The 57,671-nt window shown below is 53.0% G+C and carries 41 protein-coding genes, 1 tRNA gene and 1 pseudogene (1 of these 43 running past the window's edge); 7 read left to right on the plus strand and 36 right to left on the minus strand.

The features are described from left to right. The 8 genes from R3C20_23555 to R3C20_23590 all read right to left on the minus strand — a co-directional run. The coding region (locus R3C20_23555) for a hypothetical protein (GenBank protein MEZ6043486.1) at positions 1-274 on the minus strand (274 nt) is incomplete at its 3' end. Beyond that, positions 271-1,110, minus strand: coding sequence for a hypothetical protein (locus R3C20_23560; protein MEZ6043487.1), 840 nt, complete (start codon positions 1,108-1,110; stop codon positions 271-273). The genes R3C20_23560 and R3C20_23555, both read right to left, overlap by 4 nt. Beyond that, a complete protein-coding gene (locus R3C20_23565; GenBank protein ID MEZ6043488.1) occupies positions 1,085-2,314 on the minus strand; it encodes a hypothetical protein in 1,230 nt (409 codons plus the stop codon). Before R3C20_23565 ends, R3C20_23560 begins: the two co-directional genes overlap by 26 nt. Positions 2,315-3,381: 1,067 nt before the next feature. Then, positions 3,382-3,708, minus strand: coding sequence for a hypothetical protein (locus tag R3C20_23570; protein ID MEZ6043489.1), 327 nt, complete (start codon positions 3,706-3,708; stop codon positions 3,382-3,384). A 143-nt stretch (positions 3,709-3,851) separates the two neighbouring features. Beyond that, positions 3,852-5,981, minus strand: a complete 2,130-nt coding sequence (locus tag R3C20_23575) for a 7-cyano-7-deazaguanine synthase (protein MEZ6043490.1) — start codon at positions 5,979-5,981, stop codon at positions 3,852-3,854. Next, complete coding sequence (locus R3C20_23580; protein ID MEZ6043491.1) at positions 5,971-6,765, minus strand: hypothetical protein; 795 nt, start codon at positions 6,763-6,765, stop codon at positions 5,971-5,973. Before R3C20_23580 ends, R3C20_23575 begins: the two co-directional genes overlap by 11 nt. Positions 6,766-6,851: 86 nt before the next feature. Next, on the minus strand, positions 6,852-9,539 hold the full coding sequence (locus tag R3C20_23585; protein MEZ6043492.1) for a DEAD/DEAH box helicase family protein: 2,688 nt from the start codon (positions 9,537-9,539) through the stop codon (positions 6,852-6,854). Positions 9,540-9,550: 11 nt separating this feature from the next. Continuing rightward, a complete protein-coding gene (locus R3C20_23590; GenBank protein ID MEZ6043493.1) occupies positions 9,551-11,173 on the minus strand; it encodes a site-specific DNA-methyltransferase in 1,623 nt (540 codons plus the stop codon). Positions 11,174-11,307: 134 nt separating this feature from the next. On the opposite strand from R3C20_23590, the gene R3C20_23595 reads away from it, so the two are divergent. Further along, positions 11,308-11,628: a helix-turn-helix transcriptional regulator gene (locus tag R3C20_23595; GenBank protein MEZ6043494.1), complete on the plus strand. Its 321-nt coding sequence runs from the start codon at positions 11,308-11,310 to the stop codon at positions 11,626-11,628. Positions 11,629-12,309: 681 nt separating this feature from the next. Here R3C20_23595 and R3C20_23600 read toward each other — a convergent pair. The 4 genes and pseudogenes from R3C20_23600 to R3C20_23615 form a co-directional block, all read right to left on the minus strand. Beyond that, entirely contained in the window at positions 12,310-12,717 is a 408-nt protein-coding gene (locus R3C20_23600) for a hypothetical protein (protein MEZ6043495.1), read from the minus strand. Beyond that, positions 12,714-13,322 (minus strand): annotated as a pseudogene (locus tag R3C20_23605) (zinc ribbon domain-containing protein). Before R3C20_23605 ends, R3C20_23600 begins: the two are co-directional and overlap by 4 nt. Positions 13,323-13,492: 170 nt before the next feature. Beyond that, positions 13,493-14,113, minus strand: a complete 621-nt coding sequence (locus R3C20_23610) for a recombinase family protein (GenBank protein ID MEZ6043496.1) — start codon at positions 14,111-14,113, stop codon at positions 13,493-13,495. A 178-nt stretch (positions 14,114-14,291) separates the two neighbouring features. Continuing rightward, positions 14,292-14,786 carry a DUF2924 domain-containing protein gene (locus R3C20_23615; GenBank protein MEZ6043497.1) on the minus strand — a complete coding sequence of 165 codons (495 nt, stop codon included), beginning with the start codon at positions 14,784-14,786 and terminating at the stop codon, positions 14,292-14,294. Between the two features lie 556 nt (positions 14,787-15,342). Here R3C20_23615 and R3C20_23620 point away from each other — a divergent pair. Beyond that, positions 15,343-16,272, plus strand: a complete 930-nt coding sequence (locus R3C20_23620) for a hypothetical protein (protein MEZ6043498.1) — start codon at positions 15,343-15,345, stop codon at positions 16,270-16,272. An 11-nt stretch (positions 16,273-16,283) separates the two neighbouring features. On the opposite strand, the gene R3C20_23625 is transcribed toward R3C20_23620, so the two are convergent. From R3C20_23625 to R3C20_23645, 5 genes are all read right to left on the minus strand, one after another. Next, complete coding sequence (locus R3C20_23625) at positions 16,284-17,171, minus strand: hypothetical protein (protein ID MEZ6043499.1); 888 nt, start codon at positions 17,169-17,171, stop codon at positions 16,284-16,286. Between the two features lie 2 nt (positions 17,172-17,173). Continuing rightward, positions 17,174-18,463, minus strand: a complete 1,290-nt coding sequence (locus R3C20_23630) for a hypothetical protein (GenBank protein MEZ6043500.1) — start codon at positions 18,461-18,463, stop codon at positions 17,174-17,176. Next, positions 18,463-19,611 (minus strand): ATP-binding domain-containing protein, encoded by a 1,149-nt coding sequence (locus R3C20_23635; protein ID MEZ6043501.1) that lies wholly within the window; start codon positions 19,609-19,611, stop codon positions 18,463-18,465. The genes R3C20_23630 and R3C20_23635 overlap by 1 nt, the downstream gene beginning before the upstream one ends. Further along, positions 19,604-20,950, minus strand: coding sequence for a serine/threonine-protein kinase (locus tag R3C20_23640; protein MEZ6043502.1), 1,347 nt, complete (start codon positions 20,948-20,950; stop codon positions 19,604-19,606). Before R3C20_23640 ends, R3C20_23635 begins: the two co-directional genes overlap by 8 nt. Before the next feature lie 474 nt (positions 20,951-21,424). After that, positions 21,425-21,497: transfer RNA gene (locus tag R3C20_23645), tRNA-Asn, on the minus strand. A 562-nt stretch (positions 21,498-22,059) separates the two neighbouring features. Here R3C20_23645 and R3C20_23650 point away from each other — a divergent pair. Beyond that, entirely contained in the window at positions 22,060-22,914 is an 855-nt protein-coding gene (locus tag R3C20_23650) for a hypothetical protein (GenBank protein ID MEZ6043503.1), read from the plus strand. 89 nt (positions 22,915-23,003) lie between these two features. Here the strand turns inward: R3C20_23650 and R3C20_23655 are convergent, their stop codons facing one another. The 10 genes from R3C20_23655 to R3C20_23700 all read right to left on the minus strand — a co-directional run bounded on the left by R3C20_23655 (position 23,004) and on the right by R3C20_23700 (position 36,917). Continuing rightward, positions 23,004-24,443 carry an NADH:flavin oxidoreductase gene (locus R3C20_23655; GenBank protein ID MEZ6043504.1) on the minus strand — a complete coding sequence of 480 codons (1,440 nt, stop codon included), beginning with the start codon at positions 24,441-24,443 and terminating at the stop codon, positions 23,004-23,006. 308 nt (positions 24,444-24,751) lie between these two features. Further along, entirely contained in the window at positions 24,752-25,831 is a 1,080-nt protein-coding gene (locus R3C20_23660; GenBank protein MEZ6043505.1) for a leucine-rich repeat domain-containing protein, read from the minus strand. A 256-nt stretch (positions 25,832-26,087) separates the two neighbouring features. Next, positions 26,088-27,242, minus strand: a complete 1,155-nt coding sequence (gene wecB / locus R3C20_23665; protein ID MEZ6043506.1) for a UDP-N-acetylglucosamine 2-epimerase (non-hydrolyzing) — start codon at positions 27,240-27,242, stop codon at positions 26,088-26,090. Between the two features lie 21 nt (positions 27,243-27,263). Then, positions 27,264-28,931, minus strand: coding sequence for a glycosyltransferase family 39 protein (locus R3C20_23670; GenBank protein ID MEZ6043507.1), 1,668 nt, complete (start codon positions 28,929-28,931; stop codon positions 27,264-27,266). 40 nt (positions 28,932-28,971) lie between these two features. Next, positions 28,972-29,982 (minus strand): polysaccharide deacetylase family protein, encoded by a 1,011-nt coding sequence (locus R3C20_23675; GenBank protein ID MEZ6043508.1) that lies wholly within the window; start codon positions 29,980-29,982, stop codon positions 28,972-28,974. Between the two features lie 162 nt (positions 29,983-30,144). Then, positions 30,145-31,554 carry an NAD(P)/FAD-dependent oxidoreductase gene (locus R3C20_23680; protein MEZ6043509.1) on the minus strand — a complete coding sequence of 470 codons (1,410 nt, stop codon included), beginning with the start codon at positions 31,552-31,554 and terminating at the stop codon, positions 30,145-30,147. A gap of 61 nt (positions 31,555-31,615) precedes the next feature. After that, positions 31,616-32,278 (minus strand): acyltransferase, encoded by a 663-nt coding sequence (locus R3C20_23685; protein MEZ6043510.1) that lies wholly within the window; start codon positions 32,276-32,278, stop codon positions 31,616-31,618. A gap of 194 nt (positions 32,279-32,472) precedes the next feature. Further along, positions 32,473-33,513, minus strand: a complete 1,041-nt coding sequence (locus R3C20_23690; protein MEZ6043511.1) for a Gfo/Idh/MocA family oxidoreductase — start codon at positions 33,511-33,513, stop codon at positions 32,473-32,475. Between the two features lie 244 nt (positions 33,514-33,757). Continuing rightward, positions 33,758-34,993, minus strand: coding sequence for a DegT/DnrJ/EryC1/StrS family aminotransferase (locus R3C20_23695; GenBank protein MEZ6043512.1), 1,236 nt, complete (start codon positions 34,991-34,993; stop codon positions 33,758-33,760). A 142-nt stretch (positions 34,994-35,135) separates the two neighbouring features. Next, complete coding sequence (locus R3C20_23700; protein MEZ6043513.1) at positions 35,136-36,917, minus strand: glycosyltransferase; 1,782 nt, start codon at positions 36,915-36,917, stop codon at positions 35,136-35,138. Positions 36,918-37,374: 457 nt separating this feature from the next. Here R3C20_23700 and R3C20_23705 point away from each other — a divergent pair, with 457 nt between their 5' ends. The 4 genes from R3C20_23705 (at position 37,375) to R3C20_23720 (ending at position 41,886) form a co-directional block, all read left to right on the plus strand. After that, positions 37,375-38,115, plus strand: coding sequence for a hypothetical protein (locus R3C20_23705; GenBank protein MEZ6043514.1), 741 nt, complete (start codon positions 37,375-37,377; stop codon positions 38,113-38,115). Continuing rightward, positions 38,112-38,963 carry a sugar phosphate isomerase/epimerase gene (locus R3C20_23710; protein MEZ6043515.1) on the plus strand — a complete coding sequence of 284 codons (852 nt, stop codon included), beginning with the start codon at positions 38,112-38,114 and terminating at the stop codon, positions 38,961-38,963. The genes R3C20_23705 and R3C20_23710 overlap by 4 nt, the downstream gene beginning before the upstream one ends. A gap of 69 nt (positions 38,964-39,032) precedes the next feature. Further along, positions 39,033-40,046 (plus strand): DUF1080 domain-containing protein, encoded by a 1,014-nt coding sequence (locus R3C20_23715; protein MEZ6043516.1) that lies wholly within the window; start codon positions 39,033-39,035, stop codon positions 40,044-40,046. Positions 40,047-40,308: 262 nt separating this feature from the next. After that, the gene (locus tag R3C20_23720) at positions 40,309-41,886 is read left to right on the plus strand and encodes a tetratricopeptide repeat protein (protein MEZ6043517.1); all 1,578 of its coding nucleotides are present in this window, start codon (positions 40,309-40,311) and stop codon (positions 41,884-41,886) included. On the opposite strand, the gene R3C20_23725 is transcribed toward R3C20_23720, so the two are convergent. The 9 genes from R3C20_23725 to R3C20_23765 all read right to left on the minus strand — a co-directional run. Beyond that, entirely contained in the window at positions 41,862-42,905 is a 1,044-nt protein-coding gene (locus tag R3C20_23725) for a sulfotransferase (GenBank protein MEZ6043518.1), read from the minus strand. The genes R3C20_23720 and R3C20_23725 overlap by 25 nt on opposite strands. A 653-nt stretch (positions 42,906-43,558) precedes the next feature. After that, entirely contained in the window at positions 43,559-45,475 is a 1,917-nt protein-coding gene (locus tag R3C20_23730; protein ID MEZ6043519.1) for a hypothetical protein, read from the minus strand. 9 nt (positions 45,476-45,484) lie between these two features. Then, positions 45,485-46,507 (minus strand): RluA family pseudouridine synthase, encoded by a 1,023-nt coding sequence (locus R3C20_23735; protein ID MEZ6043520.1) that lies wholly within the window; start codon positions 46,505-46,507, stop codon positions 45,485-45,487. 144 nt (positions 46,508-46,651) lie between these two features. Next, positions 46,652-49,207, minus strand: coding sequence for an MMPL family transporter (locus tag R3C20_23740; protein ID MEZ6043521.1), 2,556 nt, complete (start codon positions 49,205-49,207; stop codon positions 46,652-46,654). Between the two features lie 446 nt (positions 49,208-49,653). Continuing rightward, positions 49,654-51,144, minus strand: a complete 1,491-nt coding sequence (locus tag R3C20_23745) for a TolC family protein (protein ID MEZ6043522.1) — start codon at positions 51,142-51,144, stop codon at positions 49,654-49,656. 504 nt (positions 51,145-51,648) lie between these two features. Continuing rightward, positions 51,649-51,918, minus strand: coding sequence for a hypothetical protein (locus tag R3C20_23750; protein MEZ6043523.1), 270 nt, complete (start codon positions 51,916-51,918; stop codon positions 51,649-51,651). A gap of 58 nt (positions 51,919-51,976) precedes the next feature. After that, a complete protein-coding gene (locus tag R3C20_23755) occupies positions 51,977-55,153 on the minus strand; it encodes an efflux RND transporter permease subunit (protein ID MEZ6043524.1) in 3,177 nt (1,058 codons plus the stop codon). Between the two features lie 13 nt (positions 55,154-55,166). Next, positions 55,167-56,255 carry an efflux RND transporter periplasmic adaptor subunit gene (locus R3C20_23760; GenBank protein ID MEZ6043525.1) on the minus strand — a complete coding sequence of 363 codons (1,089 nt, stop codon included), beginning with the start codon at positions 56,253-56,255 and terminating at the stop codon, positions 55,167-55,169. A 575-nt stretch (positions 56,256-56,830) separates the two neighbouring features. Continuing rightward, positions 56,831-57,671, minus strand: partial view of a sulfatase gene (locus R3C20_23765; protein MEZ6043526.1) — the 3' portion only. The gene runs 725 nt beyond the window's last position; only the last 841 of its 1,566 coding nucleotides appear in the window; its start codon lies beyond the right edge, outside the window; its stop codon occupies positions 56,831-56,833.

A 57,671-nucleotide genomic window follows, 5' to 3' on the forward strand; every position in this document is an offset into this window, starting at 1 on the left:
GAACGGCGAAGAACGGTGCGTCGCTATGGTCGGCATTCTTGGCATCATTAAAGAATCTGGTCTGCGTCCATTTGCGACCGCAGATGTTGGACTTGGTTGGCAGTTGACCAACGAGCCAGCGATCGGGTGTGTAAACAGGAATAGACTCCTTCTCAACATTCTTGCCTTGAACCAAGGCTTCGTATCGCCGCTGAGTCAATCGCCCCAGGTGATGATCGATATGATGCTTCAGATGCCAATCATTCCAATTCAGGTGACGATAGAGAGCCTTCATCGTTGCGCGACCACGCACCATAAATGCATGGGTGCGATTGACGTTGTAAGGTCGGTAAACGTGGTCGCTGATCTTCTTGGGCGGATGTTTGGCAGCGTACAGGTGTCGTTGAAACGCATCTCGACATCGCTCCAGCGACTACCACTTGGAGTTGGGAATCGACCAGCCACGGTTTTCGCCGGTGGCATCAGTCGATCACGGAAAGCAACCAACTGCTGACGCGCCCATGGAGACAGGCACCACTCGCCATCGTCGATAAGCAACAACGATTGATCGAGCGGAATCACGAGAGCGCCTCTCGATTCCAACATCGTCTCGTTGCGACTACTCAGCATCCGTTTCGAAGTAAGAAACAAGACGAATGGTCGCTGAAACTCTGCCAAGAATGCATCGATGCACCAGTCAAGCCGGCGAGGATCGCTGACTTTGGCAAGGAACAACGAGAACCCAGATCCATTGGGATTCCCGTAGTGACCAAGCCTGTATCGATACATCGGGCCTCCGAGCCGTTCGAATGCCACTTCAAACCCGACTAGCAAAGCGAGCTCCGCAGCCAGCTTACTGAAGCTGAATTCGTAGCAAACGATGTCGCGTCGATCGACTGGCACATATTCCTCGGTTTTCTCGTTGTAGCCTTCGAAGACTCCATCCTCGACCTCGACAATCTCCAGCCACTCGTACGGACGACCTGAAACAGGCAGCGCCGCAGCGAGGTCTTTGATCGGAACGAGGAGTTTGCGATGCGAATCAAATGCATCGCCCAGCATTAGTCGCCAACTTAAGTGCGATGTCGCCACGTCATTAAGCTGCTCAAGTGCTTGCCAGGGCTGGCTCATGACGCGTCCTCGTTGGTGCTTGCTTCGAGATAATAAAGCCTCGCTGGGTAAGCCAAGCTTCGATGGTCGCGGATACTCTTCCACGACTGTAAATGGCGACGTTGGGAGGACGGACCGTAATCGCCAATTCGGTCTTTCGTCCTTCGAGCTCCATCTTGAAGGTCGCCGAGATAAGGCGTCGTTCCAACCAAATGTTCTTCTTTTTCGCCTGAGCCCAATTAAGCAAATCGTCACCCTTACGAATGGTTATCACACCATAACGATCATCAGGGTCGCCAAGCCACAACTCGATCATTCGAACGTCGGTTATGCCCTCGATGCCGCCGGGTGCGAGTGCATCGAATTCAAACTCGCGAAGCGGATCAAGTGTGTACTTGATACCGGTTGGAAACAGATTCTCGTTTCCGAACATGTGCTTACCCAGGAGCCGGCAATACAACGCTTTCTCCTTGCCGGTTTTGGCGTTGATCCGCAACTCTCCAAACTCGCGGTTGTAGATTGCCGAGGCACTTTGCACGGGCCAGAACGAGTGAAACCCGAAGCGACCATCTTCTACGATTCGCTGCCGTCGAAAAAGGCTGCCGTGCATGATGGAGAATTCGACCTCATCCGCGTTCTCGAAAACTTCAACCCTCGTTCCTTGAGCACGGAAACGCTCCACGTGCCAAGAGTCAATGTCGCGTTCCAACTGCTGAAGCGTTTCCTCAGCGGGCGTCACGAACTTTGGAGCAGTGGTTTGACTCGCTTGGAAATAGTCGTACGAGCGAACACGCTTAATTCGTGACAATGCATGTGTCTGGACAAGCTTATCAGGATTGGCCAGCCAAGCCGCTGTAACGATATCTGCTGCGGAGTGCTTACCACCGGGCTGGATTCCCAATGTGTGAGCAGGTATACGATCGAGCAACAACTCGATCGCGACGGTGTTGGCTAGTTCATCGATAAGGCAGATCGCGTCCAGCAAGTCCGCTGGCGTTTCTCGATCTGCTTTGGTGATCTCACGTATGACCGCTTGGCAATCAATCTGATCAGGTGTTTCGATCGGAACGGACCGATTAGCAAAGAAATCGGCATAAGGGTGGAGTAGCTCGAACAGTCGCTTGGGATCGATCGATTCAATAACACCGGGGCGCGATAAACGCGGAAGTCGAACAACGGTCATGATGTAAACCTTGAAAATCAGTACTTCATAGCAATCCTTCATTGATCAAAACGTCAAGCGATCCAACCGACTGACGCAAACAAAATGCGATTGGCAGTGGCTGGCCTACGGCTTCCACCGTGCAAAATTCCTAGCGTGGGCATCCCATCCGCCAGTCCATGACCGTTGTCCTGTGTGATTCCATCCAGGCCAAGCCACTGCCAATCGCGAACGCTATCATTCATGACGCTGTGACACGTTTGGTCACAGCGAAAATGAAATTCTCAGAAAGCCAAAAATTGCGCGCAGCTAGTTCCGGCTCTAAACATCTCTGCCGCGATACTCGGCTATTCCTCGAGATACGCTCTGAGCCCGGCGTCATCAAACTGCTGACGGATCTGACGAAGCCAATCGTTGATCGTCGTTCTCGGGATTCCCATGTCTCTCGAGATCTCTGACACATTCTGGGTTCCGAGTCTACGAGCGATTTCCCGGCAAACCGGTGGCAGCTTCTGGATTGCTACTGACAAATCCATCCGAAGGTTCGCCCGCTCCTCATCACTTCGTTGCGTCTTTCGACATAGCCTTCGGTCCTGGTCTTCCTGCCGCAGGAGCTGGTACAGCTCGCAGGATTCACCGTCAGAGCCGTGGACAACCTCGCTCAGACTGCATCTGCCTATCGAATGACGCTTGCCCGTTGATCTTTCCCGAAAAATCTTTGAGGCGATACGTTGGATCGCGGTACATAGGAACGGATAAGGGTGGCCTATCGCTGGATCATAGGACTGAATGCTTCGCATTAGTCGCAAATGGATTTCTTGAACTAGATCATCAACCTCGCTTTCGTTAAAGACTGGTGCCCTAGCCAAAAGCAGGACACGACGTCGAATCACCGCAAGTACAAACACGTCATTGTGAAAATCAAAACCTTCAGCCATTACAAAAACTCCTTACTGGCTTGGAGCTTGGCGTGGGCTAACGACGAGCGGTCAATGCAATGCAGCAAAAAGAAAAAAGCGGCGGCAATGCGAGTCGAGCCATGTTCGGCGTCGCCCACAATTGCCTCCGCTTTGCGGCCAGCTAAATGTCAGGAAACAGATTATGTTGAATTGAGTGTTAGCTGCTCATTACTAGCAGCCTGCGCATTCCACGATCACCATCCGGAATGGAAGCCCATTCCGCACTTCGAGTAGTTCGATGACCCCGTCGCGCTTTTCATCAAAGAAGTCGAACAGTTCAAGAACCTGTTGCTTAAGTTCAAAATCAGCCAAACAATCCTCGGCTCGCGAACCATTTTCCGAGCCAAACTTGACCTCTCTCTGTCGGCGAACTGACTTCTCTAAAACAGGCTCACCCCCCTCAAAGGCGAGTGACTCGATCTTGCCAAAGTTCGTGTTTTGCAGAAGTCGAATTAGCCTTTGCCGAGCAACCGATAAGTGAATAAACCTCTTAACCATTGACCTAAACTCCCGTGAGAAAGCGAGTTACGGGCCCTGCACAACAAACGATTGCGCAATTTGGGACACCGCTCAGGAGTTGTTGGGGCGACAAACCGAGTAGCAGAAGCTACTTTTCGAGTAGCCTTTGAAAAAAGGGAAAATTAATCGCTCGAACCGAATGGCCTCAGGTCCCAAACTATCGGGTCAACAGGTTGATAAACGCTCATCATGCCAAACTGCAAGCTCGCTCTAAGGTGCGAAGCGCAGGATGGACTGGATGGCTCAATTTGCTTCTCGATAAACCTGTTGATGTTGTTTCGAAACGCATCTCGGACATTTTTGCGTTTGTCTGCTACAGACTTCAACTTGCCACCCACTCCCATAGCTTCCCTGATTTTTCCTGCGATGAAAACGATGTCGTTTTCGCACTGTTGCAACTTTACCGAGTCGTTTTCTTCGCGAGCCCTTTCTTGGTCATTACGCAGATCGATCAATTGTCGTTTGTACTCGCCAAGCGCCGTCCAGTCAGAAACCTTGTCAACGGCTTTGAATAAAGGATTCGGCCCTAGACTGAGTCCAGAATCCATAGCCTCTTTCGCCTCAAAGTACTCGCCACACTCGGACAAACATACTCCACAAACAATCTCGATAATCGAACGAGGCGTTCCCGGAGATAGGAGCAATTGATGTAGGTAATTAGCCCCTACAGCTGGCAACAAATGGACATCTTCACTATCGGCAAAACGAAACCGCCAAGAATATCCCTGCTTTCGGAATGAGTAGGGAGCCAATTTTCCACCATCAATGTTGTCGAGTGAAAACGAGGTTGGAAGATTGGACTCGTATACGATCCTAAGCATTGAGTCTACCGCGATGGTTCGCTCTCGAATTGCGACTTTGTACTCTGCAAGCTTTTCATCTACGACAGAATTGACATCCGCCGCATGCTTTTTGTAAAGGTCAAGACATCGCTGAGCAACCGCGCCAGCGTCACCTCTTATAAACGGAATAGCTCTGGTGAGCTCTGGATACTTGCGAATAAGGTGGGCTACCGTCTCAATCTTCCTGACTTGATTTGATCGCTCGATGTAGCTTGCATATAACGTCTTATCAGCCCCGACCTTCTGCTCTGTTGATCGTGACTGTGTGAACACGTCAACCTTGTAGTTCGAAAGTTCATCGAACTGTTCTGCCTTCGCGGCAATGATCGCAAACCGTCGATCAATGCATTGCGAACAAGTCCCACAGTGAGAATGATCATTAGTCATTTCCCACGTATGTGTACAACTGATGGAGTGCTTGACTAAGTCTTGGCAACCTGACTTCACAATGAGGTCGACAACTTCCGTTTTCGTGCGCCAATCAAAAGGATTCTCTACAACAAAGTTTGTGTCGTTAATTAACGACAACAGCTGCGAAAAACTGTGTAGTACGCGAGGGTGGGTGGTTCGTGTTGCTTTTCCGCCAACCACTTCAGCAGAAATGGGCAAATTGAGGCTAATGACTCCATTTTCGTAAAAGCGAATTGAAGTATGTCCAATCTGTTTGGCAACTACGCCAGCCAGAGCGGCGTAAAGAAAAGATCGTGCTCGCTGCGTATACTCCGCATTCATCCACTTCTTCTTGTGGACAGTAACTCTCATGTGCTGCGGAGGATTGGACTTGCACTTTGCCTCAAGCTGTGCCGCCAATATAGCGTATTTCTTGTCTATCTTCTGTGTCGAACGATGGTTGACCAAAAGCACCCTTCGCTTCTGATTGACCGCTTCGTCAATCACTCCAGCAAGAGAATCAAGTCCTCCCGAGTAGAGCATCACTTGGTCAGGAGAACCGAAAAGCTCGCCACCATCATTCAGGTTATTCAGAAATGCCTGAAACAGAGGGCGGTCAGTAACTCGTGTGAAAACAAACTCGTACGTATCGTCTGATAGAAACGAAAGGCAGTCCTGGAGCGTTGCTTTCGTAGCCTCCGAATCCCAAAACTCCAAATCCTTCACGGGGACCACGAATTTGAAACGACGATGCCACGTGGTGCCAAAAGTTTCAACTTCATTGACACCTCTCTTTACGCATTGGTCTGCGATGTAAACATAGGTTGCGATGTCGAGAAAATCGTGAAGGCGAGCGGGAACGTCCTTGTACATTGAACCACGCAGACCCTCGATTCCGAGAGTGACTCTAAAGTCATCCTCAAGGCCATACTGATGCAGGCGAATCGCGCTATCGCAGTCAGCAGTAACGAAATCGCTCACCTTAGCTTTGCCGCAAACTACGGCCACTTTATTGGTCATCACGTTTGGCCCTCACCTTTAGCTCATCTCTAATCTTCTTGAGAGAATAGGAAGCAAATCCTTCAACGGACTCCCGCGAGATGTCTTTGTTCTCGGTAAAGCGGTGTTTCGAGAACCACTCTTCAGAGAACTGTTCAACTATCTTCGAAGATTCTCGACAGTGTTTTTCCATGGCTTCCTCGAAGTGTGCCATTTGGTTGGTTGTCACGAATCGCTGCCCTTCACCCAATTGTGTTGCGAGCGTTTTGCTGAGGAAGTAATTCATGCATTCTTGCGTAAGGCGAGAAAAGAATTCACGCGAGAGCTTTGCAAATTCCTTTTGGCTTCCAAACTGCAAAAGTGCTTGACGGGCATGCTCGGAGTCTAGATTGAACAAGGATTGTTGCTGAAGCTTTGGTTCCAGTCTCTGAACCACCGCGTCGACTAGGGCACGATGCGCGAGCTCAGCGAGATCAGACTGGGGATGTCGGGTATCCGGCAGATTAGATAGTGCTGCAGAAATCGCGACTGCTATACCCGGTAGAGATGTGTTCGCTGGAATATCAACGCCGACCGACCGTAAATATGCCAGCGGATCTGAGTGACTGCTCGCCAAACCCAACTGAGTGAGTATCCAAACGGCCTGATGATAGCCGCGATCGTCTTTCACGAAGCTGAACGCGGAATCGGCTGCATTTACGGTGGAGCTCGCGACCTGTTGGACATTAGCTCCCACGGCAATCAATTCAACAACCTCACGCCATTTGCGTGATTGTGGTAATGTCCCGAGTCGAGTATGTCCCATATGCGTTTTCCACTTCAGTTCACCCTCCGTGATTGTTTCGTTTCAGTTGTTTTGCTATCCGGGAATCGGTCTTGCATGTTCTTGAATCACAAGGCTTCTAGTTTTTTCGAAAGGCACGTCCAATCACCCTCAACCACCCATGCGAATCGATAGCCGTCGGGGCTTCGTTGTGCCCAAAGCTCACCGATATCGCGCTTGTGCTGCTCATCCGGGTTGGACGCCAGCTTCGCGTTCTTGTATTCGACGATCACGATGGTTCCATCGAGCAATTCGACGATGAAGTCAGGAAAGAACTTTCCTGGTGATTTTGGCAACCAGAATCCACCGTGTGACTCGTGATCAAGGTTACGCAGCCAGCGTTTGACATTTGGATGCGAGTCGATGATCGTCGCCGTCTCGAGCTCCTTTTTGTTCATGTCGCCAATCAGGTCAAAGGCGTGCTTCTTGAACTTGTGGCCGCCGGAGTATTCGCGAGTTGGGTTGTAGCGAAACTCTTCCACATGAACGGCAAAGTCTCTGTCCGTTGTGATTGACTCAGGATCATCCTTGATCAGCATCTCGGTCGCCTTGCGTAACTGTAAGCGACCATGGTCTGTGATTTTGACGCGAATCACTTCGGCTAATTCGTGGCGTCGACGGACCAACATCGACAGCGGAATACCGCGTTTCTGGACCAATGCCTGGATGACGCGCAAAAGCCAAGGTTGGCTGAAACGGAGTGGCAGTCCCTGCAGCGAATCGCCCCGATGAATCTCGCGGTCAATCCAGCGAACCAGGTTCACTTCTGACCAATCATCGTCCTCACGAATGAGCTCAAGCTGACGGAGCCGTACTTCGCTACCAACTCGCGAGACCAGTCCGGCTTCATTTCCACCGCGAGATTCTATGTCGATGGTGGCAGAGTTACCGATCTTGATGTCGGATGCGAATTCACTTTCCGGGATGGAAACGTCGCACTTATTGAGATCCCAGTCAAATTGGTCGAGCTCGATTGGCTCAAGCAAGCGTCGGCGCTCATCAGTCTTTACGCTCAAGCGTGGGACAATGAATGGTACTGCGAACTGGCCTGGCAACTTGGGTGTTATCCCTGCAGGTTTTTCCAGCTCCCAGTAATCATCGATCGCCTTTTTATCTTGCTCAGTATTAACTGCGTTTTGAAGCTGGTGAAGTTCTGTGGGTGTAGGCAAGTCCTCAAGTACCAAGGTGCTCGATTCAGGTTCCCATCGAATCTTATTAGCTAAGGTTGGCGTGAGCTTGTCCGTTGCTGGAGGAGCTGTCATTGGGATGCGGCTGAAACCAAGTCCTTGTTGAGCTGCATTCACCTTCACTCGCAATGCGTCCGCCGCGGAGCGTTCGTCGAATCCACAGGTCTCAACCATCCGATCGCGTAGTTGCATCGCCGTCTGCACGACATTGTCGCTCAACACAAACGCATAGGCTCGATCGAGGGCTGGCACGTTCGTTGGACAAGCGTTCGGCATTCGCAGAATTCGACCGATCAACTGTTCGACCGCCGTTGCGGTAGCCGTATTTCCAATTGAACCTAAAACGTAGGCCCAAGGGCAGTCCCAGCCTTCGCGCAGCTTGTCAACGGTAATGATGTAACGAATGGGACACTGCAACGCCATGAGATCCGTGTCACCGATCTCATCGACACTACCTGTGCAGATCTTTACGTCGGATTCAGGCACCTCAAGTTTCTCAATCAACGCCTTCTTCACAGCGTCAACCGTGTGCATCTCTTTGGTTTTGGAGTTAGGCTGAGCCTGAATCAGTGCGATTGGTCGAATGGGCTGGACGCCGTTATCTCGATGTTCAAGATCAGCGAGAAATTCAAGTTCTTCGCGGCGATGCTTGGTAGCAGCAAGAACTTCGAGCCAGTCAGAGCGATTCTCAAGCTCGACAGGCAGCTTGATCATGCCTTCGTTCTTGAGGGCCAATGCACTGACGCTGTGCAGAACGTTGCTCGCGTACTTTGGAGTAGTGCGATGTGATGGGTCGTGTGTTTGTTCTGGGGTGGCCGTCAGCTCAAGTACAAACGACGGCCCAAACCGCATTAACGATTCAAAGGAGACCGGCGTTCGCGCGTTATGTGCTTCATCCATCACAACAATAGGCTGTCGAACTCTAAGCGCATTCGCCAGTGACAGTTGAATCAGACCAGACTCATCCCTCTGTAGATCTTGAACCACAGCCGCTGGCAAATTCTCCAATGGCTCCTTCATGTAGCCGTTGTCTCGATAAATTCGACGAGTCGCATCCAACTCTTCGCCACTGCGGTCGTCGCGTATCCTGTAGGACTGAATCGTCGTCACGATTACGATGGCAGGACCACCAGGACGGACAAACTGCGGACGAGTCAGCGCCTCTTCAAGCGTCATGACTTCAATCGCAGCTCCCAGCTCTTCCTCAATGGCCGCGCGATAAGGATGGTTGGGATTCTTCAGACCTCGAAGGGTCTGGTCACGAATCGTTGTGCTCGGAGTGATCCAAAGAACGGCTGGCCGGTCGGTTGCAAGCAAGCTTCGGCCGATGACACCGACGGCATGAGCGCCCAGGAGTGTCTTTCCGCCACCGGTCGGTATTCGCAAACAAACGTAAGGCACACCGCCGAACCCTGGCGTCGATAGATAGTCTCGCTCGGTGAATTCGGCAAACGCGTCATGCTCTGGGCGGTGAACGCCAAGCAGCGATTTCTCGCGCACGGCAGCGGCATAGTTACGAAGAATCGAGAGAGATTCAGTCTGGTATTGTTTGAGGGCCAATCGCCACATCGGCAGTTCTCCTAGCTTTCGCGCAATGAATAGGGGATTTGCCGAAAGACGATGTTCTCTCGAGCTAGAGTTGATTCGCTGAGTCGCGTTGCTTCGCCGAAGATGACCCTGCTGCCTTTTCCTTCTGGGTGGGGAGGCAACCCAGCCAACACACTGTTGGTCAACACGTTGCCGCCAGCGGGGCGACGATCACCTAGCACGCCGTTGTAGAGTAAGTAGATCGCACGCCCTTGATGGACGCCCAGCAACGGACAATCTTTCTTCGGGCGTTTCGGTACCGGTACGCCTGTCTCCAACAAATACACATAGCGAGCTAAGTCGGTGAAGGGAACATCGCCATTGATGTCACCGAACTCATCGAGCAGCGTGCGACCGAGTTTGCAATAGCGGAATCCGGAGCCAAGGCCTTCAATAGCGATGCCTGAGGTGCTTTCGTAGCCTTCGCAAACTCGTTTTAGTCGCTGCCTTGTCACCGCGCCCGCAACTTGCGGCAATACCTCAACCAATACGCACCTTCGAGTACCCCCGTCAAGCTTGTTCGCTGCAACGACGGCTTGCCCTGTCGTACCACTACCAGCGAACGAATCGAGAATTATTGAGTCGTTATCAGCAGCGATTTCTAAAACACGCTGGATTAACTGCGTTGGTTTGGGCGTGATGAAAACGTCGTCGGAGGATTCGAAATCGCAAATTGCAATCAGCTCCTTCTTGGCTGCTTGAGTATGGCCGACTTCCGTATAAGGCCACAACGTTTGCGGCACACGCCCTTGCTTGACCTCGCTCAAGAATCGCTTCAGTTGCGGTATACTATCTCGATTCTGCCCCCACCAAATTCTCTTATCCGCATCAAGCTCTAGCAGCTTCGTTTTTGAAATAGACCAATATCGACCCCTTGGTGGACCTTCGATTTTTCGTCCAGCAGGGCATTCAATCGGATAGGTACCCTCGCTGTAAAAATTCCGTGCAGATAAGTCGCTAGTCTTCCAAACTCCTCGGGGGTCATCATCCGGGTTTCTGTAAGCGGCATCTTGTTCGGCAGTGCGAGCAATTAGATTTGGAACAAATAGATTGCTATTCTTTGCATAGACCACTATGTAGTCGTGGTCCTCGGAAAAATGCCGTGCCGAATTCTTAGGCGAGTAGACCTTCTGCCAGATAACTGTCGTAATGAAGTTCGATTGACCAAATACCTCATCCATCAAACCACGAAGATGCTGAACTTCATTGTCGTCGATTGACACAAATATCGAACCATCGTCAGTTAGGAATTCTCGTAACAATGCCAATCTTGGATACATCATGCACAGCCACTTGTCATGGCGGCACAAGTCTTCCGCTTCCTTACCGACAACTTGCCCGAGCCACTTCTTGATTCGCGAATCGTTAACGTTGTCGTTGTAGATCCAGTTCTCGTTGCCTGTGTTGTATGGTGGGTCGATGTAGATACACTTCACTTGTCCTCGGTACCGAGGTAACAAAGCCTTCAGCGCTTCGAGGTTGTCCCCTTCAACGAGCAGGTTCTCGGCATCTGGGTCTCCAAACGAAAGCTTGGGGTCGCATTCCAGCAAGCGAGTAGGGATGTGCCGATGATGATCAACGACAGCTTCTTTGCCGATCCAGTTGAGTGTTGGCATCCATGTTCCCTGTTGGTTTTCAAATCAAAATCTTGCCCTGCCGGCTACTAGCCAGTGAGAACGATCTCGGGTATGTTGACTAGAGAGTGCAACAATTTACCGCTTTTGGGCACTGCGAACAAGTGGCGAACAAAATGACGCTTGGACAGAAACTGCGAGAGCTTCGAAAAGCAAAGCGGCTCTCGCTGCGTGAACTGGCTTCCCGCGTGGACGTCGGCTTCACGTACCTTTCGAAGATCGAGAACCACAAACTCGAAGATGGCCACAGCCCATCGGAAAAGCTGCTCCATCTGCTGGCCATCGAGCTTGGCGGAGATGAAGAGGAGTTGCTCCTTCTGGCCGAGAAGGTCCCCGAACCCATCCGCCGTCGCGTTATCGCTCGCCCAGACGCTTTCCGACGCCTCGCGGAACTCTCTGATCGAAAGCTGGATCGGGTTCTTGCCAGCCTGGACTGACCAACTTTCGGAACGAGATTCAAAATGCCAAGAGTTGCGTTTCTGACAGGCATCCCCGGAGCCGGGAAAAGTTGGATTGGAAAAGAGCTCTCATCCCGAAACCTTGCCACTCATATCAATGGTGATGAAGTGAGGCGACGGGCTGTACTCATGCTTTGCCCTGAAGTGGATTCGCGGTCAATTTGGTGCGAATCATTTTGGGACAAATTGTTTGTTAACACCGACGTACAACCCGCGATCCAGCATGCTATCGACTCGTTCGTTGTCCCAAACCTGGATCATTCCCTTCCAATTCTTTTCGACGCATTTCTAACAAGCCATGCTGGGTTTCGTTCAGCGTGCACAACTGCGTTGAATTCAGCAGGTTATCTCGTGGAAGCGGTGCAGCTTTTTTGGATCGACCCGCCTTTAGCAAAGGTTGTTGAGCAATCGAATTCGAGAATCAAAAATGGCATTCGGCCTGGAGAAAGCCCGATTGACGAACGAGAAGCAGATCGACGACGGCGAATACTTCAAAATCGATTAATTCCGCCCAACATCGCAATTGGTTCTGAGGCTCCCGAAATCCTCATTGAACAAATTACGACATTCTTATTGCCAGAAGGGTCAGCCAGCCTACGTGCGTCACCGTAGTCGCGCAGAATCGGCATTGCCGTAGCGCCAAAAAAAGAATTGGGGACGTTACTCGCGATTTTTCCACAGCTGTCGTTGGGTTCGCCAGCTAAATACCGTCGCAATGAATTGAAGTGTTTTCAGCTGAATCGGCGTGCAGTCATCGCATTTCTTTTCGCCGAGAAGGAGTTCTTCCTGGATTTCAGGAGCCAGTAGCCGCAAGTTCATGATCTGCGTAACGCGTGCTCTCGTCACGTGGCCGAGGCGGGCGAGGTCGGCGTAGTCGATGACGACGCCTTGCCTGATGAGGTCCTCGAAGTGGATCGCGAGTGCCATGTATCGCGAGATGCGAGGGATTCGTTCGAGTGCTGGCTTCGACTCGTCCGATTGGGATGCCCCTTCGACGATGCGTTTCTTGGCTCCACGGCCGCGTTGCTTGATTGAGAACTGAAAGTCGACGCTTACTGGCTTGCTCATGATGCTGCCTCCACGAGTTCAGGACGGTTCTCCATGGCGATCGTCTTGATGCCATCGGGATGGAAGGTAATGGTCACGCGACCGGTCGCTCCGTCGTAATCGATCTGCTTGACGATTAACTGGACGATCCGCGACTGCTCGCGGACTGTGAGTGATTCCCAGATCGGTTCGAAGCTAGTCAATGCGTTGATCACATCCTCGCGGGTTAGCGTCTGGGCCTGCAGCGCCGCCAGCTTCGCGCTGACGATCGCATGCCGATGTTCGGCCCGACGAAGGCTTTCGTGCCAGTCAGCTAATTGCTCGAGAGAGGTTACGTCGGGCGAGCCTGGCTTAATCTTGGGAGCGGCAACGCGGATGGCTTCGTTCCAGTACTCCAGCTCTTTGACAAGCTCGTCCCGTTCGGCCACAAGTGCCCCCAGTTCGCGGCTCGGATTGGATTTTGGCTTGTTCCACCACCTCGTCCACGAGCGCGCGTCGTGGCCAACGTGGCGTATCTTGTCCACGACAAACTTCTCGATCTCGGCGGCCGGCACTGACTTCGACTTGCAGCTCTTCCAGCCACGCTTCTGGGCCTTCATGCAGACATAGTAACGGTAGCGTTTTTGATCCGTTCTTGGTCGTGTGCGTCGGCGTCATCGAACAGTCGCAGCAAGCGCAGCGAAGGATACCTTTGAGCATCGCCCCGAATTTGTTTCTCGCCTCAACGCCGCCAGTTCGGCCGTTGCGCCTCAGAAGCGATTGAACCTTCTGCCAAACCTCCGGTGAAATGATCGCATCATGCTCTCCTTCGTTCACTTCGTCTTTGTAGCCAAGCTTGCCGATGTAGGTCACATTGGTCAGGAGCCGGAACAGCGTCGCTTTGGTGAACGGCGAGCCGCCCCGGAGCGTTCCCTTTTTGTTTTCCATGACTTGTTGTTCCAGCCACGGCTATCGAGTTCGGCAATCGTCGCCATGATCGACTCGCATTCCAAGTACAGATCGTAGATCGCCCTGACTCTGTTAGCCTCGACCTCATTGATTCGAAGCTTGCCACCTTGCGGCTCGATGTCGTAGCCAAGCAGCGGCATGCCACCAGACCATTTGCCTTTGCGCGCGCCGCAGCGATCTTGTCACGCGTTCTCTCCGAGATCAGCTCGCGTTCGAACTGGGCAAACGACAGCAGCACGTTGAGCATCAGCCGCCCCATCGAGTTGGTCGTATTGAATTGCTGCGTTACGCTGACGAAGGCAACCTGATTGCGTTCGAAGACCTCGAGCATGCGAGCGAAGTCCATCAGCGAGCGGCTCAGTCGATCGACCTTGTAGACGACCACGCAATTCACCTTGCCGGCTTCGATGTCCGCCAGCAATTGCTTGAGCGCCCGGACGATCCATATTGCCACCGGTGAATCCACCATCGTCGTAGCGATCGGGCACGCAATGCCAGCCTTCTTGCGTTTGGCTTTTGATGTACGCCTCGGCGCATTCACGTTGGGCGTCGAGCGAGTTGAATTCCTTGTCGAGACCCTCGTCTGTTGACTTGCGGGTGTAGATCGCACAGTTCAATTGGCGATTAATGTTGGCCTTGTTCATTAATCACCGCCTTTTTTGTTGAGCTTGAAGAAGTGGTATCCGTTGCAGTGCTGGCCCGTAATCTTCTTGGCCACAGCGCTGCAGCGTCTTGTAGATCGCCCCCTCATATTCGAAGCCGTTCTCCAGAACGAGCACCACGAACTTCTCGCCTTTGTAGACTCGCTCGATCTCTGATCTCGGCGGCGGGAGACGATTGTCTTCTTCCGGTTGGACGAATCCCGTCATGGTGTCGCCGGCTGGCTTCGGGGCTGGCTTGATGGCTTTGGGCGCGGTCGTACGGATGTCGGTGCCGCGAGCGAGTTCTGCGGCGCGACGCCTGGCCCGCTGTGAGATGTCGCCTTCGATATTGGCCTGCATCTTCCAAGCGATACGTTTGATGAGCCATTGTTTGTTGCGCGTGTTGGTTGGCTCGCCCCACGTCTCTTCGAATTTCTCTCGCAGCTGCCCAACCGTCATGCGTTGGAGCAGAGCGACCTCTTTGTCGATGTCGATTTGCATTGATTTCTCCCGCGAATACGGACTCACTGGTCGTTAACCACGTTGGTCACAGAGAGCACGCTTTCCGAAGAAACCTCAAGGCAAGCTGCTGGCAATTCCGCTGGATCGTCGGCGAATTCTGAATCGGGAATCGCCACACGCGATTTCATCCGAACGATGCCGGCGGCCAGAATTGCAGCGATTTCCGATCGCCGTGCCGGCGCGGACAGTGAAGAAGGGGGAACCGTCGAGAGCAACTCGCACCTCCATGCTCAACGCCGCTATAATTGGCGGCTCAAAGACAGACATTTCGCAGCAACAACAGCCGCGTCTATCTGTAGGAATACCCGGTGCGGGTTCGAAATGACGGATTAGGGTGCGAAAGAAAACTTAGCAAGTGCAGAAGTCTTTACGGCACAATTGGAACGGGTAACGAACGGGGCTAGGTCCACTTATGCCAAATCGACGGGATGACTTCAGCAAGGATACGAAAGATACGCTTGCAGCTCGGGTATGCATGCGGTGTTCACGTTGCAATTCGCCAACCGCTGGCCCCACGACTGAAGCCGACGGCAGAGTGATGATTGGAGTTGCGGCACACATTTGTGCTGCGTCGTCTGGCGGACCACGCTTCGATACTAGCCAGACTAAAGAGCAGCGCAGATCGATCGAGAATGGCATTTGGCTGTGCGCAGGATGTGCAAAACTGATTGACGATGACGAAGTTCGATTTCCTGTCCAAGAGCTGTTGCGGCTAAAGAGAGAAGCAGAAGGACGAGCGAAGGATGAACTCGCGTTGCCACCCGACCGAACTGCAAAGCTAAATTGGCAGTCTTTGCAGCTAAGTAAAATTGCGACCTACGAAGCCCCTATTCGACTTCCGACTCAAAGCGACAACAAAGGAATTGACAAGAATGTACTTGAGAAGTTTAGCGATCAGTTTAACCAGGTTATTTCATACGCATTTGGCCACGCCTGTGTAACGACACCGTACGATGATTTCGTTTACGTACTCTCAGTTGAGAAGGACAGTCGAGATTGCGAACCAGGATATGTTCCATTTGTTTTGTCATTGCATTGTCATGTGACGGCATTCATCTGGGCCTTCGAGCAACTTGCGAAGGTCTTTTTTGAAGGAACGGCTAGTAGTGTACCGCATCAGCTACGCTCGCTGCCTGGTGATCAAGCATTGGATATTCATCCACAGTTTGAGCGTTTCGTCCCTCATCGAATACACCGAACAGGCGCGACTAGGATTTCGATTCAGCATCTTGCTGAGCGGCCAATCCCATTGGATAACGGTGCTAACACGAGTGTTCTACTGCGTATCTTGGCAGTTGCTTTAAACTCAACCCTCTTGGTTTGGGACAACGCGGACTCAAGCCCCGATTGGGAGAAGGTCGTAGGTATGCTCGCGAAGATCTCAGACGCCAATCGCTTCAAATGGGATGACTTCGAAATCGATCGAAACGATCCTGAAAAGTGGAAATACGTGGGCGATCGATGATGGACAATTATTCAACCGTTCGTGTTATCGCAGAAACCCGGCAGGAGCCATGCGAGACAAATTGCAGCGTTGTGAACTGCGACAAAGTTCTGAGAGTATTTGCGATCACCAACCTCTTCGTTAAATAACCCGACTCGATTGGCAATCCCCGCAATGAACAAGAATGGATTGTCGAGGCTAAGCCTTACAAGCCCGAGTGTCGTATCCATCGACAATGTCGATGAGTCTCTCGCCACAACCGCGAATCGCGCCAGTGAAGCTGTATCCCATTTCTTGTATTCTTTGTTATTCGAAACATTCACTACTCCAACGGAAACGTTTGTTGGACTCGCGAAAATCTTCGGAACTACCGCCGCACCGTTTCTCGCACTCAAAAACCTTTGCTCCGCATCGATGATGCGATCTTGATCTATTTTACGCATCAAAATCTCACCAGACAACGAACTGATAATGCTATTCATCTTATCGAAAATAGAAGCTGTGGGAGAATCTTTGTCATCCTCCTTTGCGTCCGTGACAAAGACGTTGCAGCCAACGACAACATTTCCCGCAAAGTCCGCATTAGGACTCGCTGCCGTACCAAACGCAATTACTAAACTGCGGGGATCTATGTGTCGCACTTTCAGAAGTTGAATTGCAGAAAGCTTTTCAGCGGTAGACGAAGTATCCCTACCTTCAGAAATCAAATCCTCGATACACCACACATCGATTTGGGTACTGTAGAACTGAAGCTGCAACCTTGGCTTCTCCTTAATGGCAGCATGTGGTGGCGTATAATCCAAAACGTTAAAAACAACGGGACTAGCGGAGAATTCAGGCTTGATGCTCCTGCAGTGTTGCAAGACAGCCATCAAAGGCGTAACCTCCCACCACTTGTTCGCAATGACTACTACTGTCACCTTCAATTTTTCTTCTTTCGACTTGTCTTTGGCGTTCGAGGGTTGATGTAATTGGTAGAGGAGGTCTTGGGAGTCGCTGACTTTCTCTCGAAGACTTCACGGAGTTGAGTGAGCAATTGTTCGAAGAGACGCTTATCATCAAGGGTCGCCAATTGCAAGCCGCTAGTCTCTGTGGCCGGAGCACGCAATCGGAAAGATGAGCAAATTCCAGGTTCAATTTCAACATTAACAAAGCGAGCGCCTATCCCCACCCACTCAGGAATTTGGGAATCTGGCTTCATAATGACTTCTAGTTCATCAAGAGTAATGTCCGGCTTTAGCCAAAGCTGAGACCGCAGGTCCCCCTCCAACTGAAATAGAAGTCGCTCAATCACCTTGGAGGCGGGCTCATTGGCAAGCATGCCGCTAAGAAAGGCGTACCAAAGCAGAATGCGAGGCTCCGAGTTGGTCATGTCACCGAGGACATCGAAGTGCGTAAGAGGTGCTGATGACATTTTAGAAGCTACGGTGGCAGCCCAAAAGCAATCAACCGCGTTATCGAATCTTGTTGTGCGGATAAACCCTTCGAGCTCGACAACGAAATCCTCACGACGACCTCTTGGATTTAGTACATCACCAAATGCTCTGTCATCAAACAATTTGCCCTGAGTACCCTCAGAAATAGCGGCCGCAATCGCTTCAACTGATATGGCCTTCTCAAAAGAAACTGATTCTGCCATCAAAAAAAATGGCGACCAGATGTTCTTCAGCGTAGTTGAGTTCATTCGACGCGGGTTTAACTGAAGAAGATGCTGAGTTCTTGACCACCTCGCAAGTAGGTTGCTGAGACAATGCTCTCCCAGAAGGAGCGCGTTGGTTGCAGCGTAGCCAAACGTGCTCCTTAGAGATAACAGGCTAGGCGAGGCTTGTCCTTTAGCCATGCGCCATTCGTAAAACAGTTCACCGACCGTAAGGCAAAATAGACCTCGCAAGAGACGTTGTGGAATCGCTGTCTGCCGAGTTCTTTCCAATCTGTCGATTTGGTCTCGCGAGAGGATGCGAATATTCGATGAAAGTGGTGACCACTGAGGCAAATAAGTACTCGACCAGGCAAAAAACTCTTGGATGTTGGGAGTTTCAATTATCAATACATCAGGGAACGATTGCGAGTTATCCACATCATGATAAATGGCGACTACTTCCTCTTGTGGTATCTCTTTGATTGAATCGATGACGCGCCCGTGAGCGGCCGGAGTGAGTTGCCGTGAAAACAGCTTCAGCAATATGTTACGCTCGCCACTTACTATGATCATTATTCCTCACCCCCAAATGCCAGATTGATTGAGGGCAGAGATTCTGGCGGAGAGACTGAGAGAATGGCACTCTTTACAAATGGTGGTATGGGATCACCATAGATTGCCAATGACGTCTTAGCTCGTGTTGCAAGTGTGAAGATTAGATTGCGTTGCAGAGGAAAACGCTTTAAAGATTCCATCATCGCACCATGTACCGCTCGAAATTCAAGTCCTTTACAACCATGCATAGTCGTTAAGCAAATTGGAATATTGACGTCGAACGTTGAGTAACCTTCACCCGACGATTGTTTAACAAACATCCCTGCAATCGCCGTCTTCGACAATGCTTCGCCCATGCGGTCGACATCGGAGTTTCGAGGGCAAATTACTGCAAGCATTTCACCCGGAAATGCTTTAGTTTGGATTTGGAGCTGTTTCACTATGGTCGCAACTTGCCCATCGAAATCTAGTTCTTTCCATTCGAAGAAACTTGGTAAGCTGTCCTCTGGATACCTGCAGGTAGGAAGCGTCTTTTCGTAGGAAGCCATACCTTTGCCAATTGAATCTGCTATCCGGCATATCTGGACTCCGTTTCGATAGTGGTAACGAAGTCGGTGGACAACACATGCCGATTGCAAACTTGAGACGCCTGAACCACCCGTGTAAAGCTGTTGCCGTGAATCCGCAACTGCAAAGATTCGGCTCGACAAGCTTCGAAACACATCGATCTCTTCCGGTAAAAAGTCTTGTGCCTCATCAAGGAAAATTGCATCGTAAGGTGGATAATCCAAGCTTGCTCGTAGTGCGCGGGCTCTCTCAACGAGTTCTCGCCTAACTTGATCGAAAGGGACATCGACGTCTGGAGCTGCGTGCCCATACTCTCTAAGAAGATCGTAAAAACATCTCGAGCTTGTCTTTAGTTTGTCGACGTCAAAATTGTATTGATCGGATCCGCGAGCAAGAAACTCGCGCAGCGTTCTTCCAAGCACTACGACGAGAATATTGGGAGTGACTTTTGAGACGTAGTTGGCACGCAGCAGCAGTAGATTTGTCTTCCCACTGCCAGGCGGTCCAAGTATCAAATGGTCCTGGTCTAGTGGTAAGTTAAGTATACCGCCTTGCTCAGCATCTAGCTTTGTTAAGTTGAGCCACCACTCATTATTCATTAGAATGCCTCAGTATTTGCATTAAGTCCCTCGCTAACTCTTCCCGCACAGAAATCGAGAATTGCTCGAGAACAAAAACGCCTTCGTAGAACGATCTGAATCGCAGTTCGTCGGTTCGCGATAGGGGTTGACCGACGGCGGTGGACAAAGAGCAAACACAAGACCTTGAACTTGCGTCAGTTATTTTTGTCGATATGACCGAACATACTGAAATTGGTTTTTGAGGAGTTCCATACTCAATTTCGACAACCAACATCGACGTTGTATCCGATTCCAAATCTTCACGTCGTGCGATCGTGTAGTTGGGGAACACTAGTTCTTTTCCTGACATGAAGGACCGGATGGCTAGCTCGACTTCATGTGCAATCTCTGTTAATGTTCGTTTTAGACGGTGTTGCGACACAGCTCCCTGTGGAAAGTTCAATTTTGCGGTGTCTGCTCTATGCAAAGCTCCTAAAAGCTCTTCTAGCTGTGTCAGCTGATCACCAACGGTAGGAGTGTTAAGAAATCGATCCCAGTTCACGAGGGCAAGGCGTTGAAGTGGGTCCTTGTGCATACAATCTAGGGAGAGTTTAACGAGATCCGCTGGTGCATCGGTAGAGTCAATGATTGGTGGAACTTCACGAATCGCTCTTAGCAATGCATCGCCTTGAAATTCCGCAAACGGGGGCTTCAGAGTTAACATCTCATAAAGCGTTGCGCCTAGTTGGTAGAACGTTACAGCAAGCCAGCCTTGTTCATCTAATTGCACCAAGTTGTCCAGTAGTTCAGGTGGAGCATATTCTTTCGTACCTTTAATATGGACGGAACCTTGATCGGTGATTGTCTCGCCACTTACAGGACGAACTAAACCTAGATCGAGGAGCGTAACATTAAAATCATCCATTCTGACAGCAACATTGGCAGGCTTGATGTCTCTATGGACCTGTTGCATATCGGCGTGCATGAAGAGCGCGGCCGCAGCGATCTGTTGAATTACTGTACGAATCTTCTCACGCGGCAAATCTTGCACAACTTCTTCTAATGTTGGGGCTTCAACGAACTCCATTGTCAAATAGTGATAGCCTAGGTGCACGCCCGCGCAATACGTTTTGACAAGATTGGGGTGAATCAGGTGCCGCTTTTCGACCTGCCGTTCGATCCGCTCCTTCTCGGCATCCGATTTCTGGAACAACTCTCGAGCATAGATTTTGATCGCAGCGTGTTTGTGGCCATTTGAACCAACCAGGACCACGCTTGTACCACCCTTGGCATGGAGTCCCTCAATGGTGAAACCGTCAAGCTCTTCGCCTTCGAAATCCTTCGCAATTCGCTGAGCTAGATCATCCGTCATTAACATCTGTGGCTACCGAACTTCATTTCAAGTGCTCGCACTGACCATTTACCCATAACCAAACCAACTATTCTATCGCCTGAATACTTCCGCCGTCTGCCGAGCACAATGAGAACTAGTCTGCAATGGTCGAGAGGGGGGATTATTAGAGTCATAGACCGCTAATCACGCAACAAAGGTTGCCCCCGTTCGCATCCGGACTCCGAACGAGAACTCTGTGTTAACTCTGGAGGCCCCCGAAAAGAGAGAGTCAGAGAGTTCGGGACCGATTTTTCGCACCAGCGGGTGCAAACTTGAGGGTTTCGTTCGAGAGACGGAAATCTCTCCGCAAACAGAGAGCGCGGCGGATTGGACCGGCGAACCGCGAAAAGCTTTGGAAACCCACGAATAGCTTGGTAGAAACGAAAAACGCCCGGCTGTCGATCTCTCGACGCCGGGCGTTAAGTCTTTTGGTCGCCAAAGTTAGAACTTTGACGAAAGCTCCTCCGGTAGGACTCGAACCTACGACCCGGCGGTTAACAGCCGCCTGCTCTACCAACTGAGCTACAGAGGAAAAGTTTGCTTCCTGCACCGTTATTCGGTCAGGGCGAGGGGGGAAGTTAACTGCGGATCAGAATGATTGCAAGTGAGTTTCAGATCGTTTCGCGGCTGTTTTCGTTTGCGAAAACAACAATCCGCAGGATTTGCCGGAGCAGGCGGGGTCCTCAATTGATTTGAGAGACTGACGGAGATTTGCGAATCGAACAGTGAGCTTTGGTTCCCTTTCCATGTTTCTGTCCCAACGAGATCAGGAATAGAACGCGCGTCCTTGAAAACGCCGCTTCAGGGCCGAAAACGTGAAAAGAAACCGTGACGGCACCGGGCACTCTGTCGGTTGCGATTGCTGGGGCTGAGGGCTTCAGGATCTCACGGCATGGTTGAATTGAACCGTTCGAGTATCCTGACGGCCGGTAGATTCTGCTGGACCAGAAGCAATTCGCCGAGTGACTTTCGCGTGAACTTCGGGTGTTCTATTTCTCGGTGTTGAGTGTGATTGACGTTTCCAGGTAACGTCCGGTCCCCTCTGAATGTTCCCCGTGTTTCTCACCTTTCGGCATCTCGAACAGGTCGCAGATATGAATCGCTCCCCTGGTCCACGATGGTCAATTGCCCGGGTCTTATCCGTTTGCATTGCTGTGTCTTCTTCGCTGTTTCTGCATCCAGCGAGCGTGGTTGCTCAGGGATTTCGTGTTTCTACGCACGTGTACAATGTTGCAGGAGCTGGTGGTGCGGATTCGGTGTTATCCAGCAGCCTGTCGTTGTTCAGCAATGGACGTGTCTACGACTACATCGATGCCGCAGATGAGGTCATCATTTTTGATCCCATGCAGAAAAAGTTCACCATCCTGAATGTGGCACGAGAGCTGACGACGACCATTAGTTTCGAAGAAATCCGTCGTCATCTGGACAAGAGAGTGCCAACCGTTGAACAGTACCTGCAGGAGCTGGCACAGCAGAGGAACCCATCCGCAGAGGCCGTTGCGACGAATCTTCGATTTCAGCTGAATCCTGAGTTCAGAAGAGACTACAAAGCCATGAATGGTCACCTCGAGCTGACCTCGTCTTCGTGGAATTATCGGGTGGAAACTCAACCCTGGCAGAATGCAGATCAGGTGGAGACGTACCTGCAGTATGCGGACTGGACTGCGCGGCTGAATCATGTGCTGCACCCGGGAAGTTTTTTCCCGGAGCCTCGCCTTGCACTGAACAAATCGCTGCGAGAGCTGAAAACGCGGGTCCCGGTCGCGATTGAACTGGATCTTCGACCGTCAGAATCGCTGCACATTCGAGCTCAGCATCAGTTTCGTCAGGGCCTTGATGATGACGACCGACGACGAATTGCTCGATGGGACCACGCTGCCGCCAGTCAAAGCGTCCGTCAGCTGCCATTCCTGAGCTATCAGCAGACCGTATTGCTGTCCCGCAAATAGACCACGCGATGGGCTCCGGCAAGATGTGGTTCCTGGTGCCACATCTGTTCCCGTTGCTGGAAATCAGCACTGATCATCTGGAACTCTGATCAGATAGTGCCCTGTTGTTCTTTCGCGGCGATGAGTTGCTCGCGCTCCGGCATCGATTTGTAAAACGGATCCAGGGGAAAGCACCCGGAAACAATTCCATTTCGGGGCGCGGTTGTGCAGTCACTGAATGTGCGACAGATCTTTTTTCGGGCCATCGGTCGGCCTGACAGGACATCTGCGGGCAGTTCCGGGTATGAAAGCACCATCCGGCCCAGGCCGATACTATCGGCCATCTCTTTCTCAAGCACGGCCTGGCCAACATTTGGCAGCCACTCCTGAAGGTACGAATAGCCGGAGCCGACGACGATCATCTCCGGGCAACGTCGTTTGAGCTCGGCGGTGGCCATGATTTGCCGGTGAACACCGACCAATGGATCTTCGGGAGGCTGATAGCCGTCGGAAGGCGGAAAGAGTGCAGGCCTTTGAATGTGTGGATTGTAGTAGGGGCTGCCGCACGTCGTGCAGGCCAGATCGATCTCCAGGGCATGAAGCAATCTTAAGAATTCGACAGGCTCACTCAGATCAATTCCGGTTCCCGAACCATCTCCACCAAAAGCGCAATGGTAGGCTTCTGTCGTGGATGGTACGCCCACCCGATCGTGAGTTGCCGATGGCTGAAAGGGAACAAAGTCAAAGACGCTGACACGAACTCCGATGTGCAGACCGGGCGCATTGGCACGAATCCCCGCTACGATATCGCGAAGAAATCGTGTTCTGTTTTCGAACGAACCGCCAAATTCTCCGGGGCGATCAAAGCCACTCAGAAGTTCGTGGCCGAGGTATCCATGACAGTGCTTAACGTCGACCCACGAGAATCCGGCTTTTTGAGCGAGCGCACACGCCGCCACGAAATCATCAATAAGCCGCTTCAATTCATCATCAGACAGGATTGGGGTATCTGTTGTGATTCCGAGTCTGGCGTCGAGCACCGGGTGTCTGTATGCAATCCGCGGCTTCAATTGTGTCTTGCTGTCAGGTTTGGCGTAACGCCCGGAATGGGTGAGCTGCAGCCCGATCAGCAGGTCCTCGTCGTTACCGAATGATTCGCGATGGGTGGATACAAGAAGTTCCCGTAGCCCGGCGATATCTGCCAGCGTCGAGGTGTTCAAAAGCAATTGATTTGGATTGGCGCGACCATCCTGACGCACCGCGACCGCTTCGCCTCCCCAGATCAACTTTGCTCCGCTGAGCCCGAAATTCTTCCAGCGACGACGTGTCAGGTCGGTGGGCCTTCCGTCTGTCGTCCCATCCCATCCTTCCATAGGAAGGATACAGTAACGATTGCCAATGTTTCCTGCTCGACTTTGGATGGGTCGAGTTGCCGGTCCATTTCCCGTTGAATCCAACTGTGTGACGAATGGCAGGTCCAGTTGAAGCTCGTTCAGGCGGTTCTGGAATTCTTCGGCGGTTTTGAAGGTTGAAATCCGGGGATACTGCATGCTTCTGTTCTTGATACTTTGCTGAAGAATGGGTGACGGCCGTCGGAAAAATGAATACGTTTTCGGGTGTCGGGCCTGAGGTGAAGTGGGTCGGTACGGTGAAATCGTCTGACTCATAAAGGCCGTTGTTGCCTCGAACACTGGCGGACGAAAACAGTCCGGAGTTCGGGGGCCGCAGTGTTCGTCCGTGGCAGTGTAGTGTTACGCGCAAGCTTTCGATTTATCGGCGGCTGTAAAAAGCCAGGAAAATATCGGCCTGATTTTGAATGCGGATCACGGCGTCACTGCCGCTTGAATGAGACTCGAGGTCAGAAGGATGTACCGGCGAATGTCACTTCGCAATCCGGGTGAGCCTTCTTGAATTCGTCCGCACCGGCTTGTGTGCAGGCAGAGTTTTCAATTCGCAGGACTTTCAATTCCTTGTGCGAACGAAGGCGGCCGAGCGTTTCGTCCGAAACACCTGTGCAGTTCGCAAGATTCAACTGCTCCAGTTGCTTCATTCCCGAAAGCAATCGCAATCCCTGGTCTGACACCTGATTACCGGACAGGTTGAGCACTCTGATCCGGGATGCTCCTTTCAGGGCCTGAATGACCACGTCACCCGCCTGGCACCCTCCCGCAGACACGACTTCCAGAGATCGCTGGCCATCAAGGTGGGTGAAGCCATAGTAACCGAACCTGGTGTTACTGGCTTCGATAACTTTCAGCTGAGACCTGGCCCCCCTGGGGCCAAGGGCAGCGAAACCGGATCCTTCGATTCGGCACCCGGAGACATTTATTTCCTCCAGTTTGGTAAGCGTCGCCAGGTGAACAAATCCGTCATCGGTAATTTGTGTATTCGAAAGATCGAGGTGTGTGAGTTCCGTGCACGGTGACAGGTAGCTCAGACTTTGACTGTTCACGCCTGCCCCTGACAGGGAAAGCCAGGTTATCTGAGACAGCGAAGCCAGCGGTTGATAGTCATCAGTCAGCACGGGGCAATTGGTCAGATCAAGCCGTCGGAGTTCATTGAATGCTGCCAGAGACTGCAGTCCGGCTTTTGTGATCTGTGCGGATCGCAGGTTGAGTTCTTCCAGCATCCGGGTTTCTGGTTCGAAGTTTGCCAGAGCAGCCAGGTCGGCATCGGTGCGTTCGTGCGGCTGCTTTGCTTTGAACTGACTGACAATCACCTCGGGAGTGAGCGGTTCCTGATTTGTGAGTGACGACGCCGGCGGCGATCCGATTGCGGGAGGCGCAGCGGGTGTCTGATCTGCGTTTTGCTCCACCTCGAGTGCATCAGTTGTCGAATCTGACGGGCTGGGGATGCCGAGATCCTGACACCCGGGAGCGCAGAGGGTCAACGACAATACGAATACGGCTGACCTGACAAATCTTGTGAGTACGACCATGGAGCATCTTCCGAATCAAAATACCGGACTGGGCCCATCGGGATCATACTGTCAATCATTATTACCGCAATCGTGCGCTGAGGCTGTCTCAACCACTCTGAGCCGGTCTGAAGCCGATCTGCTGTGGCTGAGAACGCGCAAACTGGCCGCAGGAATCAGATGGCTTATCGTGGGCAGCGAGAAAGCGTTGCCTGTTACCGTCTTTCACTTCTGCATCAGAGGTTGGCATCAGGAGCGATGCGAGCTGAGGCGAATCCTATACCAGGCCGATTTTGACCTGTGCGTCGAGCGGTGTTGTGGATCCGAAACGCGCGACGCAGAGTTCGACGATGCGTTCGGCGGCTTTACCGTCACCGTATGGGTTGACGTCGACCTGCATTTGTTCGTAGGCGTCGCGATCGCTGAGTAATCGAGAGACCTCGTCGATGATTGTTTGAGGGTTCGTGCCAACCAGTTTTGTAGCTCCCACAGTGAGTGCTTCGGGCCGTTCGGTCGACTCTCGCGTTACCAGCACAGGCTTTCGAAGCGTCGGTGCTTCTTCCTGGACGCCCCCGGAATCGCTGAGGATCAATGTCGCCTGGTCCATTAACCAGATGAATTCGGGATAGTCTGCGGGAGCAATCAGATGCACGTTGCTTCGGTCCGCGAGTCGTTCGTGGACGGGTCCGCTGATATTGGGATTCAGATGGACAGGATAGACAAACTGGACTTTCGGAAACTGCATCGCAAGCGTGGCGATCGCAGTGCAGAGATTTCGAATTCCATCTCCATGATTTTCACGGCGATGGGCAGTGATCAAAACCATCGGCCGGCCGGCGATGTCCGGATGCTTCTGCATCCACGTGGCGGCGTTCAATCGTTCCTGTGCGACCGCAATTTGGAGGGCATCAAGCACTGTGTTGCCCGTCACAATCACGTCCGCAGCCGGGTAGCCTTCATTCAGCAGATTCTGTCGTGCAACTTCAGTTGGAGCACAATGCAGGGCTGTCGTCAGTGAGCAAACTCGGCGATTGAACTCTTCAGGAAATGGAGAATCGATGCTGTCCGTTCGGAGACCGGCTTCTACGTGCACAAACGGAATTCTCGCGTAGAACGCCGCCATGCTCGCGCAGAAAGCTGTTGTTGTGTCTCCCTGCCCGACGATGCAGTCCGGCTGATACTGTTGAATGGCCCCTGTCAGTGATGTCAGGCACCGGGCGGTCAGATCCGATAACGATTGTCCGGCGGTCATTAAATCCAGATCGATGTCGGCTCGAATTCCAAAGTAGTCATTCACCTGGTCCAGCATCTGTCGGTGTTGTCCAGTGACGCATACGACGGGCTTCACCCGCTTATCCCGCCGGGCTGCAAGCACAAGGGGAGCCATCTTGATTGCTTCGGGTCGGGTGCCGAATACGAGCATCATCTTCATAACGAGAGGTTCCAGTAGGCACTAAGGGTTATTGGCAGCCGCAGAGTCTGAGACTTGCATCTGTTCCGGAAGCGGGTCTGCAGGGGCAGGATGAAACCGAAAGATCTGAAGTTCGAACTGACAGAACTGCCTGATGGAACAATCGACACTGACCGTCGTCACGGGCTCGAACTGCGCTGGGCAAGAATGAACAAGTCTTCGGAGCTGTTCAGCCTTTTCGATGTGCATGTAGAACTGAGGGTACTCAAGCACCACATATCTGGGTGCCGCATCTGTGATCAGCTTGAGCATCTCGCTGTCAGACTCGGCGAATGATTCGAAGTTGGTGGTGGGGATGCACGTGAAGTCGTAGAGAATGCGATCCCCGCGCAGGACCCTGCGCGACCGTGTCGGATCCAGATGCCTCATGAAGTAAGTGAAATTTCCATCCCACCATCCATCAAAGAACACCGCGTCGCCTGGTTCTGTATGTTCCAGAACAAATTCCGCAGCCTCCCGATATCCGACGACTCGGTAGGTTGGCTCATACATCGCTGCCGTTGCCGTTGTGCTCAGCAGTGCCGCGTAAGCGCCAGCGGTGGTCAACAGCGGACTCCAGCCACGCGTTCTGGAAAGAAAACGAGCGACTGCATCCGTCGCGAAGGCCGCAAAAAAAGCGACAGAAGGAAGCCAGTAAATTCCGTGGCGAGCACGCTGTTCAGCAAGCGGAGTGAAGGTGATGTACGTTGCAATCACCAGACCAAGCAGAGTGGCATACTTTTTCTTGTCGGAAGCGCGGAGTACAAGAATGAGCCCGAGCACCGCGACTGCCGAAACAATCCAGCCCGTTTGTTCCCCCATCGATGACGGATAAAACCAGAGGTTCTTGAATGCCATGAATCCATTGACCGATCCGTCAATGGAACCGCCCACGGATTCTGTTGCCTGCTGCACATGAAGCTTGCCCATCTCTTTGGCGATCAGCAGATAGACCGGGCCAGTGATGCACAAGGATGCAGAAACTGCGATGACCGTATGTCGATTCAGCAGGCTGGTCCAGCCACCACGAAACACCAGCACTGTGGCGTAGAAAGGCAAAAGAACAGCGGCGTCGAATCGAGTCAATGCCGCGAGGGAGGCTGACAAAGCTGCAAGGTACAGGTTTCGGGGACGGTGGGTCATCGACCAGAGATCGAACTGGTCCACTGATAACAAAATGAGTGCCATAGCGGGCATCTCAAGCATCACGTCTCGGCCGTATTGAAAGATGATCGGCATCGTGGCAAACACGATTGTCGTCAGCATTGCGAGCTGTTTGTCGGCGATTCGGTGAGTGAATCGGTAGACGCACCACGCCGAACTCACCAGGCTCAATGCGACCAGTAATCGCGCGACGGACACAGATGTGCCCAGGAAGCACATCATGACACCACAGACACCATGAAACAGCGGCGGCCAGATTAACAGGCCGAGCGCCGGGTATTGTTCGTAGTATCGTTCTGCGTAGCCTTTGGGGTCGGTGAAATCAGCGTCTGTCAGAAAGTCCCGAAAGAAGACGGAGGTCATTACGTGGCGATTGGAGTCGCCACCGAAGACTGGTTCAACAGGTTGTTGAGTCAGAACGTGCAGACCAAGCGGCAGCAAGGCAATCACAATCAGAGTTGTGATGCCGTTTCGCCAGTTTGACTGAGCTTTCGTTGAATCGTTCATTGTTCGGAGCCCGTGGGCGAAAACAGGATAGGCGGTTACTTCAGACAGCCTGATGTTCGCGATCCAGTTCAGCCGCCACGCCTCCGGCCTTCTGCGTTCGCTGCACTTCACCCACCGGAGGTCGAATTGCTGCCGCGTGCTCTTTCATCGGGACAACTGTGAAGTGCTTCTTCATTTCCGCGATCATCCATCGAGTCATCTGCACCTTGGGTTCGGCGGGTTTATCCATCGCAGGGAAGAACGACAAATCTGAATCGTCGTCGCAGCCCATAAAGTCGAGAGGATGCAGAAGCAGAGAGGGGCCAATGCCAGCCATCCGGCACATGTTCAGTGCCATGTGCCAGTAGGTCCGGGCAATCAGCGGCGAGAATCTGGCCAGGTAAAGAATATAGCTTGCGTGAATCGGGACTTTGAACAGCGGCATTGTCGTGACGGGAATTTCGACCATTCGGCCTTCGGGGAAATTCCACACGAACGGTTTCAGGGGACGGAAGCCTTCACTGAACCTGCCGAACAATTGCTTCCGATCTTCCTGCTGTTCCTTGCTGAGTCTGGCGGTCATGAAGTAATACATGCGGGCGAGAGGCCCGAGGTATGTCGGAAATGTTGAACAGTCGTATTGGTAACCTCTCCGGATCAGTGTCTTCAGCAGCAGTTCGCAAAAACTAAAACCGGGGCCACGAAATCCAACGGTTCGCTGTCCGGTGACACGTTCCAGGTGCTCTTCGGTGCGTGCAAGCTCTGTGACTAATTGTTGCTCTGAGTAGAGATGCAGCCACGGTTCATGATTGAAAGAATGGTTGCCGATTTCATGACCTTCGGCGGAGATCGAGGCCAAAGCTTCGAAATTCTCGTCGCGGGCCGCGTCCTGTCCAACGACAAAAACGGTCATTTTCAGCTCAAGTTCGTTGAGCACTTGCAGAAATCGAGGCACCACCAGTGGCAGGTATGTGGGGTACTGATCCCAGCCTGCATCGCCGTGAGTCTTCATGTACGACCACTTGTTGTCCAGGTCGAGTGACAGGCTGGCAATGGGTTTCTGAGCGTTCATCTTTCCCTCTCAACGAAACGACGGGCACTTACAGCCCTTTGAAAAACAGTTGCAAGGCAACCCAACGCTTTCGCGGGCCATCGATATTGCATCAGGCCTTCGAACACGAATTGCTCTGACGGATCGGGAAGCCTTTCCGGATGACCTGCTTTCAGTGACCTGCTAGTCGGCCACACCGATCTGGAATGGTTGGTTTGTGGCTTTCGGATCCAGCGATTCATGTTCGACCGTCACTCGCGGACTGGCTCCGAATTCGGCGGCGAACTCGTTGGCAAGTTTGATCGTTTCATTAACGTTCAGTGTGCCATTCACGATATTCGCCGAACTGACCGCCATGAGATTCGGAATACTCGTCTGAGTTGGCGGCAGGCGTTCTGAATAGCCGAGCGTTGGCAAGGCGAATACGTGCGGCACTCTTGAGACCTTGAACGCTGCCACATCCGCCATAGAAAGTGTTGGATGCATCTTCTGGAGTCCTGAGATGAATTCATCTTCCAGTTCGGCATCGATTTTCCGGAAACCCTCGTCATCTGGTCTGACGTAACGCGGCAGATAAACGAGCGTATAGCCATTCATGTGCTTTTTCTTCACGAGCGAAGTCATTTCAATGACCGCCGTAAACGGCAATCCCTCGTCTGTGATATTGGTCACGTAATACGGTGACAGTGGCTTGTTAAGCAGGACAGAAGCACAAATGATTCCGTGATACTGGACACCTTCGAATCGTTCCTTTTCGCGATTCGTTAGTTCCGGGCAGATCCGTCCCATCACGGGCGACGGCAGCGTTGAAACAACTCTGTCGAAGACGAGCGATTCGTCGGCCAGATGGACGCGAACTCGCGCGTCCTGATAGGGGGAGATCATACGGACTGCATTGTTGCATCGAATCTCGACGCCAAGATCGATCAGCTTCTGTGCCAGTTCATTGTTGACGCTCGCGTATCCACCCCGCACATAGCCGAACATTTCCTTCTTTAATCCTGTTCGTCGCGCGGCATACATTCGTGCAATGGTTGCCCAGATGAATGCGGCTGAAGTCTGCCGCCAGCAATCGCCAAGCTTACTTCGGAGCAACGGCAGCCAGATTTTCTGAAATGTTCGTTCGCCGGAGAGCTTCTGCAGCCATTTTCCAACGGGAATCTGTTCGAGCTTCTTCCAGTTCCTGACTCGGGATGCATAGAAGATTGTTGCACCGAGTCGCAGTTTGTCGATGAGACGCAGCGGAGGAAATTTCAGAAACTCAAGTGAATTCGACATCGAATGCAGTTTGCCATCGGTGTAGAAACCAGTCTTTGTTTCAACCCATTCCATCTGATCGTAGAGGTTCAGCTCTTCGAGCAGCGAACGAGTATGCAGATCTGACATCAGAGTGACGTGATAATGACGATCCCACGTGACGTCTCCGATTTGCCAGGCGTCGGCAAGCCCGCCGAGCCTCTGGCGAGATTCGAGCAGCGTCACACGATGCCCCTGCTGCGCGAGACGCAGGGCTGTCGTCATGCCGAGAATGCCGCCGCCAAGGACAGCCCAGTGTTCTTGTTGGTCGGTCGAATCATTCGTTGTTAACGGCATTGTTGTTTCCTTTTTGTTGCAGCAGGCGAGCCTGCTGGCGTCCAGTCAACGCAGGGCAGCTTCAAAGAGTGTCAGCAACCGACAGGTGTTCCATTTTGTGGCAGCCAGGTGGATTGTTTTCCGTCACCGATTGACCACAGATGGTGTAGCTCAAACCACATTGGCAAATCGCTTCGACAGTCAGTTCTTCTGAGCCTGGCTGATATCGGTGAACCGGTTCTCCGCAGCGACAAACGGCTCCGATGACGCGAGCCGGACTGCCAATCGCCAGGCAAAAATCCGGAATACTGCGAGTGACAACAGCGCCCATCCCAACCATGGCAAACCGACCAATCTCAAGATTGCAGCCAATCAGACAACCTGCCCCGATGGTCGCGCCCTCTCGAACAATTGTTTCCAGTGTGTGTTCATCCGGATCCGAAGATCGCAGATCTTTCAGATCGGGAGTCGTGGCCCGTGGAAAGCGATCGTTTGTGAAAATCGTCCCGGCGCTGATCATCACTCCGTCTTCGATGGTCACTCCATTGCAGATGTAAACGTTCGAATTGATCTTCACTCGATTGCCAATCCGGACCTCATAGGCGATCAGCGACTTCCCGCCCACGATACATTGTTCGCCCAGCACCGCGTCGTGGCGGATGTGTGCGTTATCCCAGACAGAAGTGCCGTCACCCAGCACGACGTTATTTTCGATAATTGCGGTCGGATGAATGCGATTACTCATGAGCGTTCCGTGATGAATCCAGCTAAAACCGAGGCCGCATCGCTCTGCGGCCTCGTTGATCGAAACCAGACAGCTTTCAACTCTTTCACAAATCGATGGGAGATCTGAACTCCGCGTGTTTCATTGAGCGACCAGAGGATGTCGGGTTGCGAATCCTCCAGTTCCGCTCGATGATCGATTTTTGTGGAAGATGTTTAGTGACTGACAACCTGACCGACGGAACTCTGTCGGCGGAATGGTGTCGCTGTTGCAACTTCATGCCATTTTTCAGACTGCAGTGCGGCGTAGGCCGTTTCGATCACTCGAACAGAGGCGATTGCGTCTGTTGGCGTGATGATCAGTTCTTCTGTTCCCCGGATTGCGCCGGAGAAGTTCTTCAACTGGTTGGCAAATGAGGCGACTTTGTCGTAGCCATTTCCAAACACCGTCCAGTCCTCTGCAGATGCCGTCTTGTACTTCGATTCTTTCCAGCCAATGAACAGCGTGCCCTTGCTGCCGTAAATACTGATAAAGTGTGGCTGTACTTTGTTCATGCTCCACGAAAGGTCGATACTGCCCATGGCCCCGCCTTCAGTGCGAGCGAACAGATGCACGGTGTCCTCAACGTCCAGTTGCTGAATTCTTCGTCCTTCAACAACCTGAAGTTCCGTGATCCCGCCCAGCAGAAATCGAAGAATATCGACCGAATGGGTTCCGTTATCGATCATCACTCCGCCGCCGCTGATGGCCGGATTGCTGTTCCAGCGTTTCGACATATCCACAAAGCCGGCGAAGGTATTTTCGAAAAGTATGACTTCGCCCAGCTCGCCCGCTTCGATGATTTCGCGTGCCTTCTGGACATCTGCGACAAAACGAAACTTAGACCCCATCGTGAAAACGACGTGGCATCGTTCTGCGGCTTCAACCATACGGACAGCCTCCTGCGAACTGACCGCAAGTGGCTTTTCGCAAAGAACATGCACTCCCTTCTCCATCAGTTTGATGCAGACATCCGGATGCGTTGATGGGGGTGTGCAGACGACCGCCGCATCTGGTTCCAGGGCATGAATCATGGCGTCGACATCGTCAAACGCCTGAACGCCGGCCATCGCTGCAACTTCTTCTGCTGCTTCACGTCGAATATCCGCAACTCCGACGAGCCGCCCCGGTAACGACTGCGAAAATGCCTGAGCGTATGCTTTTGAAATTCCGCCAGCGCCAACAATGACAAAGCTTGGTTGTGTTTGAGCAATCACGAAAATGGTCTCCAGAATGCAGAGGCACGTGCCGGAAGTCCCCTGGCAGGTGCGGTCAGTGCAAGGCAAAACAGATTGAAGTTGAGGCCGACTTCGCCAGACGTTGGGAAAGCATCGGAATGATTGACGGACCCTGTGTGCCCCTCTGCAGTTCCACTGCACACACAGGTATCCGTCATCATTTCAGTATCCGTTATCAGCCGATCGCCCCCGGCAACCGGGAACGATCGCTTCAGCGGTGCAATTAACGTGAGACCTGCGGTTCAGACTGACCAACCAGTGAAGCCACCGCTTCACGAATATTGCTGGCAAGATACTGAACATGTTCGTCCGTGTATTTTTCATTCCATGGCAGCACAAGAACATGTTCCAGGGCATTCCAGGTGCCCTCGAAGTGTTCCCGGCTGTAGTCAACTGCTTCAGGTCGAGCCAGTGTGAATGGCCATCGGCTGTTGCCAAATGTGCACTGATCTTTGATGACCTGACAGCAGAAGGCAGGCTTCTGGATGTATCGTGGTGCACAGAGAATTCCGCTGTCTCGCAGCGCTGCTCCCAGAGCCACTGTTCCGCCCGGGATGACCTGATCATCGACACGCAGACAGTATTTCCAGAACGTATGAACACTGTTTGGTGTGATGGCTGGTGTAGAAATCCCGGCCACACCTGCGAGTTCTGCGGTGAGTGCTTCTGCCAGCCGCACGCGAGATTCGACAACTCCGTCCAGCTTCTTCAGCTGCGCAAAGGCGACGGCCCCCTGCAGTTCACTCATTCGGTAGTTCAACGCTACGAAGTAGTGATCCGGTTTTGCATCGCCGTAACCCCACGCCTTGTTGATGTACAGGTACATGCGACGGGCAAGTTCTTCATCATCTGTCGTGACGATGCCGCCTTCGCCGGTTGTAATATGCTTACCCTGCTGGAGACTGAAACAACCGATTGCACCGATGGTCCCGACGTATCGATCTTCGTAGGTCGAAAGAAACGCCTGTGCGCAGTCTTCGATCACGGGAATGTTGTGACGATTTGCCAGCTCCATGATGGCGTTCATTTCACAGGGATTGCCGAACAGGTGCGTCACGATGATGGCACGAGTTCGCGGGCTCAGGCACTTTTCAATCGAACTGGCAGTGACGTTGTAGGATTCCGGATCGACATCCGCGAAAACAGGAATCGCACCCTGATAGAGAATGGGTGTCAAAGCCCCCATATCTGTGATTGAGGTTGTAATAATCTCATCGCCAGGTTCGGGATTAATAGCAGCTATTGCACAATGAACAGCGGCTGTCCCGCTGGAGCATGCGTATGCGAATTTGGCGCCAAGACGCCGAGCAAAATCTGCCTCAAGACTCTTGACAAAATTGCCTTTTGTGCTGGTGAGTGTGCCGGAGTCAAGACACTCCTGAAGTGCCTTCAGCTCTTCCGGTCCAAACGTACGACCTGTTGCGTCCTGATCTGATGGCAAACTGATTCGGTTGGTCATGGATTAATGCTCACTTTCGTCGATCACTGGAGAACGGAGGTTGGTGCCTCTTTGCCGTTTGAAGTTGTGAAGTTTTGAGGTTTCAGTTGTTGGGCGCATCGAAGGGTCAATTCGCACAACGAGTTACGTCAGTCCGTTTGGTTCACTGATCCTTTGAACTCCCTGAAAGGAGCCGGCGGATCGTCACGCGTTTGAGTAGTTTGAGATGGCTGCAAATTGTGCGAAGTGTTTTCATCTTGGAGGCACCGAAGAGTCGGACTTCCAGCACGGCAGGATGCTCAACGATGTTTCGGTTGCGCAGAGTGAGCTCCGCGGCCATCTCTGCTGTTCCCAGGAAACCGTTTTCTGTCAGCGGCAAATCCAGGATGAGGCTGCGCCGATAGATTCGAAAACAGCTGGTCCATGTCGCCAGCTTCCTGCGAAGCAGCAGGCGGTAAAGTACCGATAGTCCGTGGGACAAGGTCAACCGCCACGCCGGAACGTTTCGAACACCACCATCCCGGTGATAGGGCGATGCGGTGACGAGAGCGACGTCATCCTTCAGCAGCGGAAGCATGTTCTGCAGCTCGTGGGGATCGTATGAACAATCGCAGTCCATCGAACCGACGATTTCCGTTTCGGATGCCGCAAGACCCGTCAGGATTGCAGCTGAGACGCCCTTGTTCGTTTCATGGTGCAGGACTCGAATATCAGGATCGCTGCCGAACAACGTGTTCAGAAGTTCCAGTGTGGTATCTGTACTGCAGTCGTCGACGAACAGAATTTTCAGGTCATACTTTGACGACAGATCGTTCCGAAGATGATCCAGTGTCCGGGACAAATAGGGAAGGGACGATTCTTCGTTGTAGCACGGGATGACAAGGGTGCATGCGACTCTGGATGTGGCGTCAGGTGCAACACTCTGTACAGCGTTCGCCTGCCCGGTTTCGGAAGAGGGACAGATGTCAGAGCGATTTTCTGCCGGCGTTTCGATGGGCTTTGATCTTTGTTTCCCAAACTGCTCCAGTTGAGCGAGGGGGCTGTTGGGATTTGAGCTGTGATTTTGAATGGAAGTGAACTTCCATTGCGTCAGGTACTCCGGCAGCAGCCAGCGATACTTGCCCAGATTTCGATAATGCCGAATGCGTCCGAATCGCCCGACGGCACTCATTTCAGGCTGTTCTGAATCAATTTCCCACGTCTGGAGATACATCACGTAGGGCGATCGTTCTGCTTCCATCCAGCGGCGCACTGCTCCCTGCATGAGTGCGTGCGGAAACTGACGCTGGTAATTGCCGCCCGCAATTGGCAGCCAGCTACCGGCAAACGGAAGAGTGGAAGGTGGAACTTCAAACAGCTGCCCGGAAGGAGCACTGCGAAGGTGAATTGTGCGTGGATCCGGATCGCCACCTGAGTCACGGCGGCGCGGCATCAAACTGGAGTCGTAAAGGTAGCCGGCGTCGATGACGTCTTCCAGAACCCACAGGTCCCCTTGACGAAACCAGCCATCTGCCTGTCGATATCCGTTCACGGCTCTGCCCGTTGTGTCTTCCAGAATCTTTCTGGAGCGGATCAGATCATTCAGACGATCACGCCGACTGAGCTGCGTGATCCGCTGGTGCAGGTACCCCCGGCTTGCGACCTCGTGGCCCAGATCGCTGATTCGGCGGACCAGTTCCGGGTACATTTCCGCGATCCAGCCCAGCACAAAGAATGTCGCCTGTGTTTTATGCGACTCCAGAAGCTGAAGGAGTTCTTCAACATTCGCCTGAAGTCGTGAATCGAAGCGGTACCAGTTCTTTGCCTGGATAAACCTGTGGAAGACGGCTGCCTGATAGTAGTCTTCGACATTCACCGTCAGCACATTCAGTCCCGCCCGCCTCGGCGCGTCGGCACCGTGGTCGACATGATCGATTTGTCGTTCGAGTATCGCGGGATTCGTCATTGTCTCAAGGGATTCACGTTCAGGGAATGCCGGGGCACGGCAATGATTCAAATGCGTCCAGAGAGTCGGATTTGAATTCGATTTGAGTGCGGCTGACGCCAGGTTAGCAGCCTGCTGAAAAACGGAACTGGGTTGAGCAGAAGAGCTTAAAACACGAGTGTTTTCAGCCGTCCAGCGTGCTTGTCCCGATTCTTCAACGGACAGTTAGCCCAACTCTAGTTCCTGGAATTCAACAGTAGATGAAAAAGCGAAACGATGTGAATTTCTTTCTCATTAGGCTCACACAGCGTTGCAGTACTGCAGGTTTGTTGCCCCCGGGCGCGATCAAATGATGCTGTAAGGCATCACCGACTCCCGGAAGGCAGATGCATGATCAGCAATGTCGCCATAATCGGTACATGTGAATCGGACTGACGGTGCTGATTGATCTCCGTGAACTTTCGGCCTAACGTCCGTTATGAACTACCTCGCGCACGGATATCGATTCCTTGATGACCCGCTGTTCATGGCAGGCACGGCCGTTCCGGACTGGCTGTCCGTGGTGGACCGACGCGTTCGGGTTCGCAGCCGATCGCTCAGTCGACACATGGCAACGGTCCATCCGTCGGACGGCCGTCTGATATCCGGCATGCTTCAACACCTGGCGGATGACGACGTGTTTCATCGTTGCCCCACGTTCATGATGCTGGAGTCCGAACTTGGGAGTCTGTTCAGAAGAACGATGCCTGATCCGTTTGATCATCGTCCGGGGTTTCTGGGGCATATTGTGACTGAACTTCTGCTGGACGCATTTATCGCGGAGAACCACCCGGGTGTGCTGAAGCGATACTACTGTTCGATGAGTAATGTTGTCGCCGAAGAAGTGCAACGAGTCGTGAATTTGGTAGCGACTCAGTCCACAGCAAAACTTGCCTGGTTCATTGACCGGTTTCGAGAGGTGCAGTTTCTTTACGACTATCTCTCCGACGCTGGATTAGCTGCTCGCTTGAATCAGGTTCTTCGGCGAGTCACACTGCCTGCGCTGGAGGATGAACATACAGCTGCCATCCGGGATGCCAGAATGCTGGTTCGCGAACATGGCGAACTGTTGTTGTCGACGGTAGAAACCGCCCGACGACTCGTGGGCATTCAGGGTTCAGCCGCTGTTGATCACCAGGCTGCTGATGAAACAATCAATCGAGAGGAATTTGACAGATGAAATATGGTATGAACCTTCTGCTTTGGACGTCCGGAGTTACCGAAGATCACTTCGGACTGCTGGCAGACATCAAAAGCTGGGGATACGACGGAGTCGAGCTGCCGATGTTCGACTTCGATTTGCAGAACGCCGCGAAAGTCGGAGCTGAGCTCCAGCGTCTCGGGCTGGAAGCCACGGCTGTGACGGTCTGTACTGCCGAGGAAAATCCCATTTCCCCCGACGCCGCGATCAGGGCCGCCGGTCTGGATCGACTGAAGAAAGCCATCGATGCGGTCGCTGCGGCCGGAGGCACCCACCTGTGTGGCCCAATCCATTCTGCCCTCGGTGAATTCAGCGGTGCCGGTCGAACCGAAGACGAATGGAACCGCGCGAAAGATATTCTGTCTCAGGCTGCTGACCACGCTAAAGCGAACAACGTCACGCTTGTTGTGGAGTACCTGAATCGGTTTGAGTGCTATTTTCTGAACTGCGCTGAAGATGCAGCTCGCTTCACACGCGAAGTGGGCCATTCCAACCTGAAGATGATGTACGATTCATTCCACGCGAATATCGAAGAGAAGAGCATAACCGGGGCGTTGAAATCGTGTGTTGACCAGATGGTTCACGTACACATTTCCGAAAATGACCGTTCGACTCCCGGCGAAGGCGGAGTGAACTGGGACGAGACGTTCCGCGCTTTGAAGGAAATCAACTATGACGGTTGGTTCATGATTGAAGCATTCGGACTGGCATTGCCGGAACTTGCCGCAGCCACGCGAATCTGGCGCCGGATGTTCCCAACGGAGCAGCATCTCGCTCAGAAGGGCCTGGAATTCATGAAGTCGCGATGGGAATCCGTCGCCAAATAATTCGTGACATTCCCACCAACTGACCAATCTCTCACTGAAATTCCGGCGGAATCTTAAAGGAATATGTATATGAAGAACTCTTTGACTCAAAGTCTGATTTGTCTGTCGCTGCTGACGGTCACTTGCCTGGTGCAGCCAGCCTGTGCCTTCGCAGACGATGCTGATGCGATCAAGGAGGCGTATCTTGATGCTGAATCGGCTGGCAAGCCATTTGCAATTCAGGGTGAGTATTCCGGCGAAGTCAAGACGCAGGACGGCCCGATGAAGCTTGGTGTGCAGGTGATGGCACAGGGCAGGAACGAACTGGCGTTTGCTGCCTGGTTTGGCGGTTTGCCCGGTGATGGGTGGAATGGCGAAGGCGTCCTGCGAGGAAAAGGGGAAATGACAGGAGAGACAGCCACTCTGACAGGCGAACATGGACGCGGAGAGATCAAGGACGGAAACCTGACGATTTACGATGCCGACAATAACCTGATGGGTGAGCTGCAGAAGATTGAGCGCAAATCCCCCACTCTTGGCGCAAAACCACCTGAAGGTGCCGTGGTTCTATTTGATGGAACGACGGCTGATCAGTTTGAAAACGGACGTCTGTCCGAAGACAACCTGCTGATGGAGGGAGTCACCAGCAAAGATAAGTTTCAGGATTTTCAACTGCATCTGGAGTTTCGGCTGGCGTTCATGCCGAATGCACGAGGTCAGGCCAGGAGCAACAGTGGCTGTTACCTTCAGGGACGCTACGAAGTCCAGATTCTTGACTCATTTGGGTTGACCGGTGAGGACAATGAATGTGGAGGGATCTACAAAGCCAGCAAGCCGGATTTGAATATGTGCTTGCCGCCATTGGCCTGGCAAACCTATGACATCGAGTTCCACGCGGCAAAGTTTGATGCAGAAGGCAAGAAGATCAGCAACGCCCGCGCAACCGTAAAGCACAATGGCGTCGCAATTCATACCGACCGGGAGATTCCAGGCGGAACTCCTGGCGGCCCGGTTCGTGGTGAAGGTGCTGAAGAAGGCCCGATTTTTCTGCAGAATCATGGCGATCCGCTGCGTTTTCGCAACATCTGGGTAAAACCACTTTAGCAGCCAGTTGAAAAAAGGGACTGGCTCGAGCAGCAGACCTTAAAACACGACGGTTTACAGCCGTCCCGCGTGCCAGTCCCGGTTTTTTCAACGGACAGTTAGGCACAATGTTGGGCACAATGCGGATTGCTTTCCTGTGAAATGCAGCCCGTCGGAACGCAGCGTTCCGGCGGGCTTATTTCGTTGGGCGAGGATAAATGATTGATCCTCCGCGTCGAAACAGCCATGATGCAGAAACCACCCAGTTCCAAGGAGCGATTCGATGCAGGTCTTGTCCAGAATCCCCGGCGTCCCTCACCGCTTGATCCTTTGCGTGATGTTGACCGTGTCCGGACTCTGTGAGTCGTCACGCGCGCAGCACCACCGTTCTGGTTCGGTCCAGAGAAACGCAATCGGAACCGGCATTCCGTATCGAAATCTTCCATCGGGAAGTGATCTGTATAGTCGAAATCGTCAGTACGGCGGTGCACATTCGACGGCCGGTTGGAATGCAGCCGTCCGCGATCCGCACACCGCATCCAGACACCACCATACCAGCGATATTTATTTCGACGCACGCGATCACCGGCTCGCGAATCGTTACGGATTCGCGCCGGGCATTGCGAATACTCACGGTTACTGGCCCAACTACGGCTCCTGGCCAAGCTACGGCTCCTGGACCGGCTATGACGGTCTGACGGGACTCAATGGGTACTACAGCTACAACGTCAACGGGTGGGGATATCTCGGCTCGACCTACTCCGCTGCCACATATTTCGGCCCGTTGCTGATTCCGCTGCCTGGAGCCATCACACCCTACTACACGTCTCCATATGGAGTACTCGGGCCGCAAGTTTCCTATCCGGTCCCGATCAATGGAGTGAACCCATTCGGTCGCTCAACTGCCAGTTACACTGTCACCCCCAACCCCGCGACAGTGGCCCCGAACAACATGGCCGCAGGGACCGACTTCAATGGGCTTCCACCGAAAATGCGAGTAACTCCTGTTCCTGAAATGCTGCCAGACGAACAGTTTGCTCCACTTCCGAATGCGGTTCCACTACATGGACCCGAGCCTCGCATTCCGTCGTCAACTGATGAGACCCCTGTGGTTAATGAGTTCCCTGCCGCGCCACTGATGCAAAAACAGGTTACGGCTGCCGACAGAATTCAGAGCATTCGGTATCAGGCAACTGGAGATCAATCCTTCCGCTCTGGAGAATACGCTTCGGCAGAGGTGTTCTATCGGACGGCTGTACAAACGGCTCCGGGAAGACAGGCCCCCTACATTCGCCTTGCCATGGTATTGGTCGCACGGCAGCAGTTTGAAAAGGCGGTTGGCTGGCTGAAGACTGGTTTGCTGATCCAGGGAGACCCAACGCGTGGAGGTGTGAAGTCTGACGAACTTTACGGCTCGGAGTTTGGCGACGTCATTCCGGCTCACGCAGAACGATTGTTTCAATGGCTCGATCAAAAGCCGCTGTCTGTGGATCGGCTGTTGCTCGTCAGCGCCTTTCAAAGCGTTCGTCAGCAGAACGCAAGTGCCGAGGAATTGCTGCAGGTCGTTCTTCAACTGGGGGAGGCCGATGCATACGTGGCTGCGATCCAAAAACTCCACGACAGCGTCGACACCGACGGGTATGATCCTTCGCCCATATCACCCGACCATGCAGTTTCAGCAGCGCCTTCGACGTCCCTGCCTCCGGGATTTCGTATGTCTGAGGTGCCGGAAAGGCCAGCCGATCGTATCCCGATTCCCGAGACACCTGTTGGGGCCGCAGAGCCCGCAAAAAGAGAAGGCATCTTCATGAAGGGAAGAAACCAGACGCCTGACAGTCACGTGGATTCGCCGGGCCAGTAGAGTTCAATCGGGAATTGTGGTGAGACAATATCCATCACCAGCTTCAGATTTGCCGGATCCATCTTCGACTTCCAGCTATCGACCGGCGAGGTGCTGGCCCGCTGAACGGAAAAGTACGTGTACCGGCTGCCCAATAGTTTTCTGATGTCGAATCCCGGCTGTGATGATTCATTCAGGAATCGAACGACCGATGCTGAAAATGGCAAGCGAAGCCATTCGAACACACGCTTCCACTCGGATTCCGGATTCTTAACCAGATCTTCGTAAACCACTGTGTGCGTGGACATACACGGATTCTGACGATACTGATTGATCAGCATCGTATCCACAAGCCACTGGACAGCCAGGAGTCCGGCGGCAGGCATGTCCCTGATCTCGCTTTCTGCATAACCAAGCTGGGTAATGTACTCAGAATAGGCCTTCCATGTGTAAGCAGGATCGATGCTGTTGGCATCCATTACGCCCATCTGAATTCCTCGCAGCCACGAATTCACGACAGCGCAGGGGTGTCGCAGCAGCATCAATACATCCGCGTCCAGCACCTCAAGAATTCTTTCAAGTTGAGGGTATGGTCGGTTCTTGACCACTACGCACTGTCCGCTGCCCAGCTTGCCTTTCGACAGCAGATTGTAAACAGATTCGGCCGGAGCGAATGTGCGCGCCGCAGCCCACGCCAGAGATCGCATCCATGCCGGGGCTATCAAATGATCCTTAGGAAAAAATGGCGGCTTCTGAGTCAGCAGGCCGGGACTTGCAAGAAGGCTCATCAGCGAAGCAGCGTCCGTTTCATCACCCTGCCCTGCCTTAATCCTGGTAAACAAACTGCGATGTTGTTCTTTAGCTGCCAGCTGGTGAAAAGGTTCGTGACATCCATGCACCGAAGGATGGGAATCAATCACCTTGTGGGCCCATGATGTCCCGCCACGCGCGCTTCCTGCAAGCAGAATGCAACGGGGCTTTTCGACCGTGGCTGCGGAATCGCTGTGGGTAACCGAAGGAGATGCTGTCGCCGTCTCCATAACCGACCTCGAGTTGGACAAGATAAGATGCCTGACGTAGCCGCTGATTTGCGATGGCCGGAAGGATCAGCCGCATCAATTCAATTTTCCGCCGTGACTGGCGCAACACAACTCAGCAGACGGTGAGAGATTAACACCGACATTTCGTGATGACGTGAAATCTGTGGCGACGTCAGATACAGAAATCGAAACTGGCGGTCGTAAAGTTCCTGGATTCCGTGTTGTGGACATTTGACGACAAGGGGGCGCAAACCAATATAAGTAAACTTAAAAATCAGGGATGCAGCCAGCCCGTTGGAACAGTGGGGACCTGAATTGGCAGCGTCGGATTGATGGACGGTGCATTCCCGCGAAGAAGTGCGATGCGAACACTCTGGATTGGTTTGGTTTGCAACCGATTGCTCAGGGCGAGTAACAAGTTGCACCTCGATCGCTCGTTCCGAACGTGTGATGATCTGGCCGCAAGAGATCCGGTCGGTTTGATCGCTGTGCGCATGGACCAGAACCGCTCGGGGGCCAGAGTCACACAGGGATCACGAAGCCGGCCCGCTTTCAACGGGACAGTTCTGGTCATGAAAAGGTGGTCCCTTATTGGTACCTCAGGGAACCGCTCCGTTCTAACGACCATATCAGCAAGAATAACCCCCCGTATTTCAGCCCTGAGTCTGGTAATTCACCAGTCCGAGGTCTTCCATCGAATGAAACAGCCACGAGGGACGCCATGGACGATCGATGGACCACTGCGAACTGATGATGGAGCAGAACAGGAGCAGATACAGGAGTGTCAGCTTCTTCCGGGTGTCAATTGCATGCGTTACGCCCGGAAGGATCGCGAACCACCAGAATGGAGTCAGCCAGAGCACCCAGCGCAGCGCTGCGGTATTGCCACCGTAGTTGTAATTCTGGGTCCGCGACAGGTAGAAGCCTAATGTCACTACCGTCAGGAATAGTCCCTGTCGAAACACGGGAGACAGAACGCGCCATTGCCACTCCACCAGTTGGTCGCCGGACATTGCCTGAGCTTTGACGGGCTCACGAACACCAACAAACCAGCCGGGGATAATGAGCAACAGGATAGGAGAAAGCGACACAATTCCATGATGACCGAGAACGCAGTGAAACAAGTAAACCGGCCATGATTCGTTATTGGCGTCCATGCCACGAGGCTGGCTCCAGTAACTTGCGATCCCTTCGTGGACGTAGACGTATTTCTCAGTGCCGTAATACATGTAAAACGGCTTAAGGCCTCCGGTACAAATCCAGTTGGTGATAAAAAAGGCTGCGAGTGGTATCACGGCTGCTGGAACGAAATGAGACAATGTTCGACTGTAGGATTTCTTCATCGCGAACAGAAAACACAACACGCCAAACAGGGCCGACGGCAGTTCAAAGCAACTGGCGAATGCAGCGTTGATGCCGAGGATGATAAAGTCGTCGGATCCGCATCTTCGTTTCGCGATGCGATCGACCTGCATCCGAATCATGGCGCTCAGGCAGAAGACCACGCACACCGCCGCAGGCGTATGATTGTTAAGCGTTGTCACGTATGGATTCAGCATCGAACCCAGGCCGATGACCGCGAGCATAAACAGACGCGAATGCTCCGAGAACTTCAAAAGGCGAAGAGACTGCATGAATGAAGCCAGAGCTAACAGCATCGGCAGCAGATTCACAAAGGACAGCAGTAAGCGAATGACAAGATCGGTATTGCCAAACAGGCCGAATCCCAAAGTCACACGTTCGAGCCAGTAGAGGCCAGCGACCATGGTGGAAAGCAATGGGGGTTTTGAAGAGTAAAAATGCCACGGCTCTGTCTCGTTGGTTCGGTGTCTCACCTTGTCGATGGTTGAGAAGCGTTTATGCTGATCAATCTCATCGATTTGGTAGGTGCCGCGTTCAACGAGCGACCAGACCGTGGCCCACCTGGAACGATCATTCGCACTTTGAAGTGGAGTTGCCCGAAAGACGGATGCAGCCATCAACGCTGCAACACAGAGGAACAAAAGTGTTTCGCCGGTGGAGGAAGGCAGTTCGTTCCAGGAAGCTCGATCACTCTGAGCCGCCGGTGGTTTGTCCTGTCGGGGATTCGAAGATTTTACCCCATGTTCAGCAGAGTCCTCCGATGACGTCGCCCCCGTTTCTCTTTGAGGATCTGCGGCTGGGCCGCAAACGTCGGCGGGTGTCGCCGTATCCGGGGTGGTTTCTGTCGGTCGATCCTGGTCGGCAATGTGTGCGTTGTCGTCGTGTGCGTCAGCTTTGATGTTGGAATCATCCTTGGCAGGGGATTTCTGATCGGAGGTTGCCTCAGGCATCGATTCTTCCATGAGCGGCCTGATTGGCGTTATGGTTGATTCGGGTTGTCCCGGTGGCTGGCCATCGCCCTGCGTTGGTTCAGGCGACTGTGGAACAGCCTGAGAAGTCGAATGTTCTGACACATTCTTTTGTGCGTCCACGTTTTCCGCAGATTCTGTTGAGCTCTGCTGGTCACCCTCTGCACCTTCCTGATTCACTGACTTCTTATCGGTTAAGCCTTGGGAGTCCGGCTTAGTCTTGGATCGTTTTCTGGACATTCTTCAGAATCACTCGCCGGGCATGGCCCACTCTGGTAGAGCCGATGTGAACGTCTGCCGACGGCCGTTTAGGTTTGTAAAAGTAATCGAATGAGCATGCAGGCACATTGCCGCCTCCGTTGGCCACAAAGTGCGATTCGTGCCAAGTCTGGCCTGCGGAAGATATGCCGGATCGCCAACGATTGGCAGGCTCAGTGCCCACAGATGGGCTCGAATCTGATTCGTTCTTCCGGTACGGGGCACCGCCCGAATCAGTGAAGTACCGTCTTTGAGGCGAGAAATTACGTGGAACTGAGTCAGCGCAGCGGCCCCTTTGCCGTCTGAAGCAATCGGCCGAACTGCTCCAGTTTCGGGATTCTTCTGCAGTGGTCGTGCGCATTCGAATGCATCCTCCACTGGCTGGCCATGGACTCGCGCTACATAGCACTTGTCGATGGTGCGATTCTCAAACTGAGGCTGGATGAACTGAACGCTGGACTGGTGACGGCACATCACCAGAACTCCCGACGTATTCGCATCCAGACGGTGCACCATCAAGGGGCTTTCCGGTGCGTAGACCGTGTTGATGAAATACTGAAGTGTATTGCGATTAAAACGTCCCCCGGGGTGCATCGGAAGGGGAGCGGGCTTACCGATCACAATCAAATCCTTATCCTCGTGGAGGATCTGAATGTCCGCATTGACGGCGGGTTCGACCGTATTCGGCAGAAGATGATCGAATTGTTCGCCTGCGTTCACCCTGCGGTCCGGAGAAACTGGATGTCCCGCAGATGGCTGTTGCGTGCCCCCGGTGTTCTGCGTTTTCGATGATGCGGGGACAATTCGGCCCTCGAGAATACGTTTCAGCCACTCCTCTCGACCGACGTGCGGGTGCCAGCTATCAAGAAAATCGAGCAGCATGCTTCCGGCAAATCGTCCGGGCACATTCAGGGGACGAACATTCGCATACGGCATGCTTCCGGGCAGCGGAGTTGCCAGTTCTGCAATCCGGCGATGACGGCGATCCAGCAGCGATTGATCGGAAGTGGACATCTGAGAGGAATCAAGGGGACGCTTGAATCAAACGGACAAGTCAATTGAATAACGCAATGTGTGAATAACGCAATGTGCGGTATTCAAGGCGATTCTGTCAGCAGACGGAAGTCGCGCAATGCCTGGTCCACGGTTTGAACCGGATCAATTTTGACTTTCTTCCGGGTGGAGTTCCTGTTCTCCAGTCGTTGAGACCGAATGTTTCCTGCTTGCCGGCGTTGTCCACCGCAGCAAAAGTGGCAGCAATACGAGGTCACCGACCATTCCGCCAGCCATCGAAAGACTCAGCAACGCCCCAAAATAGATCAGAGGAATGAAAGAGGAAACTGTCAGAACGAGGAAACCGAGCATCAACGCCAGATACGCAAGCACAAGTGCCCGACCGGCCCCAGCGTGTGCAATCTGCAATGACTGCTGAATTGAATTCTCAAGGCGGGCACGTTCGAAAGCGGCGATGTAGTGAATCGTGCTGTCGACAGTTAATCCCATTGAAACGCTTGCAATCATCGCTGTCCCGATATTGATCGGAATACCAAGCATCCCGAGAGTTCCAATCACGATGACTACGGGGAATGCATTGGGCAGGAGACTGATCAGTCCGATGCGAAGACTCCGGAAAGCGATGGTCATGCTGATCAGAATTCCAAACGATGCCACCAGAAAGCTCTTCAGCTGATCGGCCAGCAGACTTTCGATAATGCGTGCCAGCAGTACGAACAGGCCGGACGCGGTGGCCTCTGTGTGGCCGCGGAAATGGTTAATTTCGGAAGATGCTTTTGCACCGTCTGCACCAGCCCCGGCGTTGTTGTTGTCCGCGAAGCTGTTTTCGCTCAGTTCGGCGAAGTGTCTGCGAATGACCGCACGAACCTGATCAATCTGTTTCAGCTTTTCTTCAGCCGACTGCTGCTCTACTGATCGCAGCAGAATCCGCATTCGACCGGCGGTTTCGTTGTAGAAGGCGGCGACCAGATCAGACTGGCGACTCCTGAGCCTCTTCAGTCTTGTGACTTCGTTGCCCAGTCGAGGAGGCAAATCAATCGCATCGCTCAACGATAGCACGGAAACATCGATTCCAGCCTGACGTAATTCGTGCAGCTTGTCCGTCAGCGAACGGGCGGACTTCAGAAAATCTGTGGAGAGTTCTGAGGGGACATCGAATGCAACTTCCCACGTGCCAGCGCCGCCAAGATTCGATTCGACGAATTTCAGTGACTGAACGATCGACGATGATTCGCGAAAATTCTTACTGAAATCTGTTTCAACGGTGAGTCGAGTCAGTCCTGGAGCTGTCGCCAGAACCAGAACAAGACAGGTCATCGCTGCCCACAGCGGGTGTCTGTCAACCATGTGCGCCAATCGGTTCAGTACCCGGTCAAGGCGATGTTCAAGAGGAGCGCGTCCCGGGGTTTCCACATGTCTTCCTGAGGCCATCATTGCCGGTACGAATGCAAATGTGCAGGCAAACACCATTGTCGTACCACTGATCATCATCACTGAAAAACTGCGGACAGGCACGATGTCGGAAATCAGAAGTGAACCAAATCCCACGGCTGTCGTTGTCAGAGCCCAGAAGACGGGGCTCCTGAGTTCTTCCAGTGTTGCAACCGCCGCGCGACGCACATCCAGGACGCGGCGGTGTTCACGAAAATGAACGATCACATGCATCGTTGTTGCTATGGAAATCACGGTCACCAGGGAATTCAGCATACTGCTGACCATGCTTAACTTCGCGCCAGAGAGGACAAGGGCTGCGCGTGTTAAGATCACCGACGACACAACAATTCCGATGGGTGCGAAGACCCAGCGAAAGCCGCGAAAGATAATCAGCAGGACACACGACAAAACAAGAACTGTGAACAGATAAAGCGTATGTCCGTCCTTCTCCACCAGGTCAAACATATCAAAGATCTGCACGGGTTCTCCGGCAACGGCCGCTTTGGCGTCGAAGTCGCCTGCCACTCTGCGGATCTGATCGATCGTTTGACTTCGGGTGGCCATCGCCTCAGATTCCGGCAGAAGCTCCAGCACGATGGCAGTGGTTGTTTCATCCTGTCCGATCAGGATTCCCTCAAACAAGCGAAGCATCCCTGCACGCGTGTTTCGACTCGATGGAGCCTTCTCGAGCAGATTGACGAGATGGCGAGTTTTTTCCGCGGCAACACCCTGGATCTGGTTGAGTTGATCGGCCAGACCGGTAATGCGATCACTTGCTTCCGGGGACAACTCCGGGACTCCACGATCTTCGGTGCGAACAATCAGTCCCGGCTGCTTCCATGCCACGATGACGAATTCATCACCACCAAAGTCCTGACGGCTGCGTTTCAGGAGTCGAATATCAGGATTGTCAGGAGCAAAGAACGATTCGATGGTCTGGTCAAATTTTATCTGGTTCGCAATGGGTACCGCGCAGCAAACCACCACCAGCAGCGCCGGCAGCAGGAAATTGCGCATCGCAATGAGTCGATTCACGAGAACCCCATTCGAAGCCCGACGATCTCCGTCGGACATTTGGGCGACGATCAACGGACAATTTGACGTCACGACGATTCGCCGCGAATGGGCCCATTGTGTCGGTGAAGCAGCAGCTCGTCGAGCACTCGCGCGGCGAATCGAGTAATCCGCCTGTTTTATGCCACGTGATACGAGACAGCTTTCCCAGTCAACATGACCGGTAAGAACGACGAAATCGCTGCCGTTCATGGCTGACCGATTCAGGCTGCCCATTCCTGGCGATCATCGGAACTGTCCGCTCGGCAACGCTTCGCAATGGCGTTTGGCACTGTGGTCGGGATGCTTCCGCCGGACCGTTCCCGTCGAATGCTCACTTGTCGAGCCGACCATTGCGTTTTGCTGAATACCGCGTGTTGCTGAATACCGCGTGTTGCTAACCTAACTGTCCGTTGAAGAAAACGGGATAGGCACGCAGGACGACTGGTAACGATCGTACTTAAATGTCTCGTGGTCGAGCCAGTCCCGTTTTTCAACAGGTGGCCAACCGAAGGTAAACGCTGGTTGGTGTTTCAGACCGGGAGGCGTCAGGGATTGGCGTGAATTGCGGAGGCACGATACCAGAGATCATTGCTGCACCCCGGTTGTTCGGTTCAAGCGGGGGGCGTCCGGGGCAGAGTTCTCACGGCGACGTCTGTTTAACGTGAGAGGGCCACATCGAATCCACGAGGCTGCATGCCACCGCCAAGCGCCTGATAGGCACGCACAGTTGCCGACAACTGTCCCTGCTTCATTTCAATCAGGTCGAATCTGGCTTCGTTCAGATCCCGTTGTGCCAGCAGCACTTCAACGTATTCGGCGCGAGCATTCTGAAACAGTCGTGTGGCAGACTCCACGGACGCTTCCAGAGAAGCCAATTGCTGTCTTTTGAGCTCGATACTCTTGCCGTAGTTTTCTACCTTGGTCATGGAGTTCATTACTTCGGTGAACGCATTCAGCACCACCTTCTGGTAATTGTAGACTGCCTGCAACTGCTCGGCATTCGCATTCAGGTAATCTGCCTTGATGGCCTTTCGATTGATTAGAGGGGCGACAACTTCGCCGGCTGCGTTGTAGATGATCGATTCCGGTGTAGAGAACAGGTAACGTCCGTCGAATGCTCGGTAGCCTACCCCCGCGCTCAGGACAAGTGATGGGTAGAAGCGGGCTTCTGCCACCTTCACGTCCAGCCCGGATGCCGCCAGTTCCTGTCGTGCCTGACGAATATCCGCTCTGTTCTGCAACAATTGTGATGGCACGCCGACACTCAACAGAGGCAGCTCCAGTTCGAAAAAGTCAACGGCTGCACGATCGACTTGCTGTGGAAACCGACCAGCCAGAAAATTGATTCTGTTTTCAGTCTCTACGATGCGTTGCTGAATCAGCAGCTTCTCACTTTGATTCTTTCTGACTTCTGCCTGAAATCGTTGAACGGCCAGTTCTGTTCCTCGAGCAGCTTCCTTCATTGCTGTGGCAACGTCTCGACTCTTTTCCTGCAGAGAGATGGTTTTGTCGAGAGTCTGCAGGCGTTGATCAAGAGCAAGCAGTTCGTAGTAGTTCTCTGAGATCTCTGCGACAAGTCTCGTGATGACGTAATTCCGTCCCTCGGCGGTACCCAGATAACGGAGACAAGCTGCATTCTTAGCGTTGCGCAGTTTCCCCCAAATGTCGATCTCCCAGGAAACATTGGTGGCAACCAGAAAGTCTGGCAGGGGATCCGGGAATCCGCGGCCGTTTACTGTCAACTGATCCTCGACGGCGCCCTGTGGTGTAAAGAAGCTGGGCTTCTCGACACCCGCCCCTCCTCCAAACCAGACAAATGGCAGGTATGCCCCCTGTCTCGCCATGATCTCGTTTTGAGCGATTCGAATGTCCTGAGCAAGAATTTTCAATTCCTGATTGTCGACCATGGCCTGATCAATCAGGCTGGTCAGCATCGGGTCATTGAAGAATTGATGCAGGTCAAGCTGTCCGGAGTTCTCGGAGCTCGTCTGTCCATTAAAGGTTGACGGAATCGCCTTACCGTGATCCGCACAGCACAGTTGAGGAACCTTGCAACCCGCCACGGTCGTTACAAGCGACAGGAGTGCCACGGCTTCTGGAAAGCGCTGCGCGAGGCGCTGAATTGCAGGGCGTTTAGAAACGCTCATGGATCTCATCCTTGAGGGCATTCGGGAAGTGGCATTCCATGCCAGTGAACAAATCTGTCCGGTTTTCGATCAGCGAGCGGTGGTCGAGAATCACACCCGACTCGATCGGTTCCTCGCGGATCATCCGAGGCAGCGTAGGGTATCCCGTGACTGACGGGAGATTTCTGCACCGATCCATTTGGTTCATCGGCGTGAGATTTCCGGATTGGAAAGCCGAACATTGAGGGTGCGGGGAACAATAAATAAGTTGATGGTACACGGGCATCACTGTTCAGGCTGACCCGCAAAACGCGTACGTCCGTCCCAATCGTTATTATGGTCGGGCTCGCTGAATGTCGCATTCAGTTCGGCATTCCCGGGAGTTTGGGCTCCGAGACAACGTGACGCGAACAACGTGACGCAGGCGACGTGACGCAGGCGACGTGACGCAGGCGAATTTCCAGGGAGCCAGTTAATTGGAAATCGATGGACGCTGCGGCACTGGATTCATGGCGACCCCTGCGGCTATTGCTGCCCCGGTTTTCGCCCGCCCCCCGGTTTACGGATACGCGGCGGGGCCCCCGCGTCTTCGGGAGACGGATTCGCAATCTCAATCATGCCACGCTTGATGGTGTTGGGCGACATTCGGAGGGCCTTGCTGACAAGTGCAATTCCGCCCCGGCCAAGACGCATAGCCTCTCGTGCTGCGTAAAATCGCCGCTCACGTTCATTCAACAGGTTCTCGTGCTGAGCAAATCGCTCCTGAATCTCTCGAATGATTGCTTCTCGGTCCATGGCAATTCAACGCTGTTCCTGAAGGGGCCCGTGTGGCAATGTGCTTCCCGACCGTAGATCAGGCCTTCTGTTCGCGTTCAAACAGTTCGCTCAGGGGGTTGTCGTGTTCGTCCCGGATTAATGCTTTGCCGTCAGCCATTTTTCCGAACAGGTAATAGAGTCCGGGAATAACCAGCACGCCAATGATGGTTCCGACAAGCATCCCGCCGACGGCGGTCGTTCCGATGGTGCGATTTCCAATGGCACCTGGGCCGGTTGCGCGTACCAGCGGAATCAGTCCGGCAATAAATGCGAATGACGTCATCAGAATCGGACGGAATCGAAGTCTTCCGCCTTCGATCGCGGCATCCTTTATACTGACACCTTCCTGACGCCGCTGCACTGCGAACTCAATAATCAGAATGGCGTTCTTCCCGAGAAGCCCGACGAGCATAACCAGCCCAATCTGCGCGTAGACGTCATTGGCAAGTCCCATGGCCTGCAGCAGCAGGAACGATCCGAACAGCCCAACAGGAAGGGAGATGATGACAGCCAGCGGAAGAATAAAGCTCTCGTATTGACCCACCAGAACCAGATAAACAAACATCACCACCACAAGGAAGATATAGACGGCTGTATTTCCTTTTTTGGCTTCGTCATACGACAAGCCCTGCCAGTCGATCCCAAATCCACGCGGTAGTGTCTGTTCGGCAACTTCCTGGATGGCAGCGATGGCTTCTCCGCTGCTGTAGCCGGATGCTGGTGCCCCCTGGATAGCGGCTGTGGTGTAAAGGTTATACCGATTGATTTCGTTGAGCCCCTGCTTCTTTTCCAGCTTCATGAAAGCCGAATAGGGAACCATTTCGCCGCGTTCGTTCTTCACGAACATATTTTCAAGGTCTTCCGGATACCGACGGAACTCAGGAGATGACTGAACGTAGACCTTGAAGAACTGGCCGAAGCGGACGAATCCCTGCTCCCACGTGCTCCCAACGACGATCGACAGATTCTCCATGGCATCGGCGATGGAGACGCCTTTTTGCATGGCAACGTCGTTATCAATGACCAATTCATATTGTGGGTAGTTGCTGGCGAAGAATGTGAACAACCCCTTCAGCTCTTTGCGTTTGGATAAAGCATCCAGAAACTTATCGGTCACCTCTCCGAGTTGCTGGTAGTCGCCGCTATTTGTCTTGTCGAGCAGATTCAGCGAAAAGCCACCCGCGGCACCGAATCCGGGGACTGCGGGCGGTTCAAAGAACTCCAGCTTGACGTTGGCAATCGCGCTTCCCTTTTTCTCCAGTTCTTCAATGATTTGTTTTGACGTCAGCTTTCGGTCGGCCCAGGGTTTGAGATTGATAATACAAGTCCCCGCATTTGACCCGCGACCTTCCGTCAGTACCTCGTACCCCGCAAGGGAAGAAACAGAAACGACTTCGTCCATTTCTTTGCAGATCGCGGCCAGTTCATGTGACTTGGAGTTTGTGTATTCCAGTGTTGAACCAGGAGGTGTCTGGATAATTCCGTAGATGATGCCCTGGTCCTCCAGCGGAATGAAGCCGGATGGCAGAACGTTGTTCACCAGGAAGATGCCGACACAGAAGCCCGCAACAGTCACCATCGTCAGGAATCGCTGTGTCACGATTCCTTTCAGTATCCACGCATAACCTCCCGTGAGCCGCTCGATGGCTCTGTCAATCCACTGGAGCATGATTGTCAGTGGCCCTCGCCATTTTTTCTTCCCGTGGTCGTGGGGTTTCAGCAGCATTGCACACAGGACCGGTGTGAGGGTCAATGCGACCACCCCGGACAGCACAATAGACATCGCCATGGTCAGCCCGAATTGTCGGTAAAAGACGCCGACCGGCCCTGACATAAATGTGACCGGAATGAAGACCGCTGTCATCACGAGCGTAATGGCGATAATCGCCCCGCTGATTTCTTTGACGACTTCCTTCGTCGCAGCGTACGGACTCAGATGTTTCGAATGCATCTTTTCATGGACAGCTTCCACCACCACGATCGCATCATCTACAACAACACCAATCGCGAGAACCAGCGCAAAGAGGGTGATCAGGTTGATGGACATTCCAAACATCAACATGAAGAAGAAGGTTCCGATCAACGATACGGGGACCGCCAGTGTTGGAATCAGAGTGCTTCGAAAGTCTCCGAGAAACAGGAACACGACAAGTGAGACCAGCACGAATGCTTCAAACAGTGTGTGGACGACTTTTTCAATCGAGGCATCCAGAAACTTTGAAACGTCATAACTGACCTCAAAATCCATGCCCGGAGGAAATGACGCTTCCTTGATTTCTTCTAACTTAGCCTTCACTTCTTCGATGACGGTCGTGGCGTTGGATCCGGGCGTCTGCTTGAGCACGATGGCTGCAGAAGGATCCCCGTCGATGTCCGAATAGAGGTCGTAGAATGAAGATCCTAATTCCACCGTCGCGACGTCCCTGATGCGCAGAATCTCACCATCCGGGTTCGCCTTCAGGATAATGTTCTCGTACTGCTCCGGCTTGTTGTAACGTCCGACCCAGGTCAGCACATATTCAACTGTCTGAGACGTCTTTCCCGTGGCCTGTCCGAGTCGACCGGGAGAACCGATCATGCTTTGTTCGGCGATCTTCTCCATGACGTCAGCCGCAGAAATGCTGTAGGCACGAAGTCGCTCCAGGTTCAATTCGATGCGCATGGCATACGCACGATTACCCAGAATATTGGCCGTCCCGACGCCCTGGATCCGTTTGATCTCGGGTAACAGGTTGACGGTGGCATAGTTGTAAAGAAAGTTCTGATCGACGTTCTTGTCCTTGCTGAAAACATTCACGTACATCAGCATGCTGGACATGTTCTGCAGAACAATAATCCCTTCGCGTTCTACGATCGGCGGCAACCGGTTCTTGACAATATTGATTCGGTTATTCACGTTCAGCACCGCGACGTTTGGGTCGGTGCCGGGTTCAAAGATGATCTGAATCGTGGCCTCTCCGGCACTGGTCGCTGAGGAGGTCATATAGCGCATGTTCTGCACACCATTAATTGCCTGTTCCAGTATCACAAGCACCGAATCGACCAGTACATTTGCGCTGGCGCCGGGATACGAAACTGCAACAATCACGCTGGGTGGTGCGACAGACGGAAACTGGGAAATCGGCAATGAAACGATTGCCAGGCCACCCATGAAAAGGATGAGCAGCGAGATGACAATTGCCAGCGCCGGACGGTGCAGGAATTTTGCAAACATTTGAAGGTATCTCTTATTCTGCGTGAAATTTCAGATGCTCAAGTGCCTCTTCAGGCGACCTGAATTCACACTCCACCTCTTCGCCATCGCGCACCTGGCGTACGCCTTCGAAGACGATTCTTTCGTCAACTTCCAGTCCGGATTCGATCACGTAGATGTCGTCCAGTTCATTCTGGATCCTGATTTCGCGCTGATGAACAACGTTGTGTTCGTCAACGACGTAGACATACTTTTTGGCGAGGATCTCGAACGTCGCTCGCTGAGGGATGACGATGGCGTTCTCATGCACTCGGCTGAGAAGCACCGTCCCTGTTTGCCCGTGTCTCAGCAGTCCGTCGGGATTCGGAAAGTCGGCTCGGAATGCAATATTCCCCGTCTCATTATTGAAGTCTGCCTCAATGGCACCGATGACGCCACTTCGCGGAAACAGGCTTCCATCCGCCAGCACAAGTTCGATCTTAAGATCATCGTTGTTCTGACTCGTCTTGTATTCCAGGTATCTTGCTTCGGGGACGTTGAAATACACCCACATGACATTGTTGTCAGACAACGTTGTCAGGACATCGCCTTCTGCTATCAGGCTGCCCTGCTGATGGCGCTGATGATCAATGATGCCATCAAAAGGTGCGCGGACGGTCGCAAAGTTCAGTTCGGCCTCTGCAAGTTTGACATTGGCTTCGGCTTTAGCCAGCTTCGCTTCGGCCAGCGCGACTTCAGGCTGGGCAACGACGTTCTGACTGAATAGTCGTTGTGTATTGTTAAGTTCGATTTCCGCAAGTTGCACTTCGGCGAGTTCCGCGTCCAGCCTCGCCTGATACAGGGTTGGAACAATCTTGAACATCGTTTCGCCTGCTTTTACGGCCTGTCCTTCTTTGACCGGGATGGCTTCCAGGTAACCGGATTCCAAAGCGCAGACATCAATGTGGCGATGCGAGTGAATCTGACAGACATATTGCTGCGTGAGAGTTACTGACTGCAGCTGAGGTGACGTGGATACGATCTTGTGGTGTTCATGTTCAACATGTTCTTCATGCTTGTGGCAGCCAGCCAGAACAGTCGACAGAAGCAGGATTTTCATTACCGGAGACAAATGTGTTTTCATGTTTTTACTCGGTGAGCTGCACGATTCATGGGCGCAGCGAGGGCGCACTGATTCACAGAAGACTCGTTCCCCATTTCCTTTTTGCAGAACACGAAACAGCTTCGCGTCGTTAATGAGGCATCACTGCGCTTTGCCCGATCACTTCAGATTCGGGTGCAGTTTGTCGATGCACGAGCTGCCGCATACGAATCATGGCGGACGACTAAAACGGATGGATGTGATGGTGAAATGCTCGCCTTCAACGACCACAGGTCACCGGGCCGTTGACCTCACTGAAGGAGGTGCCCAAGCAATCGCGATGCCAACTCGAACGAATTCCCGACCAGTTGTCGTGAAATAATCCATGTCGGTGACTCTGATGTGCAAAAGACTCGGGAATTCCATTGGTTCGGGAATGACCATCGTTACCAGCGAAGGCATCGGGGCGATCAAATTCTGGCCACGCACAGCGCCCTGAATGAACGGTGTCGAGCAGAATCAGGAAGTGCAGTCGCTGCAGTGCGCGTTCATTTCCCAGGGTGGCGAGAAAATGACACCGACCGACTTTGAACGATCAATTTACGGAGAGAAGCCGACTACTTCGTCTTCCTGGATTTCTTGTTTCCCGGTGTCGGTGTATTCCGGTTGCCGTTGTCTTTCTTCGACGCCTTCTTTCGACTCCCACCACGACGTTCAGCAGCCTCGGCCTCTTTGGTGCGAATATACGACTCACGAAATGCCTGGTCTGAGCGATTCTGAAAGACTGGCAGCATCGGGTCAGACGTGCGACTCATCCATGCTTCCAATTCCCGTCGGAGCTTCTCCGCGGTCTCCTGATGAGCGGGAGATGCGATCAGATTATGGAGACAATCCGGGTCATTTCGAACGTCAAACAGCTCTTCAGGAACCCGGTGCTGGTAGAGCTCATGGCGGAATCGAATGGCATCATCGACCCTGGCGAGTTCGGCCATCCGTCGGTATGTGGAGGTCCCGGTGGTTGCTGTGGCCATGACGCGTTCACCATTCGACCAGGGGTTGAAGATGTAAAGATATTCTGCAGTCTGTACGGCACGCATCGGGTCCCGAGAACCTCCGGCGTTTTCGTTGTACTCCTTGAAGACGTAATCTCGATCGCTTTGAGTTTGCCCCTTCAGCAGCGGAGCGAACGAGCGACCGTCGAGCCCTGCTGGATGATCGATGCTGAAGATGTCAAGCAACGTGGGAGTAAAATCCACGGCCGATACCATATGCCGGTTGTCGATACTGCCGGGCTTTGTAACTCCTGGCCAGCGGATCATCAGAGGTGTATGGGTGCTGTGGTGGTAGAGCTGTGTCTTGGCAAATGGGAGCGGCATCCCGTGATCGGAAAGGAACATGACCAGCGTTCTGTCCGCCAACTTTGATTCCTCAAGCGCCAGCAGAATCTGGCCGACCGCA

Source organism: Planctomycetaceae bacterium (assembly GCA_041398825.1).
Taxonomy (GTDB): Bacteria; Planctomycetota; Planctomycetia; order Planctomycetales; family Planctomycetaceae; genus F1-80-MAGs062.

Coding starts and splice junctions, on each gene's coding strand:
- R3C20_23560 (MEZ6043487.1), bottom strand. CDS start 1,110: ATGAGCCAGCCCTGGCAAGCACTTGAGCAGCTTAATGACGTGGCGACA.
- R3C20_23565 (MEZ6043488.1), bottom strand. CDS start 2,314: ATGAAGGATTGCTATGAAGTACTGATTTTCAAGGTTTACATCATGACC.
- R3C20_23570 (MEZ6043489.1), bottom strand. CDS start 3,708: ATGGTTAAGAGGTTTATTCACTTATCGGTTGCTCGGCAAAGGCTAATT.
- R3C20_23575 (MEZ6043490.1), bottom strand. CDS start 5,981: ATGACCAATAAAGTGGCCGTAGTTTGCGGCAAAGCTAAGGTGAGCGAT.
- R3C20_23580 (MEZ6043491.1), bottom strand. CDS start 6,765: ATGGGACATACTCGACTCGGGACATTACCACAATCACGCAAATGGCGT.
- R3C20_23585 (MEZ6043492.1), bottom strand. CDS start 9,539: ATGTGGCGATTGGCCCTCAAACAATACCAGACTGAATCTCTCTCGATT.
- R3C20_23590 (MEZ6043493.1), bottom strand. CDS start 11,173: ATGCCAACACTCAACTGGATCGGCAAAGAAGCTGTCGTTGATCATCAT.
- R3C20_23595 (MEZ6043494.1), top strand. CDS start 11,308: ATGACGCTTGGACAGAAACTGCGAGAGCTTCGAAAAGCAAAGCGGCTC.
- R3C20_23600 (MEZ6043495.1), bottom strand. CDS start 12,717: ATGAGCAAGCCAGTAAGCGTCGACTTTCAGTTCTCAATCAAGCAACGC.
- R3C20_23610 (MEZ6043496.1), bottom strand. CDS start 14,113: ATGGTGGATTCACCGGTGGCAATATGGATCGTCCGGGCGCTCAAGCAA.
- R3C20_23615 (MEZ6043497.1), bottom strand. CDS start 14,786: ATGCAAATCGACATCGACAAAGAGGTCGCTCTGCTCCAACGCATGACG.
- R3C20_23630 (MEZ6043500.1), bottom strand. CDS start 18,463: ATGATCATAGTAAGTGGCGAGCGTAACATATTGCTGAAGCTGTTTTCA.
- R3C20_23635 (MEZ6043501.1), bottom strand. CDS start 19,611: ATGAATAATGAGTGGTGGCTCAACTTAACAAAGCTAGATGCTGAGCAA.
- R3C20_23640 (MEZ6043502.1), bottom strand. CDS start 20,950: ATGTTAATGACGGATGATCTAGCTCAGCGAATTGCGAAGGATTTCGAA.
- R3C20_23650 (MEZ6043503.1), top strand. CDS start 22,060: ATGAATCGCTCCCCTGGTCCACGATGGTCAATTGCCCGGGTCTTATCC.
- R3C20_23655 (MEZ6043504.1), bottom strand. CDS start 24,443: ATGCAGTATCCCCGGATTTCAACCTTCAAAACCGCCGAAGAATTCCAG.
- R3C20_23660 (MEZ6043505.1), bottom strand. CDS start 25,831: ATGGTCGTACTCACAAGATTTGTCAGGTCAGCCGTATTCGTATTGTCG.
- wecB (MEZ6043506.1), bottom strand. CDS start 27,242: ATGAAGATGATGCTCGTATTCGGCACCCGACCCGAAGCAATCAAGATG.
- R3C20_23670 (MEZ6043507.1), bottom strand. CDS start 28,931: ATGAACGATTCAACGAAAGCTCAGTCAAACTGGCGAAACGGCATCACA.
- R3C20_23675 (MEZ6043508.1), bottom strand. CDS start 29,982: ATGAACGCTCAGAAACCCATTGCCAGCCTGTCACTCGACCTGGACAAC.
- R3C20_23680 (MEZ6043509.1), bottom strand. CDS start 31,554: ATGCCGTTAACAACGAATGATTCGACCGACCAACAAGAACACTGGGCT.
- R3C20_23685 (MEZ6043510.1), bottom strand. CDS start 32,278: ATGAGTAATCGCATTCATCCGACCGCAATTATCGAAAATAACGTCGTG.
- R3C20_23695 (MEZ6043512.1), bottom strand. CDS start 34,993: ATGACCAACCGAATCAGTTTGCCATCAGATCAGGACGCAACAGGTCGT.
- R3C20_23700 (MEZ6043513.1), bottom strand. CDS start 36,917: ATGACGAATCCCGCGATACTCGAACGACAAATCGATCATGTCGACCAC.
- R3C20_23705 (MEZ6043514.1), top strand. CDS start 37,375: ATGAACTACCTCGCGCACGGATATCGATTCCTTGATGACCCGCTGTTC.
- R3C20_23710 (MEZ6043515.1), top strand. CDS start 38,112: ATGAAATATGGTATGAACCTTCTGCTTTGGACGTCCGGAGTTACCGAA.
- R3C20_23715 (MEZ6043516.1), top strand. CDS start 39,033: ATGAAGAACTCTTTGACTCAAAGTCTGATTTGTCTGTCGCTGCTGACG.
- R3C20_23720 (MEZ6043517.1), top strand. CDS start 40,309: ATGCAGGTCTTGTCCAGAATCCCCGGCGTCCCTCACCGCTTGATCCTT.
- R3C20_23725 (MEZ6043518.1), bottom strand. CDS start 42,905: ATGGAGACGGCGACAGCATCTCCTTCGGTTACCCACAGCGATTCCGCA.
- R3C20_23730 (MEZ6043519.1), bottom strand. CDS start 45,475: ATGTCCAGAAAACGATCCAAGACTAAGCCGGACTCCCAAGGCTTAACC.
- R3C20_23735 (MEZ6043520.1), bottom strand. CDS start 46,507: ATGTCCACTTCCGATCAATCGCTGCTGGATCGCCGTCATCGCCGGATT.
- R3C20_23740 (MEZ6043521.1), bottom strand. CDS start 49,207: ATGAACGGCAGCGATTTCGTCGTTCTTACCGGTCATGTTGACTGGGAA.
- R3C20_23745 (MEZ6043522.1), bottom strand. CDS start 51,144: ATGAGCGTTTCTAAACGCCCTGCAATTCAGCGCCTCGCGCAGCGCTTT.
- R3C20_23750 (MEZ6043523.1), bottom strand. CDS start 51,918: ATGGACCGAGAAGCAATCATTCGAGAGATTCAGGAGCGATTTGCTCAG.
- R3C20_23755 (MEZ6043524.1), bottom strand. CDS start 55,153: ATGTTTGCAAAATTCCTGCACCGTCCGGCGCTGGCAATTGTCATCTCG.
- R3C20_23760 (MEZ6043525.1), bottom strand. CDS start 56,255: ATGAAAACACATTTGTCTCCGGTAATGAAAATCCTGCTTCTGTCGACT.